The organism is Nitratireductor sp. OM-1 (genome assembly GCF_003296175.1).
Classification (GTDB): Bacteria; Pseudomonadota; Alphaproteobacteria; order Rhizobiales; family Rhizobiaceae; genus Nitratireductor; species Nitratireductor aquimarinus.
On the sequence record NZ_CP029209.1, the window covers coordinates 684545 to 740278 of the forward strand.

Genomic DNA, 55734 nt, shown 5'->3' on the forward strand with positions numbered 1-55734 from the left:
ATCGGCGATCGCCCTGCCGTTCGGCGAGCTTTACACCGCCCTTCAGACCGGTGTTGTCGATGGCGAGGAGAACCCGCTCGACACCATCCAGCGCATGAAGTTCTACGAAGTGCAGAAGCACCTCGTTCTGTCCGACCATGGCGCGATGGAAGACGTGATCCTGTTCAACCCGGCCTGGTGGGCAAGCCTGCCGGCGGAGCATCAGCAGACCATTGTCGACACGTTCAACGAAGTCATCCCGGAGCTGATCGCTCACAAGGCTGCGGCCGTTGCCACCGCACTTGAAGAGATCAAGGCATCGGGCATCGACATCCGCGAGATGAGCGCCGACGAGAAGACCGCGTTCCGCGACAAGATGTATCCGGCCGGTCGCGCAGCCTATGTGGAGCGCGCCGGTGAAGAGGGCGAGAACCTGATCGCCGTCTATGAGAAGGAATATGAGGCCGCCACGGCGCAGTAAGCACGGATACGCCCCGCGCCCATTCGGGCGCGACTGGCGATCCACCTTGTTGCGGGGCATCGGGCCGAGCGAAAACGGTTTTCGCCTGACGGTCCAATGCCCCGGCCTTTCACCGAACCAAAGCATTGACTTTCATATGTCGGGCTCCCCGTGAGCCCGGCAGCGGTTCCCTTTTTCCAAGGAATGAGACCTTGAAAGCACTTGCCATCATCAGAACAGCCGAGCGCATAGCAGCGGTCTCCATCTTCCTTGTCATGGTCGCGCTCTACTTCATGAATGTGCTGGCGCGCCAGGTTGGCGGCACTTTCGCCTCCGAGTTCGCCTGGGTTGAAGAAGCCGTGCGGCTGATGAGCCTTTTCCTCGTCTTTCTCACGGTCGGCCTTGCCCTTGAGAAAGGGCGTCACGCCGGTGTTCACACCTGGCGCGACCGGATCGCACGGGCCACTGGCCTGCCGATCAGAAAGATCATTGACGCGGTCGGCTTCGTGTTCTGCATCTATCTTGTCTGGCTCGGCTACCAGATGACCGCCTTCGTTTACGGCATGGGCCAAAAGAGCCCGACACTGAACATACCGGTCTTCTGGATTTATCTCGCGCCCACAATCGGTTTTGCGCTCATGGCGCTGCGCTTTGCGCTCAGCTTCTTCGGCCGCATCGATCGTTTCGCCGGACAGGCGTCGGAGGAATAATGATCCTTTTCGCACTCGTCATCATCGTCGCGGTCATGCTGCTGGTTCTCGGTTTCGAGATGTTTCTCGTGCTGGGCGTGCCGGCGCTCATGATCAAGGAATTCTTCTACGGCAACCTCCCTGACCCGGTGGTTATTCAGAAGATCCTGGGCGGCATCAATCACACGACGCTTCTGGCCATTCCCTTCTTCATTCTGGCTGCAGAGCTGATGGGCGAGGGGCAGATCGCCCGCCGCCTGACAGGTCTCGTCAAGGTGCTGGTCGGTCATCTGCGCGGCGGCATGGGTTACACCACGATTGGCGGCTCCATGGCGTTCGGCTCGGTCTCCGGTTCCGCACCGGCCACGGTCGCGGCCATGGCGCGCATGGTCTACCCGGAAATGCGCAAGGCCGGCTTCAGCGACAAATTCTCGCTCGGCCTGATCGTTTCCAGTGCCGAGACGGCGCTGCTCATTCCGCCGTCCATCACCTTCATCATCTATGGCTGGATGACGGGCACCTCCGTTGCCAAGCTGTTTGTCGGCGGTCTCGCCGTGGGTCTGGTGCTAGGTCTGGCTTTCGCCATCATGGCGGCGCTCGAAGCGCGACGCTCCGGCGTTGAGCGCGGTCCGCGCACAAGCTGGAAAGAACGCGTCATTGCGATCCGGGACGCAGGCTGGGCGCTCGGCATGCCGATCATCATTCTGGGCGGCATTTACAGCGGCTATTTCACGCCCACAGAAGCGGCGGCCGTCAGCGTCGTTTACGCCATTTTCGTTGAAGGCGTGATCTTCCGTGAGCTCACCTGGCGCAAACTGGTTGCAATCACCGAACGCGCCGCGATCTCCACCGCGATCATCTTCATCCTGCTGGCGATGGGCGGCCTCCTGTCCTACTTCATCACGCTGGCGCAGGTGCCGGCGGCCATCACGGGCTTTCTGGAAGCGATCCAGGCCGGGCCGATCGTGTTCCTGCTGATCGTCAATATCAGCTTCCTGATCGCGGGCATGTTCATCGACCCGAACTCGGCGCTTCTGATTCTGGTCCCGCCGCTCTATCCGGTGGCCATGGCGCTCGGCATCGATCCTGTCCATTTCGGCATGATCGTCACGCTGAACATTTCCATTGGCATGATCACGCCGCCCTTCGGGCTCGATATTTTCGTGGCGTCTTCGACCCTGTCGAAACCGGTGCTCACGATCATCTCCGGCCTCTGGCCCTTCATCATCGCGAACCTCATCGTGCTCGCGATCATCACATACGTGCCGGATATCTCCACCTTCCTGCCGAACCTGGTGTTCGGATGACGGGGATTCCAGAAAGGATTGAGCCGATGGACGCAGTCCCGTCGATCAAGGCATTCGAGTTGCCGCTTTCCGTGAAGAGCAACGACCCGGTCAATGGCGAGTATCGCCGTCTGGTGCTCGCCGCTCCGCAGGATCTTCTTGCGCGCTGCCGTGCCGGCCAGTTCTTTCACCTCCTGTGCCCGCAGGCGGGCGGCGAGACGCCTTATCTGCGCCGCCCGATGAGCATTTACGGCTTCTATCCCGATCAGGGAGAGCTGCATTTCCTCTACAAGGTCACAGGCGCCGGCACCCGCGCGCTGGCCACGCTGGCGCTCGGCGACAGGCTCAATGTCCTCGGGCCGCTTGGCGAACCCTTCACCATTGCCGACGACTGGCAGAACCTGGTTCTGGTGGCGCGCGGTGTGGGGCTTGCAACGCTTGCTCCGCTTGCGCTGGAGGCCAATCGGCTTGGCCGGAAGCTCACCGCGATTTGTAGTGCGCGCCATCCCGACTATCTGATGTCGACGGACTATTTCGCGTCACTGGGCGCAGACGTCATCACCCTGACCGACGCGGAAGGCACGTCGGATCTGGGCAATCTGGAACAGGTTATCGAGGGGCTGGTCGCGGCAGGCCGCGCCGACGCGTTCTACACCTGTGGCTCAAACCGCATGCTCCGCCTTTTGCAGACCATCGGCGAACGTCATGGCATTCCCGGGCAGATCGCGCTTGAGCAGCAAATGGCCTGCGGCATCGGCATGTGCCATTGCTGCGTGCGTCCGTTCAATCGCGGCGACCGGCAGGTGCATCTCAGAGTGTGCCGCGAAGGCCCTGTCTTCGACATGATGGAGGCGATCGCATGGTAGATCTTTCGGTCGATATCGGCGGGCTCAAGCTCAAGAACCCGATCATGCCGGCATCCGGCACCTTCTCCGAAGATCTCGCGGAGGTGTTCGATCTGGACCGGCTTGGCGCGCATGTGACCAAGACGATCACCCGTGGCTGGCGCGACGGCAATCCGACGCCGCGCGTCTGCGAAGTGAACGGGTCGATGCTCAATTCCATCGGCATTCCGAGCAAGGGTGTTGGCGCGTTTCTTGAAAAGGTCGTGCCGTTTTACGCCCATTACGAGACGCCGCTGGTCGTCTCGATTTCCGGCAACACGGCCGATGAATTCGCCACCCTGTGTTCCGAGGTCAGCGTTCCCGGCGTCGCGGCCATCGAGGTCAACATCTCGTGCCCGAACATCGAGGAAGACGGCAAGGCGTTTGCCATTCGTCCGTCCTCCACGCATGACGTGATGCGCAAGCTGCGCGCGGCGACGGACCTGCCGCTCTGGGCCAAGCTCACGCCCAACACGGGCGAAACGTCTGAAGTGGCGCGCGCTGCGGAAGAGGGCGGCGCCGATGCGCTGGTGGTGGCCAACACCATCCTGTCCATGGCCATCGACATCAACACGCGGCGGCCCAAGCTCGGCAATCTCATGGGCGGTCTGTCCGGCCCGAGCCTGAAACCCATTGCGCTTCGCATGGCCTATCAGTGCGCCCGCGCGACCAATATCCCGGTCATCGGCTGTGGCGGTATCTCCACCATTGAAGACGTGATCGAATACCTGATCGCCGGCGCATCCGCCGTGCAGGTCGGCACCGCAACCTTCATTCATCCCACGGCCATGATCTCGCTGATCGACGGGCTGGAAGACTGGCTCGCAGGGCAGGGACTTTCCTCCGTGCGCGAACTGGTCGGGTCCGTGATCGACGGCGAACAGGACGAGGCCGTTGTCTTCATGGAAGCAGCGCCATGAACGCCCAGCCCGCCTCTTTCGCCGCCGGCCATGCAATCGCCCATGCGACCGACCGTGCGCTTGCAGAGCGTCTGTTCGGCGACATCGCGCACATGTCGCCCGATGTCGAAGGTGTCAGCCGTCCGGCCTTCTCCGAGATCGAGACCAGGACACTCGAATATCTTGAGAATGTGGCGCGTGCCGAGGGGCTTGAGGTCTGGTACGACGCAGGCTGCAATGCCCGGTTCTCGCTGCCCGAAGACCGCGACGCGGAGCGTTTCATCGTTGTCGGCTCGCATGTGGACAGCGTCCCCTTCGGCGGCAATTTCGACGGGCTGGCCGGCGTCGTCGCGGGTCTCGTCTGCCTGATCCGCGCCCGGCGCGAAGGCCGCCGCTTTGCAAAGCCAGTGCATGTGCTTGCCATGCGCGGCGAGGAAAGCGCCTGGTTTGGTCCGTGCTATATCGGCTCCAAGGCGCTGACCGGCACACTCGCAACGCCTGAAATCGAAGCCCGGCACAAGGGCGACGGCCGTACGCTGGAAGCGCATATGGCCGATATCGGCCTGCCGGTCGAAGACATTCGCGCGGGCAAGCCGCTGATGGATGTCAGCCGCATCGAGGCCTATCTCGAACTCCACATCGAGCAGGGGCCGCTGCTGATTGGCAAGAACATCCCCGCAGCCGCCGTTTCCGGCATTCGCGGCAATATCCGCTACCGCTCCATCACCTGCTACGGTGAGGCCGGTCATTCCGGCGCAGTGCCCAAGGCCTATCGGCGCGATCCCGTTCTCGCCATGGCGGATCTTCTGGTGCGGCTCGACGAGAGCTGGACGACGATCCTCAACAAGGGCGACGATCTTGTGCTGACGAGCGGCATCGTGGCGACCGATCCCGAAAAACACGCCATGTCGCGCATTCCCGACAGCGTGTCCTTCAGCCTCGACATGCGCAGCCAGAAGCCCGAAACGCTGGATGAGATGCGCAAGCTTCTGGCGAGCGAAATGCGCGAGATCGAGCGCGACCGGCGGGTCCGCTTCGAGCTGGGCGAAGAGCTTCGTGTCGAACCGGCGCTGTGCGACAAGGGGCTCGTCGCAGGCCTTGAAGAGGCCATGCGCCAGGTCGGACAGGAGCCTTTCGTCATGCCGAGCGGCGGCGGGCACGACGCTGCCGTGTTCGCCGCCGCCGGCGTTCCTTCCGCCATGGTGTTCGTGCGCAACCGCAATGGTTCCCACAATCCCCAGGAAGCGATGGAGATCGAGGATTTCCTTGCCGGCGTGGATATTCTCTTTGCTTTCCTTGCGGGGGCGGAGTGACTGTGTGGTTTCTTATGGAAACGAATCCCTGCATTGCCGGGCTGGCTCAGGCAGGAGATAGCTGTTAGCGAAAAGGCCCGATCAACGAACAGGACCACGACATGTTCTCCAACACCTTCCCGGACCAGTCCGCCATTTCGCAGATGGTCGCCCGCATGCTTCTGGAGATCGAGGCGGTGCATTTTCGCGCCGAACAGCCGTTCACGTTCACGTCTGGTCTTGCAAGTCCGGTCTATATCGACTGCCGCAAGCTGATTTCCTATCCGCGCGTTCGCGCCGCAATCATGGATTTCGCGGCCTCGATCATCTTCCGCAATGTCGGCTTCGAGCAGTTCGACGCAATTGCGGGCGGCGAGACGGCTGGCATTCCCTTTGCCGCATGGCTCTCCGAGCGGATGGGCCTTCCCATGCAGTATGTGCGCAAGAAGCCAAAAGGCTTTGGCCGCGATGCGCAGATCGAGGGCGCATTGAGCGAAGGCGCGCGTGTTCTTCTGGTCGAGGATCTGACCACCGACGGCGGCAGCAAGATCAAGTTTGCCGAAGCGGTCGCGCGCACCGGCGCACGGGTCACCGACACATTCGCCGTTTTCTACTACGACATCTTCCCAGACACGCCGAAGCGGCTTGAAGCCGCCGGCATGCGGTTGCATCATCTCGCCACGTGGTGGGATGTGCTCGCCGTCTGCAAGGAAGAAAACCGTTTTTCGCCGGAAACGATCGCTGAGGTCGAGAGCTTCCTGAATGCGCCGACCGTATGGTCGGCGAACCACGGCGGCATTTCAGAACTGCCGCAGTAAATGCCAAAGGACTTGGATCATGTTTGATACGTTTTTGAAGGATCTGAACGAGCAGGGCGGAAGCGTTCGTGCCTATGAAGGCTGCGCGGTCAAGGCTCATCAGCGGATCACCAGCGAGCCGGAAAATGCGGCCGCCCTCCTGCTGATCGCCTATGCCGCCCAGCGCTTCGTCGAGGCCTATGACGACCAGCCGCTCACCATGACGGCTGCCGACGAGGAGCTTGAGCTGTTCTCCGAAATCGTGAACACGCTCGATGCAGCCTATAAGGACGGCTCTGACGATGAAAAGTTCGCAGCGCTGAACAAGGCCTCCGCGCGGCTTGCCGCGACGATCAAGAGCTAAGCGCACAGTCGTTCAAGTCCATGAATGCGATCCGCTCGCCGGTCCTCTCCGGCGAGTGTTTTCGTTGTGGGCGCCTATAAAAGGCCCGAAAGCCTTCTCGCTTCTGGTGCGCGCTCGCATGCGGCCTCGCCGATCCCCTGTGATCGCGTACCCAACCATGGGCGAATAGACATTTCCTTTCCATGGCGCATGCGCTAGCTTCGCGCCGGAATTCGGATGGGAGCCGGTTTTGCATTTGTATTTAAGGTTCTGCGCCGGGCTGGACCGGCTGGCGACGGCTTTTTGCGTGCTTGCCTGCCTGGCCCTGACGGCAAGCGTGCTTGCCATCGTCGTGATGCGCTATGGTTTTGGCATTGGTTTCATCGAACTGCAGGACTTCGCTTCCTACGCCTTCGCCGTGCTTCTGATCTTCTCCGTGCCGGTTTGCCTGCGCCGGGGCGGCCATGTGCGCGTCGAGGTGCTTTCCGAGAACCTTTCACCCGCCTATGCGCGCATTGCAGATGCAGTGGCGGTGTTTCTGTTTCTCGTTCCGGTGTTCGGCCTCATCATCTGGGCCGACTGGGCGGATCTCGCCTATTCCTGGTCAATCCGCGAGGCGTCCGTGGAAACCGGCGGTCTGCCCGGCCTCTTCATCGTGAAGACGGCGCTGCCCCTGGGCGCTGCCATGATGATTCTGCAGGGCATCGCCATGGTGCTTGAGCCGCGCGCCGACCACACTGCCGACGGCGAGCCAAGCCTATGACCCTTTCGGAACTGTTTCTGTGCCTGATGCTGGTCGGGCTCTTCGCCGGTATTCTGAGCGGCATTCCCGCCATGCTGGCCATTGCCGGCGTGCCCTTCGTCGTGGCGGTCATCGCCAGCTTCTTTGGCGCGTTCGACCTGTCCTTCCTGGATTTCTTCCCCAGCCGTGTCTGGGGTGTGATGAGCAACACGCTTCTGATGGCCGTGCCGCTTTTCATTCTGATGGGCGTGGTGCTGGAGCGTTCGCAGCTCGCCGAACGCATGCTCGAGGTCCTGCGCGACATGCTCGGCGCATCGCCGCGCGGGCTTGCCCTTTCCGTTCTGCTTTTCAGCGCGCTGATCGCAGCCTCCACGGGCATTGTCGGCGCAACCGTGGTCATGCTCGGGCTTGTCAGCCTTCCCGCCATGCTTCAGGCCGGCGTTTCGCCACGCGTGTCGAGCGGCATCATCTGTGCCAGCGGCACGCTCGGCCAGATCATCCCGCCCTCGATCCTGCTGGTTCTGCTCGGCGACCAGATCGGCAACACCTATCTGGAAGCGCAGCAGAAGGCGGGCAATTTCGCGCCTGACGCCGTGTCCGTCGGTGATCTCTTCGCCGGTGCGCTTGTGCCGGGCCTGCTGCTCGTCGGGCTTTACGGGCTCTACATTCTCTTCACGCTGCGCGGCGCGCAGAAAGCCGTTGCAAAGGATGAGCGCAAGCCGGTTCCGCTGAACCGCATTCTCGGCACCTTCCTGCCGCCGCTGCTTCTGATCGTTGCCGTTCTGGGCTCCATTCTCGGCGGTGTCGCCACCACCACGGAGGCAGCCGGGCTGGGGGCGATTGGCACGATCCTTCTTGCCGCCTTCACGCGCGGTGAAATCGGGCCGGCGGGGCGTCTGCTCATCATTGCCGCGGTTATCGCCGGCGGCGTTCTCGTCGTGTTGCGCGCGACCGGTCTTCTACCACCAGCGACCCTTGGCGCGCCGGCCGGCCTGCTCGGCCTTCTGGCCAGCGCGTTGATCGGCTTTGGCGTTCTCTTTGCCGGCTGGCGGCTTTTCAGAACCGATGTTCTCGTGCCCGCCGTCATTGATACGCTGCGCATCTCCGGCATGGTGTTCGGCATCGTCATCGCCGCTTCCATGCTGTCGCTGGTGTTTCGCGGTTTCGGTGGCGACGAGCTGGTGGCGGGCTTTCTGGAGCAGGTTCCGGGCGGCAAATGGGGCGCACTCGCCCTCGTCATGGTGGTCGTGTTCTTCCTTGGCTTCATTCTCGAAGCCGTGGAGATCATCTACATTGTCGTGCCGCTTTTGGGAGCGCCCATTCTGGCCACGGATTTCTCTCCGGTCTGGTTTGCGGTCCTGCTTGCAATGAACCTGCAGACCTCGTTCCTGACGCCGCCCTTTGGCTTCGCGCTCTTTTATTATCGTTCCGTTGCGCCGCGCAGCATCACGACCATGGAGATCTACCGCTCGGTAATCCCGTTCGTGGCCATTCAGTTGATCGCTCTGGCGCTTCTCATCACGTTCCCGGCTGTGGTTACATGGCTGCCGGACATGCTCTTCAGATAGTCGTTGTTCAGGAGGAAACCCCGACATGAAACGCAGAACATTTCTCACAGCAGGCGCGGGCGCGACAGCCGCAGCACTCGCCACGCCAGCCATTGCGCAGGGCAAGATCGAGTGGAACCTGCCCACCAGCTTCCCCAAGAACGCGCCGGGCGTTGGCACCAATGTCACCAACTTCGCCGAGAAGGTCGCCGCCATGTCCGATGGCCGGCTGAGCTTCAAGGTTTTCGGCGGCGGCGAGCTCGTTCCGCCCTTCGGCGTCGAGGATGCCGTACAGCAGGGCAAGGCACCCGTCGGCCATAACCCGCCCTACTATGCAGCCGGCAAAAACCCGGCCCTGCACTGGTTCACCGCCGTGCCGTTCGGCATGACGGCTGCCGAGCATTACGCATGGCTGCGCTATGGCGGCGGTCAGGAGATCTGGGACGACATCTACGCCCAGCGCAATCTGAAGCCGCTCTATTCCGGCAATTCCAACACGCAGAGCGCCGGCTGGTTCAAGTCCGAGATCAATTCGCTGGACGACCTCAAGGGCCTCAACATGCGCATTGCCGGCCTCGGCGGCGAGATGTATCGCAAGCTCGGCGTCAACGCGGTTCTGATGCCCCCGCCGGAAATCTTCCAGGCGCTTCAGTCCGGTGCGCTCGATGCGGCCGAGTGGGTCGGTCCGTTCCTCGATCAGGCTTTCGGCCTGCAGAAGATCACCAAGAACTGCTACCTGCCGGCTTACAACGAGCCGAGTGCAGCGCTTGCCATCGTCTTCAACAAGGATGCCTGGGCCGAGCTTTCACCCGATCTGCAGGCAATCTGCGAGGCTGCGGCCCTTGCCGCCAGCCAGGAGGCGCTTGCCCAGTTCGATTATCACAATGCGCGCGCCATGGCGTCGCTGGAGGCCGATGGCGTCATCTTCCGCGATGTGCCGGACGATGTGGCCGAAGGCCTCAAGGGCGCATGGGAAGAAGTGCGCGAAGAGCTGACGGCGCAGAGCGAAGACGTTGCCCGCGTGCGCGAGAGCTATGACGGCTTCCTGGCCGAGAGCGTGAAATACGCCAACGCCATGAACATGCCGCTTCTCCAGCGTCGCTGATAATCCGGGCACGTTAAAAGACGCGCCGCGCTTCCCCGGGAACCATCCCATGGGAGGCGCGGCGTTTTTCGTTCAGACCAGGAGGGGCGTGACGGTCTCTATCGCGTTCTGCCGCAATGTCTGCGAAGGCAGTTCGCCGAAGAGGGCGGCATAATCACGCGCAAAGCGCCCGCCATCATAGAAGCCGAGTTCGTGCGAAATCCGCGTCACGTTGTTTGTGAAGGCATCAGCGAAGAGCAGCATGCGGCGCGCCTCGTGCAGCCGGCGGCGGCGGAGCAGGGCTTGGACGGTGCAGTCGAATTTCGCCCGTACCGCGCGCTCCAGCGTGCGTTCGTGAATGCCGGCCATCCTGCAAAGTCCGGCAACCGTCAGGCGCGGTTCGTCTGAGGCTTCAAGAAAATCATACATGCGGGCAATGGCCGAATTTCCGCGCCGGTCCGGCCGGGCCTGTTCCTGCCGGCAGGCGTCGAGAACGAGCGGCTTGATCGCACCGACCAAATCGGCACGCAGCATGTCGCCGAACGCTCTGTCTGGTTCTCCTTCGCCCGTGTGCAGCGCATCAAGACAGACCCGCCGCAGGGCGCCGGCCTGCCGGTTCGTCAGGTGAATGGGGCGACCGTTCTTGCAGGCGTCGAAATGATCCCAGAGATCGGCGAATTCCGGCGCATAGCGTTCATCCGTACCGATCAGGATGACGATCTGGTCGTGGCCGGCAGCCGTGGTGCTGTCCAGCTCGCGATAGAAGCTGTGGTGGAGGTTGTGTTTGCACAGCGTTCGCCCCCAGAAGGCCGACTTGTCGCACAGACCCGCAAGCGGCAGGGCGAGAGCGAGAGCGTCGGGCGGTGTCGTGCCGCGCAGCCGCATGTCCGTATGGTACTGATCCCGGTAGATGGCGATGCCGTCGAGCTTCAGAAACGCGATGTCGCAGCCGAACGGGCCGGCCTCCAGCGGCTCGACGGTCAGGTTCCACGGGCGGATTGCCGCCTCGTAGAGGCTGGGTTCCTCCGTGGAGAAAAAGCCGGTTCCTGCGCGCTCGCTCACAAAGTTTTCCTCCCCGAAAACTTGTCGGAAATTACGTAGCAGGCTGGCTAAGTTTCGAAATACTCAAACGCCATGGCTGAACGGTTTCCGCGCCCCGTGCCCGTGAGTGGTTTTGCACAAGACCTCTCATGGTAGCGCCGAGCGCGGTCTTCGTACAGGCATTTGGACTGCGGCAACCGCCAGCGGTTCCTGTTTGGGGAGAAGAAGCATGCAAAAGACATCCGCAAAGCCGGTCGTGCGCCGGCTTGAAACGACACATCTCAAACCACATCGAAACAAGACATTGTCCCTGCTTGCCGGCGCTGCCTGTGCGCTCTTTCTGGCGCAGGCGGGCGATGTTCGACTGGTATCCGATGCGATGGCGGACGAGGCCGAAGTCGAGCGCCTGATGGCGGGCTATGAGGCTTTCAAGCCCAATCTCGCGCCCATTGTGCTCGATCGCGGCGACAATCTCGCCTTCACGGAAGCCTCAGACACGATCCATCCCGAACAGACCGCGTTTGCCCGGCAGATGCAGCGCGGCATCTATATGCCGGTGGAAGACAAGGTCTATGTGGCCGTTGGCTACGGCATCACCAGCACCACGATGGTGGTTGGCGATGACGGCGTCATCATCATCGATCCGGGCGAGAATGACGATTTCGGCGCGCTGGTCATGGAGGAGTTCCGCAGCTTAACCGACAAACCCATCAAGGCCATCGTCTACACGCACCGTCATCCCGATCACCCGTTCGGCTCCAAGGGGCTCGGCGTGACCGAAGAGGACGTGAAGTCTGGCAAGGTGAAGATCTACGCCCATGACAGCTTCATGGAATATCTGGTCAATGACGCAAGCGTGGTCGGTCCGATCCTGTCGATCCGCACCGCGCTCGCCAGCACGCTGCTCGATGTCGGCCCGGAAGGCCGTGTGCATCAGGCGCTTGGGCCCACATTCGATTCCGGCCCGGTGTCGCTTTTACAGCCGACGGACACATTTGACGAAATGCTGGACGTGACAATCGCCGGTGTGCGGATGGTCATGTTCCACGCCTATGGCGATGCCGAGGATGAAATCGGCGTCTGGTTCCCGGAGATGAAGCACCTGCACGGATCGGAAACGATCCAGGGCGAGTCCTTCCCCAATATCTACACGCTGCGCGGCACCAAGTTCCGCGATCCCGTGGAGTGGTATACGGGCGTCGACCGGCTGCTCGAGTATGCGCGTGAGGCAGACAGCTATTCCGGCTCCCACATGCGTCCGTGGGTCGGTAACGAGTTCATTGTCGAGCGCATCACCAATTATCGCGACGCGATCCAGTATGTGCACGACCAGACCGTGCGGCTCATGAACATGGGCTACACGCGGGAGGAACTGGCAGACACGATCCGCCTGCCGGAGCATCTGGCCAATGATCCGTGGCTTGGAGAGTATTACGGCACTGTCGCGCACAGCACGCGCAACATCTATGGCGGCTATCTCGGCTGGTATCAGGCAGATCCGACCGAACTCGCCACGCCGGGCTTCGAAAAGAAGGCCGCGCTTTATGTCGAGGCACTCGGCGGCCGTGACGCGATCATGGAGAAGGCCCGCAAGGCGCTCGATGAAGGCGAATATGGCTGGTCGATGGAGCTTCTCACCCACGCCGTCCGCGTTGATGGTGAGGACATGGAAGCCCGTGCAATGAAAGCCGAGGCGATGCGTGAATGGGCCTATCAGCAGCCCAACATCTACTGGCGCGGCCTTGCGCTTGGCGGTGCTCTGGAACTGGAGGACAAGCTCGACTATTCGCGCATCTGGAACTTCGCCGCTCCCGACATCATCAAGGCGCTTTCGCCCGACGCCATCATCGAGTCCGTTCGGGTGCGGCTCGATCCCGAAAAGGCGGCGGACGCGCACATGACCATCGGGTTCCGGTTCACGGATATCCAGGACGACAGCGCGCTTGAAATCCGCAGGGGCGTGGCGGTCTTCCATCCCAAAAGCCCGGAGAAAACCGACGCCACCATCGTCGCGACCAAGGCGCTTCTGGATGACATTCTTCTGGAGCAGACCACGCTTGCCGATGCACTGGCCGAAGGCTCGCTGACCATTGAGGGCGACGAGAAGGCCATCGAGCGCTTCTTCGGCTATCTCGATCCGCCGAGCGCCGATCCGATCAAGCTCGTCGTACGCTGATTCAGACTGATCGACGCCATGCAGCCGCAGACCGCTAATCCGGTCTGCGGCTGTTTTCGTTTGGGCGTGCTGTTTGTCGCCTGAACCTTATCCACGGTCAAAACACGCAAAAGCCGATGCTTTCCAGTCACTTGCCGGCCCTCTTCTTTGCCGGCTTGACGCCGCCGCCAATAGCCTCTACCAAATAACTGTTCTAAATAAAGAACTAGTTCAGCATACTGAACTAGCGGAGGCCGAGGAGGAGGCAGCCAGGTGAGTGGTCGCGGCGCTGAGCGCATCTTGCTTTTGTTGGAATGGATGGCCCGTCAGGAAGGCGCGGTCTCGTTCTCCGACGCCGTCGCTGCACTGGAGCTTCCCAAGAGCAGCGCGCTCGGCCTTTTGCGCATGCTGGTCGATCTTGGCTATGCCGCCCGCGAGGATGACGGCCGCTATCGTCTTTGCCGTCTTCCCGGCGAGCCGGATGACGCGCATCAGGCATGGGGCACACTTGCGCGCCTCACCGATGCGGTTCTGCACACGGCAGTGCGCGAGGCGGGCGAATCCGGCTTTCTCGCCGTGCTCGATGAAGACGACCGCGTTCGTTACATCTCCAAGCTCATGCCCGAGCGCGAGATCAGATATGACCGCGACATCACCGTGTCGCGCAGGGCGCATCAGGTCACGAGCGGCATCGTGCTTCTGGCCGGCCTTTCCGCCGACCGGCTTGCCGCGTATGCGACGCGTGCGGCTGAAGAAGCCGGCAATCCGGATCTACGCGAAGCCATTCTCTCAAAGGTGGAGGACGCGCGCGCGGCCGGCCATGCCGTCAATCTGCGTGGCGTGGTCGAGGGTGCTGCGGGCGTTGCGGCTCCCGTTCTTGATGCAGACGGATGTGTGCGCGCCGCACTCAACATTGCCGGCCCCGCCGACCGCATGGCCGCAAACATCGATCAGGTCATTGCCGTGACCTGCGAAAGCGCAGCGCAGGCCACCGCCGCGCTCACCGCCTTTCGCCACAGGCTGCCGGCCAGGTAGCCACCCGATCCGCACGCAATGCGGTTCCAACATCACTCAACCAGACGATCATCAGGAGGAAACGACGTGAAACATATGCTTAAATCCATGGGTATGGCTGCCGCCGTGCTCGCTTCAGCACAGGCCGCTCCGGCCAGCGCGCAGGAATTCCCCGAGCGCGGAATCGAGTTCGTCGCCGGTTATGGTCCGGGCGGCGGTCACGACACCATGCTGCGCTCCATGGCCAAGATCATGCAGGAAGAGGGCATCATCGAGACGCCGATCAACGTGATCAACAAGCCGGGCGGCAGCTCCGCCGTGGCCATGGGCTACCTGAACTCGCGCGCCGGTGACGGTCACTACCTCATGTCGGTGACCTCCTCGCACATCACCACGCCGCTCACCTCCAACATCGGCCTCGACTTTTCCGATTTCACGCCGATTGCGCGTCTGGGCATCGACCCCGAGCTGCTCGTCGTCAACGCGGCTGGCCCCTACAAGTCGATCGACGACCTGCTCAAGGCCGACAAGGTTCTGAACGTTGGCGGCACCGCCACGGGCAGCATCGAGCACATCGTCGCCATCCAGTTCCAGAAGCAGACCGGCAAGAAGGTCAACTTCGTGCCGTTCCAGGGCGATGGCGATGTGGTTGCAGCACTTCTGAGCAACCAGCTCGACTTCATCGTCACCAATCCGGGTACGGCCCGCGACTTCATCGAGGCAGGCAAGTTCAACGCGCTGGCCATCAGCACGGAAGAGCGCATCGACGCGCTTCCCGATGTTCCGACCTTCAAGGACCAGGACATCGACATCACGCTCAGCCTCTATCGCGGCGTCACCGCTCCGGCTGACATCAGCGATGAAGCAAAGGCCTATCTCATCGAGAAGATGACCGAGCTGAACGAGAGCGCTGCCTGGAAGTCCGGCTATCTCGACCCGAACTCCGTGGTTGAGGGTTTCATCACCGGTGATGAATTCGAGGCCTATCTCGAAGAGACCCAGGGCGTCTATCGCGAGACGCTCACCGAGCTCGGCATCATTAAATAAGTGACTGGAGAGGGCTCATGAAACTGTCGGAAATCGTCCTGCTTGCGGGTCTCGCCGTCTTTTCGGGAGTCCTCCTCATAAGCAGTCTGGATATGCCTTACGGCTCGGAGCAGAGCTTCGGGCCGGGGTATATCCCGCTCAACATCGCACTTGTCGTTCTGGGTCTGATTGGCATCCTCGCCGTCAAGGCTTTCATGGCCGGGCGCAAGCCCGGCGCGGACGGCAGCGCCGTCATCGAGGATATGTCTTCGGCGCTCCCGGTGGCCGCCGTTATCGTTCTTCTGGCGGGCGCGATCTACGCCATGAGCTGGGGCAGCATTCTTGCGCCGCTTGGCGTGCTGATGATCATCCTGTCGTGGCGCTTCAACGGGCATGGCTTCGTAAAGTCCTGCCTGGTCAGCGCCGCCATTCTGGCCGTCATCTACACGATCTTCAGCCTCTGGCTGAAAATCCCGCTTCAATAGTCTTCCTGAAAGTCGCTCTCCAATGGACGCACTCACTCAACTCGCGGGCGGTTTTTCGGAAGTCCTGACCGTCTACAACATCCTGCTGATTTTCCTTGCCGGCATGATCGGCACGGTGGTCGGCGCGCTGCCGGGGCTTGGGCCGTCGGCAGGCATCGCGCTCATGCTGCCGCTGACGTTCGGCATGCCGCACGCTTCGGGCCTGTGCCTGCTCACCGGCGTCTACATGGGCACCATGTATGGCGGCCGCATCACGTCGATCCTCATCAACACGCCGGGCGACGCCCCCGCCATCATCACCGCCATGGAAGGCTATCCGATGATGCTGCGCGGGCAGGGCGGTCTGGCCCTCGGCCTGTCGGCGTTCTCGTCCTTCATCGGCGGTTTCTTCGGCCTGGCCGTTCTGATTTTCTTCGCACCGGTTGTCTCTTCCTACGCGATCTATCTCGGCGCACCGGAATATTTCCTGCTCATGCTGCTGGGGCTCAGTACGATCATTCTGCTGGCCGGCGACAACATGGTGAAAGCCCTGCTGATGGCCTGTGTCGGCGTTCTGGTCTCCACCTTCGGCAGTGACTACATTTCCGGCCATATCCGCTTCGCCTTCACGCCGGAGCTGATCGAGGGCATCGACTTTGTCGCCATCATCATCGGCCTCTACGGTCTTGGCGAAGTCTTCTACAATCTCGAAAAGCGCGTGCGCATCGATCTCGGCAAGCCGAGCTTCAACATCCGCGAGTACATCCCGCCGGCATCCGCCATCAAGGAAAGCGGCGGCGCAACCGTGCGCGGCTCGATCCTCGGCACCGTCATCGGCATTCTGCCGGGCGCCGGCGCAACTGTCGCGACCTTCCTCGAATATGCCCTGGAGCGGCGCATTTCGCGCAAGCCGGAAGAGTTCGGCAAGGGCGCAATTGCAGGTCTCGCCGGACCGGAAGCCTCCAACAACGCTTCGGTTCCGGGTTCGCTGATCCCGCTCATCACGCTCGGCATTCCCGGCTCCGGCGGCACGGCCATCATGCTTGGCGCGCTTATCATGTTCGGCATGCAGCCCGGCCCGCTTCTCATGATCAAGTCGGGAGACGTGGTCTGGGCGATGATTGCAGGCCTTGTGCTGGCGAACATCTTCCTGCTCTTCTCGAACGTGCTGTTGATTCCCGTCTTCGTGAATCTTCTGCGTTCCGTGCAGGGTCATCTGGCGAGCGTCGTCATCGCCCTTTGTGTGGTGGGTGCGTTCTCGCTTGCCTACAGCACGTTCAACATATGGGTCGCGCTGGTGTTCGGCGTGCTCGGATATCTGATGAAAAAAGCGGATTATCCCACCGGCCCGTTCATTCTGGCGGTTGTCCTTGCCCCGCTCGCGGAAAACTATTTCCGCCAGTCGATCATGCTGGGTCAAGGTGACTGGGCGATCTTCATCGACCGCCCCATCTCGCTCGGAATCATCATTGCCATGGTCGTCCTTGGCGGACTGGGCATGGCGACGAAACGCTTCATGAAGCGCCGCGAACCTGCGGCGCGCGCCTGAGACTACAAGAAGGAAGACTATGGCCGACCGTGCCTGGAAACCCGTCGATTTCACGCCCGATGCAAAAGGTCCGCTGAGCGGGATCGTTGTGCTTGACCTGTCGCGTCTCGTGGCGGGCAACATGACCTCGCTTCAGATGGCCGATTTCGGGGCCGAGGTCATCAAGGTGGAACCGCTTCCCGCAGGCGATCCCCTGCGGGCGTGGAAGCAGGGCGGCCATGCCACTTTCTGGAAGGTCTATGGCCGCAACAAGAAGAGCATCGCGCTTGATTTTCGCAAGGAAGGCGCGCTGGATCTTCTGCGCCGGCTCATCGCCCGCGCCGACGTGATGATCGAGAGCTTCCGGCCGGGCACGCTGGAAAAGATGGGGCTCGGGCCGGATGTGCTCAAGCGCGAGTTCCCGGGACTGGTTCTGCTCAGGGTTTCCGGTTTTGGCCAAAGCGGCCCCTACAGCCCGCGCCCCGGTTTCGGAACGCTGGTCGAGGGCATGTCCGGCTTTGCACATCGCAATGGCGAGGAAGGGGGCGATCCGCTGCTGCCGCCGCTGGCGCTCGCAGACATGATTTCCGGCCTCTACGGGGCCAATGCCGTGATGATGGCGCTGCGCGCGCGTGACCGCGACGGGCATGGCCAGGTGATCGACCTTTCCCTGCTTGATGCGATGGTTTCCGTGCTTGGGCCGGAGCCGCTCGACTACCAGATCACCGGCAGGCCCAAACAACGTGTCGGCAATGGGTCCAATACGTCGAGCCCGCGCAATGTCTACAAGACGAGCGACGGGCACTTCATCGCCATTTCCGCATCCATTCAAAAAACCGCCGAGCGCCTGTTCCGCAGCATCGGGCGCGAAGACATGATCACCGACCCGCGCTACGCCACCAACGAGCAGCGCGTTTCCCGCCGGCATGAGGTCGACGCCATTGTCGGCGGGTGGATCGGGGCGCGCAGCCGCGCCGAGGTTCTGGAGATTTTCGAGAAGGACGGCATCACCGCCGCGCCGCTCTACGACGTGGCGGACATAAGCGCCGACCGTCATTTCATCGAGCGCGGCATCTATGTCGCTGCACCCGATGAAGAGCACGGAAGCGTGCCCATGCATGCGCCCACGCCGCGCCTTTCCGAAACGCCGGGCACCCTGCGCGGTCCGGCCCCAGCGCTGGGCGCACATTCGCGCGAAATCCTGCGGGCGGCCGCGTTCTCCGATGCTGAAGTCGATGGCTTTGTCGCCGCCGGCGTCATCAACGACGGAGCAGATGCATGAGGCAGACAGCAAACCAGCCGCGATGGCGCTCGCTTCTCTATGTGCCGGGCAACAATGAGCGTTTCATCGGCAAGGCCCAGACCCGTGGGGCCGATGCGGTTGTACTCGACCTGGAAGACAGCGTCCCCGATCACGAAAAGGCCGCCGCCCGCGCGATGACAGCGGCGGCGCTGCCGCCCCTCGCCGAGGGGTCATCGGATCTGCTGGTGCGCATCAATGGCGGCATGCGGCTTGCCGTGCCGGATCTTGAAGCTGTGGTTCAGCCCGGTCTGCGCGGCATCTTCGTGCCCAAATGCGAAGCTGCGGAAAAACTGCGACTCCTCTCCGAAATGCTGTTCGATCTTGAGGCCGAACGTGGCCTGCCGATTGGGGAAATCGCTCTGGTGGCGATGATCGAGACCCCGCGCGGCCTCGAAAACGTGCATGACATTGCGCGGGCCGATCCGCGCCTTTGCGGCATGATCCTCGGCAGTGAAGATTTCGCCACGGCCACCGGCATGCAGCCGACGCCAGAGGCGCTGCTCGCACCGCGCCAGCAGATCGTCTTTGCCGCGCATGCCGCCGGCATCGCGCCTCTGGGACTTCTGGACAGTGTCGCCAATTATGGTGATGCGGAGCATCTTTCCGCAGTGGCCCGCCGGGCGCGGGCCTTCGGCTTTCGCGGCGCGACCTGCGTGCATCCGGCAGCCGTCGCGCCTCTCAACGCGGCATTCCTGCCGTCGGATGAAGAAACTGATTGGGCAAAGCGCGTCGTCGCGGCGATGGAAGAGGCCCACGCACAGGGCAGGGGAGCCGCCACGCTTGACGGGCGCATGATCGACAAGCCGTTGCTGGATCGCGCACGCGACATTCTCGCGTCTCAGCCCGGGCATTGAGCCAGTTGCGGCATCCTGCATGGCCGCCGCATTCGCCGCAGTGACACGGCGGCAGAAATGTGTCACGACGCTTCCATGAAGTTCATGCGCGACATGTTGAAGGATCGTCTCGCGGCGGGTCTCATGGCCGGCCTCCTGGCCTATTTCCTTCTCATGCAGGGCTTTGCAGCGGCCTTTGCGCAGGGCAACATGGCGGGTGCCGCCGGCATTCCCGGCTTCGTCATCTGTAATCCGAGCGGCATCGGGCCGGAATCGGGCAATGGCCCTGCACCCGCCCGAAACCCGCACGATTGCTGCACAACCCTCTGCCAGGCCGGCTGTGCGGTTTCACCGGCATTGCCCGGTGACCATGCCGGGCTCGACTGCGCCTTACGCGCGCCGCTTGCAGCGGCAACATTGCCCGAACCGCCGATCTTCCACCCCGTCACGCTCGGTTTTCTGGCCGACGCGCGCGGCCCTCCATCCCACTCCATCTGACGCAACAAACCCTTTTCACGGCTGCGCATTCATGCGCCCGTATCTGCGCTTATGGAGACAAGACATGCGCTTTTTCACCCGCACTTTCACCGCAGCAATGCTGTTCATCGCCGCTCCCGCATTCGCCGGCGACTACACGCTTGGCAATCTAGACATCGACCAGCCATGGACCCGCGCCACGCCGCCCGGCGCAAAGGCTGCCGGCGGTTTTGTCACCATCGCCAATGGCGGTGAGGAAGACGACCGGCTGGTCAGCGCCGAGGCCGCCTTTGCAGGCCGCGTGGAGCTGCACACGATGGACATGACCGACGGCGTCATGAAGATGCGCCATCTGCCCGAAGGCATTCCGGTTCCGGCCGGCGAGACGGTCAATCTCGCGCCCGGCGGGCTGCATGTCATGTTCATGGAACTCAAGGAGCCCATCGCGGAAGGCGCCCCCGTTCCGGTTACGCTGACCTTCGAGAAGGCAGGCAGGATCGAAGTGGAAATGTCGGTCGCAAAGCCCGGCGCACCGGCTCCAAACATGCACAACAACATGCACGGCAACGGCAAGAGCTGATGTCCCGTCGCTCGTTATCGATCCTGGCCGGCGCGGTTTTCGCGCTGGTCCTTGCCATCGTCGCAATGGTGACGATGAACCTCTCTCCCACCGGCCGGTCCGGTGGGGGGATGGGCACCGCCGATATCGGCGGCCCCTTCACGCTGACCGCAGAGGATGGAACCACCGTCACCGAAGCCGATTTTCTCGGCAAACCGACGGCAATCTTCTTCGGTTTCACCTTCTGCCCGGATGTCTGTCCGACCACGCTCTATGAATTATCGGGCCTCATCGATGATCTCGGTGCGGATGCGGACAGGCTCAACTTCGCCTTCGTATCCGTTGACTGGGAGCGCGACGGGCCGGAGCAGTTGGCGCTCTACACATCCAGTTTCGATGATCGCATTCAGGGACTGGCAGGCACCGAAGAGCAGATCGAAGCCATCACAAAAGCCTATCGCGTCTATTACCGCAAAGTGCCCACGGATGATGGCGACTACACCATCGATCACACGGCTTCGGTCTATCTGATGAACGGGGAGGGTGGTTTCGTCGGCACGCTGTCTTACGGCGAGGCGCACGACTCCATGCTGGAGAAGCTCAGGCAGCTGGCCGCCAAGGGCTGACGGGAGGAAATCATGACACATATTGATACGCCGGCGCTTAAGGAAGCCCCGGCGCGTACTGTCGTGGACAGAACGCTTTCACGCAAATTCTACATGGCAGCGTGGCGCTGGCACTTTTATGCCGGCCTCTATGTCGCGCCGTTTCTGGCGATGCTCGCGGTGACCGGCCTGGTCATGCTCTGGGTCAGCGCACTGGACGGCCGCGACGGGGAAAAGATCACGGTCACGCCGCAGGGCGAAGAGACGTCAATTCTTGCGCAGGCTTCGGCGGCGCAGACGGCGCTGCATGAGGGGCATGTGGTCGAGTATATCGCTCCGACCGCGCCAGATCGTGCTGCCGTGTTCCGCGTGGACAGCGGTGGCGAGGCAAAGCTGGTCGCCGTCGACCCTTACACCGCAGAGGTGCTGGACATCTGGAGCCGCCAGGCCGGCTGGTATGACTTCGCCTCGGACATTCACGGCACGCTGCTGATCGGCGATCTGGGCGACCGGTTGATCGAGATCGCGGCCGGTTTCGGCATCGTGCTCATCATCACCGGCGCGTATCTGTGGTGGCCGCGTGACGGGCAGGGCGCAGGACGCGCCTTCCGGCCCGACCTCAATGCGCGCGGTCGCTCTTTCTGGAAAAGCCTGCACAAGACCACCGGGCTTTATGCTGCGGCGCTTCTCGTCATCTTCCTCCTGAGCGGCCTTTCGTGGGCCGGCATCTGGGGCGAGAAGTTCGTGCAGGCCTGGAGCACGTTTCCGGCGGAGAAGTGGGACAATGTGCCCCTGTCTGAGCAGACGCATGCATCCCTGAACCACGGCGCGACCAAGGATGTGCCCTGGGCGCTGGAGCAGACGCCGCTCCCAGCCTCTGGTTCCGATGCAGGTGTGGCCGGCGTACCGGGTGCGTCTCCCTACAATCTGGATCAGATCGTCGCCTTCGGGCGGAGCCTTGGCTATGAGGGCCGGTTCCGCGTCGCCACGCCGCGCGGAGAAACCGGCGTGTGGACGCTTGCTCAGGATTCCATGAGCAATGATTCCACCGATCCGACCTCCGACCGGACGGTGCATGTCGACCAGTATACGGGCAATGTTCTGGCCGATGTTCGTTTTGCCGACTATTCACCCGGCGGCAAGGCGATGGCGGTTGGCATCGCCTTTCACGAAGGCGACATGGGCATCTGGAATCTGGCCCTGAACACGCTGTTCTGTCTGGCGGTTCTGTTCCTGTCGGCCAGCGGCATTGTCATGTGGTGGATGCGCCGTCCACCGCGCGCGCTGCGTCTGGCCGCACCGCCCATGCCGGCAGACATGCCGCTGTGGAAGGGCTCGGTGGCGCTGATGCTTCTGGTGGCGCTTCTCTTCCCATTGGTGGGCATCACCCTGCTGGTCCTGCTCGCTCTGGACGTGCTTGTGATCCAGCGCATTAAGCCGCTTGCACGCCTTCTTGGCTAAAGGCCTGCTTGAAAGTGGTATCGCCGGGCGGCGCTTTCCGATTGAGCGTCGCCCGCTCTCGTCCTATGATCGCCGCGAATGGAGAGTGCGATGCATAGCGAAAAGCCCCCGAGAGTTTCGTCTCTGATCAACAAGGTTCTGGCCAACGCGCCACAGCCGAACGATATCCGCCTTCTGGCGCAGCGTCTGCATGACCACGCGCTTGAGCCGCGTTCGACGCCGGAGGAGACCCAGGCGCTCGTGACGGATCTGGGTTACAAGAACATCGCGGCCTTTTGCGAGGCTGCCGGCCTTCCGAGCCATCTCGCAGACCGTTGGGAGCGCTTTGGCATTTCCGGCGAAATGCGGCAGGTGCTTCTGCTTCTCGCGGCCCAGCGCCGAGCCATGCTCGAGGCCGTGCGCGAGTTCGAGACCATCACGCATGTGGGTCTCGATGACTTCATGCGCGAGCGCGGTCTGATCTGACGCGGTCTGATCTAACTGGGTGAGGGGCCGCTCAGAGCCCCTCTTCGTCTGCTTTTTCCAGCAACATCCGCGCTGTAGCGGCATCCGTAACGAGTGCCGCTGCGGACACTGTGCGCAGCGCCGCCAGAATGGCCGTGACCTTCTGCTCGCCACCGGCTGCCAGAATCACGTGCGGAATGCGCGCCACCACGTCGAGATCGATGGCCATGATGCGCTGGTTCACCTCATGGTCGACCAGCTGGCCTGCCGCATCCACGAAATAGCAGAGAATGTTGGCCACCGCGCCCTTGTCGCGCAGTGGATCGATCAGCTTCTTCGGAACGATGCCATGGCGGAAGATCGTCGCGTCGGGTGAAACCGCGCCAACCGTCAAGAGCGCGATGTCCGCCTTGGCGGCGCGCTCGCGCACATCGCGCAGTGAGGGCTGTTCCCAAAGGCGCTCGCGCAGTTCGGGGTCGTCCACCACCACGGGCGCGCTGATCTGATAGCTGTCCACCTTCAGCCGTTCCGCCACCTTGGTGGCGACGATGGACGGATTGATCCATTGCGAATGCGGAAGGCTGCCCACGAGCCCGATCACGGTCGAGCCGGAAAGATCGCGCTGCGCCATGAAACTCAGGCTGGAATGCAGTGTCGCGCCGCCGCCGATCGCCAGTGTCATGCCGGGTTGCATCTGCTCTTCGAGGTAGCGCGCCACCGCATGTCCGATCGAGCGTTCCAGATTGTCCGCTTCCTGCGGCGCGGGCACGACGATTGCGCTTTTCAGGCCCCAGCGCTTTTCCAGCTGCCGCTCCAGTGCCACCTGTTCGGCCGTGTCGGCATTGATGGTGGTCACCACCATGTGATTCTCGGCGCTGGCGGCCAGCGCGCGCATCACCTTCATGCGGCTGACATTCAGCAAGCTGGCTATCTTCTCCTGCGTCAGGCCCTCCACATGGTAGAGCCAGGCCATTTTCACATTGATGTCTGCGGAAGACAGCGTCGGCTCATCAGCCGGCTTCTTTTTCCTTTTGCGCGCCACGGCGGTGATTCCCTCTCTCATCGCGTCAAGGTTTTAGCACAATGTTCGGCACGTCGCGGCGGCGTTGCCGGGCGAAAGGTACGAAATTTTATTGCGTTCTTTTGTTATTGACGACAAACATATGTTCATATTCAATGATGAGGCGCTTTTGTTACAAGCCTGTCATATTGCGCATGCAGGGGAGGAGCTCCGGCGTTAAATGTCCGGAGAAGCAAACAGAGGAGTAACCCCATGGTACGCCAGTCCACCATTCGCTCGGTTGCGTTTGCAGCCGCATTGCTCACATCCACCGCGGCTTTTGCCGAGAACCTGGTGCTCTACACGTCGCAGCCCGACGCTGACGCCGCCGAGACCGTTGACGCCTTCAAGGCGGCTAACCCGGGCATCGAGGTAGAGATCTTCCGTTCCGGCACCAGCGACCTGATGACCAAGCTCGCAGCCGAATTCGCTGCCGGTAGCCCGCAGCCCGACGTGCTCCTCATCGCTGACGCTGTCAGCATGGAAATCCTCAAGAAGGACGGCCACCTGATGGCTTATCCCGAAGCCAATGTGGAAGGCTTCGAGGAAGCGGCCTATGACGCCGACAAGACCTATTTCGGCTCCAAGCTCATCACCACCGGCATCGCCTACAACACGGCCGCTGCCGAAAAGCCGGAGCATTGGTCCGACCTGACGGGCGAGGCCTACAAGGACCTCACCATCATGCCAAGCCCGCTTTATTCGGGTGCAGCAGCCTATCTTCTGTCCGCTTTCGCAAACCGTGACGACCTCGGCTGGGACTATTTCGAGAAGCTGAAGGAAAACGGTCACGTTGCCGTGCGCGGCAATGGCGCTGTTCTGAAGTCCGTCGCAAGCGGTGAGAAGGCCTATGGCATGCTCGTCGACTTCATGGCCATGAACGCCAAGAAAGACGGCTCGCCCATCGAGTTCGTGTTCCCCGAGGAAGGCGTCACCGCCGTCACCGAGCCGGTCGCCATCATGTCGACCGCGAAGAACACTGACGCAGCCAAGAAGTTCGTCGACTTCATTCTCTCCGACGACGGCCAGAAGCTGGCTCTTACGCAGGGCTACCTGCCGGCCAAGCCTTCGGTCGGTTCCCCGGACTGGCTGCCGGAAGGCACCGAAATCAGCATCATGAAAGTTGATGTAAAGAAGGTTGTCGACGAGATCGCCGGCAACAAGGAAAAATTCTCCTCCATGTTCGGCGGCTAAGGACACATCTGAATGACCGCTATTCGCAAGGAACGTCAGGGCCAGGAGATGGCCCTGACAGCGGGGATCGTCGCGCTTATCGTCATCTTTTCGCTGCTGCCAATGGCGCGGCTTTTGCAGGAAGTCATCCTGCCTGGCGGTCAGTTCTCGCTTGATATCATTCGCAACGGCCTGATTGATGAAACGACCTGGCGCGCTACCTGGAACACGCTGGTGGTGGGCCTTGGCGGAACGCTGTTCGCGCTGGTTCTGGGCGTGGCCGTTGCCATTCTCGTTTCACTGTCGGATGTGCGTCAGCGTCAGGCTTTCGTCCTGTGCTTTGTCACGCCGCTCATGATTGCGCCGCAGGTGACCGCGCTCGCCTGGCTTCAGCTTTTCGGCCCCTCCAGCCCGCTTCTGAACATGTTGGGCATGGCTCCGCCGCTTGGCACGCGCAATCCGCTTTATTCGCCCGAAGGCATCGTTTTCCTGCTTGGCATCCAGTATGCGCCGCTCGTCTTCCTGATCGTGCGCGCCGGCATGCGCAAGCTGCCGCGTGAGCTGGTCGAGGCCGCGCAGTCCAGCGGCGCCGGCTGGGTTCGGGTGCTCGGCACCATCATTCTGCCGCTCATGACACCTTCCATCGTGGGTGCAGCAGCGCTCACCTTCGTTTCCTGTGTCGGCAATTTCGGCATTCCCGCCTTCCTGGGCATTCCGGCAAACTATCTTGTGCTGCCGACGCTCATCTATCAGCGCCTGGCCGGTGGTGGACCGGATGTCCTCTCCGATGTCGCGTTCTTGTCGGTGCTCATCGGTATCATCGCCATGGTCGGCATCGTCATGCAGGACCGCATTGCGAGCCGGCGCGATTTCCGCATCACGTCCACCTCGCTGCCCGCAGCGCCCTACCAGCTGGGCGCATGGCGTCTGCCGGTGGAGCTTGGCATGTGGGTGCTGATCGCGTTCATCCTCGTTCTGCCGCTGGTGGGACTCATTCTCACCTCGCTGGTGCGGGGCTATGGCGTGACGCTTTCGGCTGAGACGGCAACGCTGGAGAACTATTACTTCGTCATCTTCCAGCACGCCGCGGCAAGCCGCGCCTTCCTGAACAGCCTGTATCTCTCGGCTGGGGCGTCCATCTTCGCCGTCTTCGTTGCGATCCCGCTCGGCTATGTCATCGCCTGGGGCAACAAGCGCTGGATCAAGGCGCTCAACCTCGCCATCGAGCTGCCCTATGCGCTGCCGGGCGTGGTGCTGGCGATTGCCTCGCTGCTCCTGTTCCTCAAGCCCATGCCGATCACCGGCATCCAGATCTACAACACGGTCTGGATCATCCTCTACGCCTATCTCGCACGCTTCCTGATCCTGGCAGTGCGGCCGACGATCACGGGCTATTTCCAGCTCGACCGGGCGCTTGAGGAGGCCGCGCAGGTCGCCGGCGCAGGATTGTTCACGCGTCTGCGCACCATCATCTTCCCGCTCATCGCTCCGGCGGCCATTGCCGGCGGCCTGCTGATCTTCATGACGGCGCTGTGCGAGCTGACGGTTTCAGCGCTCCTGTGGTCCTCCGGTTCGGAAACCATCGGCGTTGTCATCTTCTCCTTCGAACAGGGCGGAGATTCAAAATATGCGGCGGCGGTTTCCGCCATCATGGTCGCAACCACCTTCCTTCTGATGCTGCTCGCCAGCCTCTTTGCAAACAAACTACCGGACGGAGTTCTTCCATGGCGGGACTGAGCATTAACAACGTCACCAAGGCCTTCGGCGACACCAAGGCGCTGGACAATGTGTCCATCGATGTCGCGGATGGCGAGTTCCTCGCCGTGCTTGGCCCTTCGGGCTGCGGCAAGACCACGCTTCTGCGCATGATCGCCGGTTTCGAGACCGTCACCGGCGGCAACATCCGCATCGGCGACCGCGAGGTCTCCACTGCCGAGGCCAACACGCCGCCGGAAAAGCGCCGCGTGGGCATAGTCTTCCAGAACTACGCGCTCTGGCCGCATATGAGCGTGTCCGAGAACATCGGTTACGCGCTCAAAGTGGCGCGCGTGCCCAAAGCGGAGCGTGAGGAGCGCGTGAAGAACGCGCTGGCGCTCGTCAATATGGAGCAGTATGGCGACCGCCGTCCGGCCAATCTGTCCGGCGGTCAGCGGCAGCGCGTGGCGCTGGCGCGCTGTCTCGTCGCCGAGCCGCGGCTGGTGCTGTTCGACGAGCCGCTGGCCAATCTCGATGTGCATCTGCGCGCCTCGATGGAAGACGAGTTCGCCGACTTCCACAAGCGCACCGGCACGACCATTCTCTACATCACCCACGATCAGGCCGAGGCCATGGCGCTGGCAGACCGTATTGCGGTCATGGATCACGGTCGCCTGATGCAGCTTGCCACGCCGCGCGAGCTCTATCATGAGCCGGCCAACGAGATGGTCGCTTCCTTCATCTCGCAGGGCATGGTTCTGCCTGCCGATGTCGAGACCGAAGAGGCGGACGGCCAGTGCCGCGTGCGCGTGCTTGGCCAGGAACTGGTCGTGCGCTGTCGCAAGGGCGAGAAGCCGCGCAAGGACGCGCGCATCTGCTGCCGCGCATCGCAGATCACATCCGTAGGGGCGAGCCAGCCGGGCTTCGAGGGCACGATCACACGCGCCGTCTATCGCGGCGGGTCTGCACGCATCGAGTTCGAGCCTGCTTCCGCGCCACAGCTCGGCCTGCATTTCGACCAGCCCGATCCGGTGTCCTTCGAGGCCGGTCAGCGGGCAAGGCTTGCCATTACATCGGGCTGGCTCATCCCGGCTGATGGTGCAGCCTGATGTTAACGGTCGATCTTCAGGGCGGGTTCGGCGAAAAGGGACGAACCAGTGTTGCGGTCAGCGATGGCGACACAAGGATCATGCTCGATGCCGGCATCAAGGTGGGTGCGACAGGGGATGAATATTACCCCGTGCTCGCCCGCCCGGTCGGTGACATCGACGCCCTGTTCATCTCGCATGCCCATGAGGATCATATCGGCGCGCTGTGCCGCCTGATCCGCGAGGGCTATATCGGCCCGATCTACATGACCGCAGAGACCCGCACCGAGATGCCGGCAACGCTTGCCCAGTATGCGGACGCGGCAGAGCTGTGGGAGTTCATGCCGAAGGACGCGCAGATCCGGCTTTTCGAGCCGGGCGAGCGGCTTTCTGCCGGCGCGCTCGCGATTGAAACCGGCGCATCCGGCCATGTGGTCGGCGGGGTCTGGTTCTCGGTCGAAGGGCAGGGGCGGCGCGTGGTCTACTCAGCCGACATCGTGCCCGAAAGCGCTGTTTTCCCGATGCAGCCGCTTCCCTCCTGCGACCTTCTCATCCTCGACGCCTCCTATGGCGCAGATCCCATTCCCGGCACGGAACGCGCCCAGCGCATTGCCAAGTGGGTTGCGGACTATGCCGATGGCTGCCTTCTGCCGACACCGCTCTCCGGTCGTTCGCTGGAGCTGATCGCGGCCATCGACGTGCCGTTCGCCATCGAGGCCGGCATGCGCGAGGCGTTGTCTGCGCAGATCCATGCGCCCGGCGCCGTGCATGAAGACCGTGTCGACGTTCTTGCCGGACGGCTTGCCGCCGCGCGCGACTGGAATGTGGGAGAGGCGCTGCCTGCATGCCCTCTGCTGGTCCATGACGGCATGGGTGTCGCCGGGCCTTCCCGTCCGGCGCTCGCCGCAGCAGAGCTTGCCGGCTATCCGATCCTGTTGAGCGGGCACCTGCCGAAAGGCTCGCCCGGCGCACGGCTCGTAGACCAGGGCGCGGCGGCCTGGATCCGCATGCCGACGCATCCCACGCTGCCCGAGAATGTTGCGTTATGGGAAGCCGCCGGACGTCCGGCGCTGATCGGCCATTCCTGCGATGCGGCCGCGCTCGACGCGCTTCATCAGCACATTCCCGCCCTTCTGACCGGCGCTCGCACCGGTGACACCTACCAGATCGACAAAGAGACGATACATGCGCATTCTGATTTCCAATGACGACGGCATCGAAGCTCCCGGCATTGCGCTGGCGGCCAAAGCGGCATCCCTCCTGACGGACGATGTCTGGGTGGTCGCGCCGGACGGCAAGCGCACGGCCGCCGGCCCGTCGCTCACGGTCGCGCGCCCGATCACCATGCGCCGTCTCGGCGAGCGCCGTTTCTCCTGCTCGGGCACGCCGGCAGACTGTATCGTGACGTCCATGGGCTGGCTCTTCAACGATGGCAAGAAGCCCGATCTCGTTGTTGGCGGCGTCAATGACGGGCGCAATGTCGGCGAGGATCTTGCCTATTCCGGTACGCTCGGCATCGCCCGCGAGGCAACATTCTGGGGCATTCCCGCCATCGGTTTCTCCCGCGTGAAGGAGGCCAATGTGCGCGAAGGGGACGCCGCATGGCTGGCCCGCTTCATCGAACGTCTGTGGCAGACGCGCAGCGAGTGGGCCATGGAAGGCCATTGGCTCAGCGTCAATCTTCCGGCCAATCTGCCAGCCGCCATCGCCCAGCCGACCATCGGTCGCGACAAGATTGCGCGCAAGACCGAGATCGTTCGGGAAAATGGCGACGAGATCGAGCTGATCGTGCCACGCGGCCGCGCGCATTCAAGCCGCAAGGGCGATGAGAACAGCCTCATCGCCGAAGGCTTCGCCACCATGAACCGGCTGAACTGGTTCGGCGAAACCCAGCTTGGCGGCGCGTTCATGGAAGGCCTGCGGGCCGCTACGAAGTAGAGCCCGTCGCGACGGGTGCGGTCTCTCTCTCACCAGGTTCCGGCAGCGCATCGACCCATTCGCGGATGCGCTGCCAGTTTTGCCGTGACGGACTGACGGAGTCGATTTGCTCGTCAGGCTGTTCAATGGTTTCGAGACCATACTGGACGCCCAGTGGCTGTGCTGGCTGCGGCCCGTCATGGAGCCTGAGGCGGCCTTTCGAATATTCGTAGTACACATGCAGCGGCACGCCGTAGCTTGTGTTCACGCTCCGAGAGGCCACGATGTCTGCAATCTTCTGCCGCACATTCTGATCGGTCGAGTCGAGAAGATACACATCCTTCGCCAACGGAGGACGAAAATGCACCTCGTCGAAGTGTTCCGGGTCTTCGCCGCCGCCGTCCAGATTGGCCGCGACGCGCTCGTCCTCAGTGACAATTGCATATTGATAAAGGGTGTTGCGGGACCACTTGTCCCTGCGCCAGGCTGCAAGAACATTGTCGCTGCCTATCAGGGAACCGCTACCGATCGTCGCCGGCTCGTTCAGCATGTTGGAAAATGCATTGAACTCGTATGAGGGGCGAAACACCCCGGCGTTGAATAACTGCTCCGGGCGAAAATCATCCACGCGATAGACGAGATGGTGGTTTCCAAAGCGCCCCGTTTCGTCCGGCTCTCGCCCAAGGTCCTCGAACTTGTGGCGCAGGGCGTCGACACGCTCCTTCATTCTTTCAATGGCGTCATTCGTTGCATCAAAGGCGATGTCTGTCGGGTGATCGGATATAATGTAGCCCATGTTGTTCATGGTCATCTGCGCTCTGCGACTAAGCACTCCCTGATAGGGAGGGCGGTCGACAACAGGGAGTTCAGCGTCCATTGCTCTGGTTGACACCCCCGCAGTGGGAGGCAGGTTCCCTGTTCGGTCAGCGATCATCCGGGCGCCGGTGCTCAGGGCGCTACCGATCAGAATGCCGCTACCGGTGAGAATTGCGGCCCGGCTTGCGGCGCTTCGTTCGTCATAGGTGTCACCTGTCACCGCGCGGTTGGTTTCCAGCGCAAGCTCGCTACCGAGGTTGCCAGCCAGAAACAGGGCCTCCACTCCCGGCACAAGCATCGTGACCGGCCAGAACACGTGGTTGAATGTCTGTATCTGCTCCAGCCACCGGTCCCGCGACACTTCGCTGTCCGATTTGATCAGCGTATCTGCGTCGCTTTCGCTGCGCGCGCGCATGCTGGTTGCAAGAGCAAGAAAGACGTCACCGGATATCCTGTCTTTCCGCGTGTTGATGCCTGTCTTCCACTCTCCTGTGCCGAGCTTCTTCAGGCTGTTTTTGACCCCCGTGTACCAGACCCCGTCCTGACGGACATAGAGCGAGAAATGCCGCTCCAGCATGTTTCTGCCTTTCCTCAAGGAGGCCTGCCGTCTGATCCACTTTTTCAGCTCTTCCTCGTTGTGAAATTCATGCAAAGCCTGCTTTTCGCCGGGGAGATAAAGGATGGTGCGCCCATTCTTGTCGCTGAGAAGCAGAATGTCGCTGGAGGCATAGCCGTTTATGTCAAGCCGGCGGACGGTGATGTCTTCGACGGGGGCATTGCTTTTCCCGAGGTCGGCGAGAGTGATTCCATTTTGCGGGACAGAGGCAGCGGTCGAAACGCTGCGCGCAAGAGCATGACCTTCGGGCGAGAGACTATCCGCGTCCTTCGCCATTTCAACTTCAGCCAAAAACTGTGTTTCAGCCAATATACGAACATCGTGGAAATGGTCCTTCCAGAAGTCCCGGAGATGAACCTGCACCCTGGTCTGGAAATCCTCGGCCCAGATTGCGTCCCGAAGCGCGGCTACCGAGAGTGGGAACTCATTTGTCGCCCCATAGAACGCCGCGCCTTTGCCCTCCCGGTAAATCCCTGCATTGAGCTGAAGGTCGGCTGGCAGCATTTCCTGCGTGCCCGCTCCAAAATTTTTCAGAAGAAGCTGGGTAAGCGTTGTAGACGTGTCCGGGGCGTTCGCATGCTCCCAGCCGGTGAAGCTTGTCCGCGAGGATTGTGCTTTCGTGAACGTGTTGAGATAGAGCTGGTCCGGGTCGACAGTCTTGCCTGTAAGGCGCTTTATGATGGCTCGCATCGTCTCGCGCGCCATGACCTCGATATCGGGCCTATCCTTCCGGGTGTGCTCGGCGATCCTGTCGATCGCCCTGTAAGTCTCGCCCGTGACCAGCCTTGCCAATGATGTTGACAGGGTTATTCCCCGCACCAACGGCACGACCTGCGTTTCAACACGCCTATTTTGGTGAGAGCGGGGTATCCGCGCCGGAGGGGCTGCCTTCTTGGCGGACATGTCGACGCGGATATCAGGAGCGCGCGCTCCGGAAACGCGGTAAGTTGTCATGTTCACTCTTGTCTAGATGGGACCTCAGTCAAGACAAGGCGATCACTAAATAATCTTACAATATACCTTGTCGATTTTGCCTCGATAAAAATGTTATATATAAAAGTATTTTCTGACCACTTTGAATTTTCGAGACTCTATACTTCGAGATATCCGAACAATCAAGCGAACCTATTCGACCCGATACTTGGGCTGGATCAATATCCATAGAGGCGAGTTGTGGATGGCGCGGAGCTCAGTCCGGTTTGAGCCGCGAGCCACTCAGAAGCCCTCGCTCTTCGAGCACCGGATAGGCGAACGTCGCCAGAAGCGAATTGATCTGCTTGAGATCGCGGATCGTGTCGAGGTGGATCGAACTGGTCTCCACACTCTGCTCCGTTCCCTGGCGCAGACGCTCGAAATGGCGGTGGCTTGTTTCCTTTTCCACGTCGCGAAGCCGGTCCTTCTCCATGACCAGTTCGCGCGCGGTCTCGGTGTCCTGCGTCACGAGCAGATTGAACGCAAGCCGCGCATTGGCCAGAACCGAAGCATGGAAACTGGCAAGCTCGCGCCAGCCTTCCTCGGTGAATTCAACACCACGCTCCATCTTCTTCTCGACATGCGCAAGCATGTTGCGAACGATGATGTCGCCGACCTGTTCCAGCTTCACGCAGACACCGAGCAGTTCCTGACAACGGCGGGAATCCTCCTCCGTCATGTCCTGTCGCGTGATGCGCGCCAGATACAGTTTGATGGCGGCATGACGCCGGTCAACCGTGTCGTCAACGGCGGCAAGCGCATCGATGGATTTGCGATCTGCCTTTTCGTAAAGCTCCAGAATGCGGCACAGCATGAACTCGACGGTCTCGCACATGCGCACCGTTTCGCGTGTCACATTGGCAAGCGCCTGATGCGGGTTGTCGAGCGCGGAGGCGTCCAGCGCGCTGGCTTCCGCCAGAAGAGGTTCCTCTTCCTTGTCCTTCTCCGGTGGAGACTGCAGCGCGACGATCGCCTCGGTCGCCTTCAGGATCAGCCGCGAGAGCGGAATGCCGGCAATCAGGATCAGAACGTTGAAGGCGATATGGGCGTGGATGATGCGATCTGCGGGATCGCTCCCCAGCTGCTCCAGCGTGGGCGCGAAAACGATGAAGGCGACAAGCAGCACCACCGAGCCCAACCCGCGCATCAGAAGGTTGCCAAGAGGCACCACGCGATAGGCCGGCGGCGAACTGCGGGTGAGCATTGGAGCAATGAATGAGCTGCCCAGATTGACGCCCAGAACCATCACGATGCCCAGCTCCGGTGAGACGATGCCACGCGCCGCAAATGTCGTCAGCAGCAGAACAGCCGCGATGCTCGAATGGAAAAGATAGGTCACCACTGCTGCAAGCAGGAAGGCCGTGATCGGATCGCTGGAAAGGTAGCCGACAATGATCGGCACGATGGTGCTCTGCCGCAGGGGTTCGGATGCCTCGCCCATCATTTCAAGCGAAAGAATGAGCAGTCCGACACCAACCAGTATGCGCCCAAACTGCCGCCACTGCCGGCGCTCTGTCGCGAGAAAAATGCTTGTGCCGAACAGAAGGCACAGCGGCACGAGCAGCGTCAGGTCGAAGCTCAGGATCTTGACGACAAGTGCAGACCCCACTTCCGCACCGCGCACGGCAAGAATGCCGGAAAGGCCGGTAACAATGCCGAGCCCGGCAAAGGAGCCGACCAGCAGGGTTACGGCGGTCGAGCTCTGCAGGGCGATGGAAAGCAGAAGGCCGGTCAGCGCCGCCAGAACCGGGTTTCCCAGCGTCTGCCGCAGGCGCTGGCGCAACACATTGCCATAGGCGCGCTCGACGCCCGTGCGCACCATGCGTGTTGCCCACAGGAGCAGGGCCACTGCGCCGGCCATGTGCAGAAAGAAGACGGAACCGCTCATATCACCTCAATTAAGCCCTGCAGAAAGCGGACCTGATCACATTTAAAGCCTGTCTTTGATGCCATCGATGAGGCCATTCCGAGGCGCGTGTTCGATGGATGCGGAGCAGCTTTGACACCCATATGTTACATTTGATCTTTTTAAATAGCAATTGTTCAAAACAACATCAAAACCCCAGGGGCAGGTTTGGATTTTTGAAGTCGCCCAAAAATTCTGGTTGACGACATGCCCATTTAAAAGAAAATAAAAATGCAGATTAAATTTTCTCTCTGCTTTATTGTAAATATTTTTTAAATAAAAGGTTCCGTTATGAATTCCCATAATTTATTATCTACACCGTTACACTCGCCTTTAAGCTTTGGCGGCGGCGGAACGCCGGCACGTGACGTCGCCACGAGCGCCATTACGGCCGGCGGCTTTGGCCTGGCCATTGGAAGCCCCATCGGGGCTGCAGTCGGCACGGCTGGCGGCGCTCTCATCGGCGCTGCGGCAGGCGGCGCCATCGGTTCCATTTTCCCCGTTGTGGGCACCTTCACCGGCGCCATCGCCGGCGGCGGCCTGGGAGCCACGGTTGGCGCTGCGATCGGCACAGCCGCTGGCGCTGCCCTTGGGGCCGCTGCCGGCGGCGCAACTGGAGCCATTATAGCTCAGGTGTAAGCCGACAACATTGTCGCATTGTTGCCGGGTGCCGGCCGTTGGGCCGGCATCTCCCCGTCTACATGATCCGCTTGCGCAGCCAGGCTGAAACAACCTCACCCAGAACCACCAGCGCCAGAATGGCGAGGAGAACGGTGGCCGCTTCCTGCCAGTTGAACGTGTCAATGGCGCTTTGCAGGATGAGACCGATACCGCCCGCGCCAACAAGGCCGAGCACCGTCGATTCCCGCAGATTGATATCCCAGCGCAGGATCGCCACAGCCCAGAAGGTCGGCATGACCTGCGGCACGATTGCGTAGAGAATGACCTTGAGGCGCGATGCGCCGGTCGCTTCCAGCGCTTCCACCGGCCGCCGGTCGATCTCTTCGATGGCTTCGCCAAGAAGCTTGCCGATGAAGCCGATGGAGCGGAACATGATGGCGATGATGCCCGCCACGATGCCGGGACCGAAAATCGCCACGAACAGCAGCGCCCAGATGATCGTATTCACCGAACGACTGGAGACCAGAATGAGACGGCCAAGCCAGAGCGTCGCCGCATTGGGCGTCGTGTTCTGCGCCGAGATGTAGGCGACGGGCAGGGAGACGAACACGGCGATTGCCGTGGCGATGGTGGCGATGTTCACCGTCTCCAGCAGCACCCACAATATGTTCGGCAGGTTCGTCACATCCGGCGGCACCATGCGGCTGAACAGATCGCCCATCTGCTGCGGCGCGTCGAACACCCAGGGCCAGATCACGTCGATGCTGGTCAGGGCCCAGACAATGGTGATCACGGCAAGAAGGAAGATTGCATAGCGCTGCAACCGCTCACGCGGGGTATAGCGCGCCCACTCTTCCGGGGTCGTGTCCATGCTCACCATATCCGTTTCCTGATCTGGCCGCTGATCGCCTCGCTCACCAGAATAACGGCGACGATGACAATGGTGATGGCCAATGCGAAGTCATAATCATAGCGCCCGAAGGCGTTTGCGAGCGTCGAGCCGATGCCACCGGCGCCCACAATGCCAACCACTGCCGAAGCGCGCAGATTGCTGTCGAGCTGATAGATGCTGAGGCCGATCTGACGCGGCATGATCTGCGGAAAAACCGCGTAGATCAGTGTCGGAAAATAGCCCGCACCCACGGCGCGCATGGCTTCCACCTGGCCCCAGTCGATCTCCTCGATGCGCTCGGCCAGCATCTTGGCGACAAAGCCAATGGAATAGACGATCAGCGTCAAGACGCCCGCGAACGGACCAAAGCCGACTGCCTTCACGAAGATGATTGCCACGATGACCGGATGGAAGCTGCGCGCCACGATGATGAGGCCGCGTCCAAGAAGAAAGACCGGGCGCGGCGCGAGGTTCTTGGCGGCCATGAAGGCGATGGGGATGGAGAGCAGAACACCGCCCACCGTCGCCAGAATGGCAATCTTCAGGCTTTCAAGAAAACCGTCGATGAGAAGCCCGCTGCGCTCGAAGCTCGGCGGAAACGCGCCATTGAAGATGCGCGCGGCGCGCGTCATGCCCTGTGCTACGCGGTTCCAGTCTATCGGCAGCATGAACACTGCCCAGCCGATATAGAGCGCCACCGCGATGAGCAGCCCGTAGCGCAGCACGGGATTGGCGATCATCGGCGGTTTGCGCCAGGTGTCCGGCACGGAAGAGGTTGTGGTGCTCATGCCTTCTGAGCCCTCAGCGGCGTGACATTGTCCATCTCGCCGCGCTCTTCAGCCGGCACACCGGCATAAATTTCGTCCATGGCCGCCTTGTCGAGCGCGTCGGGCTCGGCATCGAAAATGATGCGGCCATAACGCATGCCGACGATGCGGTCGGTGTATTGCTTGGCTTCCGCCACATTGTGAATGTTGATCAGAACCGGCAGCGAGAACTCGCGCGAGAGCGCCCGCAGCAATTCCATGATCTGCTCGGACGTTTTGGGGTCGAGCGATGCCGTCGGCTCGTCGGCGAGCAGGATTTCCGGTTCCTGCATCAGCGCCCGCACAACGCCGACGCGCTGGCGTTCACCGCCGGAGAGTTCGTCCGCCCGCTTGTTGGCGTAATGGGCGATGCCCACGCGCTCCATCAGTTCGTAGGCGCGGCGGATATCTTCTTTTGGATACCGCCGGAAGGCTGCACGCCACAGCGGCAGATAGCCGAGCCGGCCCGACTGCACATTCTCCATCACGGTCAGCCGGTCCACCAGATTGAAGCCCTGGAAGATCATGCCGATGCGCCGGCGTGCCGCGCGCAGCTTCGCGCCCTTGAGGTCGGTCAGCATCAGGCCGTTGAGCTCGATCGTGCCCGAGCTCGGTTCCACAAGCCGGTTGATGCAGCGCAGCAGCGTGCTCTTGCCCGCGCCTGAAGCGCCGATGATGGAGACGACGCTTTCGCCCGGCACCTCCAGGTCCAGCCCTTTGAGAACCGGCGCGCCATTGCCATAGCGCTTCACCAGCTGCGAAATTTTCAGCATGCATCAACTCCGAAAACAGATGAGTGAAAAAAGCGGGCGGAGACCAAGCCCCGGTGTCTCACGCCCGCAGTAACGTCACTCTTTTGCGAGGCCCTGCGGCGTATATTCCACGCCATTCGCCTTCTGGATCTCGCGGATCACGGCCCAGTCCTTCTGATAGGTCACGGGCACGAACTTGCTCACGCCCGAGAACTCCTCGCCAAGCGCGGTGCCTGCGAAATCAAAGGAGAAGAAGGCCTCCTTGATCTTTTCCACCAGCGCCGGATCGAGGTCGTGCGCATAGGTGTAGGAAGTGGTCGGGAACGGATCGGACTCCCAGACAATCTTCACCTCTTCCGGATCGTAGAGATCGCGCTCGGCCATGCGGTCCACGACTTCAGAAGCCACCGGTGCGGCGTCATAGTCGCCAGCCACCACGCCCAGCATGGACTGGTCGTGCGAGCCGGAATAGACGACCTCGTAATCCTGCTCCGGCACAACGCCGAGCCCGGGGAACAGCGCGCGCGGTGCGAGATTGCCCGAGTTGGAAGTGGGCGAGGTGTGGGCAATGCGCTTGCCCTTCAGGTCGCCCATCTCGTTGATGCCGGAATCCTTGCGGGTGTAGACCTGCAGCTTGTAGCCGAAGCGGCCATCTTCCGATCCCATGATGGCGAATGGCACAGCGCCGGCGAGATTGACGGCAAACGGCGTCGGACCGGTCGAGAAGCCGGCAATATGCAGGCGGCCGCTGCGCATCGCTTCCACCTCGGCAGAGTTCGACTGCACGGCGAAGAACTGCACGTCCTTGCCGGTCACGTCCTCCAGATGCGCGATGAAGGGCTCCCAAATGTCCTCATAGATCGCGGGGTCTTCCACCGGCGTGTAGGCGAAAACCAGCGTGTCAGGGTTGGAAAGCTTTGATGGGTCGCTCGGCGTGTCCGCCACCAGATCTTCATTGGCGTCGCAATACATCGCGTCCAGCTGGCCGCGATTGGCGCAATCCTGCGCCTGCGCGGCGGTGCCGGCCAGCAGTGCGGACAGGCCAAACAGCGCCGCTGCGGCGCCCCCGGCAAAACGGGTGTCGGTCGTCATGGGCATGTTCGTTTCTCCTCCAATGTGGGCTTTTCGGCCCACCTCTCCCTTTCAGACGCGATGGAATGCATCCGATTGCAAAAATCGTATCGAATTTTTGTGGTAGTTTGCAACATTCAAATATTCAGAATTTGGAAAACCCTCGAAAACGCAGAAAAATCCAGTTACAAGCTTGGCAAAACGCTCAGTTTTGGAGAAGCACGCGGTGGCGGCAGTGACGGCGGAAAACGTGATGACCGGGGTTCCGGCTCCGAAACCCTTTGGTGAAATGTCCGCCAAGCGACTGGCCGGCATTGAATTCGTTCTCACCGATATCGACGATACGCTGACCACCGAAGGCCGTCTTCCGGCCCAAGCCTATCACGCGCTGGAACAGCTCCATGAGGCGGGCATCACGGTTGTGCCGGTCACCGGTCGCCCGGCCGGCTGGTGTGATCTCATTGCCCGGCTCTGGCCTGTCGATGCGGTTGTCGGCGAGAACGGCGCGTTCTATTTTGCCTGCTCGCCACAGGGCGGGATGACCCGCGAATTCGCACAGTCTGCCGAGGAGCGGAGCGAGGGCCGTCGCCGGCTGAATGCGCTCGCCGATGTCATCTTCAGGGCGGTTCCGCGCGCGCGTCTTTCTGCGGACCAGACATTCCGCGAGGCGGATCTCGCCATCGATTTTGCCGAAGACGGCCCGCGCCTCGACGACGCCGAGATTGCCCAGATCGTGACCTCTTTCGAAGAGGCCGGCGCTGTTGCGAAAGTGTCATCCATTCATGTCAATGGATGGTTTGGCCAGTACGACAAACTGGCGATGACCCGTAGCCTGTTTACCCAGCGTTATGGCCTCGATGTCGAAAAGGCGGGTGACAAAGTGATTTTCGTAGGCGATTCCCCGAACGACGCACCGATGTTCGACTTCTTCGAAAACAGCATTGGCGTGGCCAATTTTGCCGACTTTCAGGACGGCACGGTCCCGCCGCCCAAATGGATCACGCAGAATGCCGGCGGCGCAGGGTTTGCCGAAGTGGCCGACGCGATCCTTCAAGCCAGGGAGAGCTGATGGCGCGTCTCAGGAAAACCGCCCGCCGCGAACAGATCCTTCTGGAGTTGCAGCACCATCCACATGTGCGCACTTCAGAGCTTGCCACGCGGTTTGGCGTGTCGACCGAAACAGTACGCCGCGATGTCGAGGCGCTCAGCCAGGAAGGGCTGATCCGCCGGGCCTATGGCGGCGCTTCCATCGCGCCGATGGGCGCACAGCCGCCATTTGGAGAGCGCGACCGGGCGCGTATCGAGGAGCGGGCCATGATCGCGGCCCGCGCCGCCGAACTGGTTCGCCCCGGCGAAGTGCTGATGATCGACGCCGGCTCCACCACGCATCAGTTTGCGCTCAGTCTTGCCTCGGTCGCACGCGACCTAACGGTTCTCACCAACAGCGTCGCCGTCGCTTCCGCCCTGGCGCAGAACGAAACCATTCAGGTGGTCATCTGTCCGGGCGATTTCATGGCCCGCGAGGTGGGCATCTACGGCGCTGAAACCATCGATTTCATCGCCCGCTACAATGCCAACCGCGCCTTCATCGGCGCGAGCGGGCTGACAGCCGGGGGCATCACCGAGGTCAACCGGCTTGCCGTTGGCGTCAAGCGCGCCATGCTGCGCCAGGCGCTGGAGAGCTATCTTCTCGTCGATCACTCCAAGTTCGACGTCAATCTGCTCGCCACGGTCGAGCCGCTTTCGGCGCTCACCGGCCTTGTCACCAACGAGCAGCCAACCGGGCCCCTGGCGAAGGCGCTTTCCGATGCCCGCGTCGAGGTGCATGTCGCCGGTTGATGCACAACACTTTCCACACTGGCGCGGATGCATCGAAACATCGTCTGGTGCATAGTGCCGCCGCAAGGTCAGAATCCACTTCTGACGAACCGGAGAATTGAAGAATGTCGAAAGCGGATATCGGCCTGATCGGCCTCGGAGTCATGGGTGCGAACCTCGCCCTCAACATCGCCGAGAAGGGGCACACGATCGCCGTCAACAACCGCTCCACACCCAAGATCGACGCCTTTGTCGAGCAGGCCCGCACCGAAGGCCTGGCCGAGCGCGTCCTGCCAGAGGCAGACCTCGCTGCCTTCGTGCAGTCGGTAAAGAGACCGCGTTCCATCATCATCATGGTCAAGGCCGGCAAACCGGTCGACGACATGATCGAACAGCTTCTGCCATTGCTTGATGAGGGCGACGCCATTCTGGAATGCGGCAACTCGCTCTTCAGCGACACGCAGCGCCGTTTCGACTATCTGAAGCCCAAAGGCATCGGATATCTCGGCGTCGGCGTTTCCGGTGGCGCCGAAGGCGCGCGCCATGGCCCCTCCATCATGGTCGGCGGTTCCAAGGCGCAATGGCATGACGCGGAAGCCGTGCTCACCTCCATTGCCGCAAAATTCAAGGGCGAGCCCTGCGTTGCCTGGCTTGGAGAGGGCGGGGCCGGCCATTTCGTCAAGACGATCCACAACGGTATCGAATATGGCGACATGCAGATGATCGCCGAGGTCTATGGTGTGATGCGCGACGGGCTCGGCATGGACGCTGCAGCCTGCGCAGAAGTTTTCAAGCGCTGGAATGAAGGCCCGCTCAATTCCTATCTCATCGAGATCACGGGGCATGTGCTCGAAGCCATTGATGGCGAGAGCGACAGGCCGCTCGTGGACGTCATTCTCGACAGGGCAGGGCAGAAGGGCACCGGCGTCTGGTCGGCAATCGCCGCGCAGGAACTTGGCGTGCCGGCAACGGCCATCGAGGGTGCAGTCGCAGCCCGCTCCATCTCGTCGCGCAAGCAGGAGCGCATCGCGGCGGAAGCGCTTTACGGCAAGCGCGAAGGCAAGGTCGACATCTCCATCGACGATCTGGAAAAGGCGCTGCTTGCCGGCAAGATCGTTTCTTACACGCAGGGCTTCTCCGTAATCGCCCGCGCTTCCGAAGAACAGAGCTGGGGGCTCGAACTCGCCACCATCGCCAGGATCTGGCGCGCCGGCTGCATCATCCGCTCCCGCTTCCTCGACCAGATGGCGAGCGCCTTTGCCGACGATGCGGCCACCAATCTCCTGATGGTCCCGGATTTCGCGGAACTGATGAAAGAAGCAAGCCCCGCGCTTCGCCGCGTGGTCGCCACCGGCGCGCTGGGCGAGCTGCCGCTGATCTGCCTTTCTTCGGCGCTTTCCTATTTCGACAGCTACCGGCAGGCGCGCGGCACGGCCAATCTCATTCAGGGCCAGCGCGACTTCTTCGGCTCCCACGGCTTCGAGATCGAAGGGCGCGGAGCGGATCTGCACGGCGACTGGCCGTCTCTGGTCGAATAGGCCGCCATAAAGAAAAAGGCCCGGATGGCGATGCCATCCGGGCCTTTCAATTCGATGCTTCAAAAAGCTTAGGCAGCCTGCGCTTCGCCGGCCTTCAGAGCTTCCAGAACGGTCTGCGGCGAGGAAACGCCATACGGATCGCTCTCGCAGTTGTCGGAGAAGCCTTCTTCCTCGAACCACTTCTCGATCACGCCGTTGTTGACCACGGCGGCGTAACGCCAGGAGCGCATGCCAAAGCCGAGATTGTCCTTGGCAACGAGCATGCCCATCTTGCGGGTGAACTCACCCGAGCCATCCGGAATGAGCTTGACGTTGTTGAGGCCCTGAGCCTTGCCCCAGGCGTTCATCACGAAAGCGTCGTTGACGGAGATGCAGTAGATCTCGTCGATGCCTTCGGCCTGGAATTCCGGGTAGAGCTTCTCGAAATCGGGAAGCTGGTAGGTCGAGCAGGTGGGGGTGAAGGCGCCCGGCAGGGAGAACAGGACAACGCGCTTGCCGCCAAAGAAGTCGGCAGTCGTCTTGTCTTCCCAGCGGAACGGGTTCGGGCCTTCGATCGACTCGTCGCGAACGCGCGTGCGGAACGTGACGTCGGGAACTTTTCTCACGGTCATTGCTAATCCTCTGGCACAAACAAGGCTCATCCCGACCGGAGCCGGGCAGCCTGGATATGGAAATCTTGAACTCCGGCTGCCGGGAGGGTGCGCCGGATGAGACGGCCGGAATAGAGCATTTTGTCGCGGCGAAGTGAAGGCCCGACACTGCGGCAATCCGCAGCATTTTTCCCTTGATTCCGTGCTAATTCCGCGAAACTGCCATGGTTCCGCCAGAAACGATCAGAACCGCCCCCACCAACCGGTTCAGATGGACGAAAACGCGCTCGGATTTCAGCAGTTTGCCAAGCACGACGCCGCTGACCACGTAAAGCGCGACAGCAACCACTTCGAGCGCGAGGAACACCCCGCCCATGGCGGCAAGCTGGCTCCAGGCCGGCTGCGACGCGTCGATGAACTGCGGGAAGAAAGCGGTGAAGACGGCAATCGCCTTCGGGTTGCTGATAGCAATCACGAAATCACGGCGCATCAGTTTGCCGATGGCTGAATCCAGCGAAGTAGCGCTCGCCAGCGCGCGCGCCTTGCGCCAGAACTGGATGCCCACATAAATGAGATAGGCCGCACCCACCAGTTTGATGATGGTGAAGGCCGTGGCAGACGCCGCCAGCACCGCGCCGAGCCCGACAATGGTGACCGCGATCAGGAAAACGAAGGCCGGCATGCGGCCAAGTCCACCCAGAAGCGCCGGCACAAAGCCAAGCCGCGCCGCGTTGGAAAAGGTCAGCATGTTGTTCGGGCCGGGGGCGCAGTTCAACGCAAAACAGGCCGGAATGAAGATCGACCAGGCAATCATCTGGGGTATCCTTGGCGAGAAAGCTGCGGCGATCCTTAAACAGATCGCCGGATTGGGCCAAGAATTCAGATCGGGAAAAGCGTTACGCCATCTGCTTTGAGCGCACGCCGTCCGCAAGCCCTTTGACGAGGGTCGCAACGGCCTCGGCGGGGTCTTCGATCCTGTTGCCATCGGCGTCGTAACACTGTGCGATGGTCGCCACGATGGCGCTGCCGACGACAACACCGTCCGCAGCCTCGCCAATCGCCCGCGCCTGGCGCGCCGTCTTCACCCCGAACCCGACGCAGATCGGCAGGTCCGTGTGTTCCTTGATGCGCGAAACCGCAGCCGAAACATTGTTCGTGTCCGGCAGGGCCGAACCCGTCACACCCGTCATCGACACGTAATAGACGAAGCCCGACGTGTTCTCCAGCACCTTCGGCAGGCGCGCTTCGTCGGTCGTCGGCGTGGCAAGACGAATGAAGTTCAGCCCCGCTTTGATGGCCGGAACGCAAAGCTCCTGATCCATCTCCGGCGGCAGGTCGACGATGATCAGACCGTCAATGCCCGCTTCCTTCGCATCGGAGAGGAAGCGGTCCACACCATAGATGTAGATCGGGTTGTAATAGCCCATCATCACGATGGGCGTGTCGTCGTCGTCTTCCCGGAAATCCCGCGCCATCTGGAGCGTCTTGGAAAGCGTCTGCCCGCCTTTGAGCGCGCGCAGGCCGGCGGCCTGAATGGCCGGGCCATCGGCCATGGGATCAGAGAAGGGCATGCCCAGCTCGATCACGTCGCTGCCCGCCGCAGGCAGCGCCTTCATGATCGACAGCGCGGTCTCATAGTCCGGGTCGCCGCCCATGAAATAGGTCACGAGCGCGGGACGGTTCTCTTCCTTCAGCCGCGCAAAGCGGCGGTCAATGCGGGTGGTCATGGGAGGATGCTTTCTCTTCGGACAGATTGTGGGTTCGGATCCTGCGGCTCAGATCTCCATGCCGAGCATCTTTCCAACGGTATGCACGTCCTTGTCTCCGCGACCGGAGAAATTGACGATCATGATCTGGTCCTTGCCCATGGTCGGCGCAAGCTTGATCGCATGGGCAATCGCATGGGCCGATTCCAGCGCCGGGATGATGCCCTCAAGACGCGTCGTCATCTGGAACGCCTCGATCGCCTCATCGTCCAGAATGGGCGAATAGATCACACGACCGGAATCCTTCAGCCAGCTGTGCTCCGGCCCGACGCCGGGATAGTCCAGCCCCGCAGACACCGAATGCCCGTCGAGGATCTGCCCGTCATCGTTCTGCAACAGATAGGTGCGGTTGCCATGCAGCACGCCCGGACGGCCAGCCGTCATGGAAGCGCAGTGCTCGTCACCCTCCAGCCCGTGTCCGCCGGCCTCGACGCCGTGGATCTCCACCTGGCGGTCATCAAGGAAGGGGTGGAACAGGCCGATGGCGTTCGAGCCGCCGCCCACCGCCGCCACGATGGCGTCGGGCAGCCGGCCCTCCAGCTCCTGGATCTGCTCGCGCGCTTCCGTGCCGATCACCGACTGAAGATCGCGCACCAGCTCGGGATAGGGATGCGGGCCTGCCGCCGTGCCGATCAGGTAATAGGTGTCCTCGACATTGGTCACCCAGTCGCGCAGCGCCTCGTTCATGGCGTCTTTCAGCGTGCCATGCCCTGAAGAGACCGGCTTCACCTCGGCGCCCAGAAGATGCATGCGGAAGACATTCGGCTTCTGCCGCTCCACATCGGTCGCCCCCATATAGACCACGCAGGGCAGGCCGAAGCGGGCCGACACGGTGGCCGAGGCCACGCCATGCTGGCCAGCGCCGGTCTCGGCGATGATGCGGGTCTTGCCCATGCGCTTTGCGAGCAGGATCTGGCCGAGGCAATTGTTGATCTTGTGCGAGCCGGTGTGGTTCAGGTCTTCGCGCTTGAAGTAGATCTTCGCGCCGCCCAGATGCTCGGTCAGGCGTTCTGCGAAATAGAGCGGCGAGGGGCGACCCGTATAGTGACGGCCGAGATATTCGAGCTCGGCCCGAAACGCCGGATCGTCCTTGGCCTCGTTCCAGTGTTTTTCCAGATCGAGGATCAGCGGCATCAGCGTTTCGGCAACGAACCGGCCGCCGAAGATGCCGAACATGCCGTCATCATCCGGGCCAATCCGGAAGGAATTGGGTTCAATGGGTGCAGTCATGCGTGCGCGTCCCCTTGTTGCTTTTCGCCCATTCACACATGGCGGACAGGGACAAGTCAAACACATGTCTCACCGCAAGACTTTCAGCAATTTATTGAAATATCTACCGAAATCACCGTCCGCCGATGTTCGGTTACCCGCGACTTGTCCCTTTCGCGGCTCAGCTTCCAGTGGACAGGATGATCCCGCCTGATATCTTCACGCCCCATGGTGGTGACTGATCTCATCGACGCGTCGCAAAGGCTTGGCCGGGTTCCCGGCCTGCATTCGCTTGACGTTGCGGAGGCCGAGGCCGCTATCGGCGCGCGCTACAGGCCGCATCGCCTTCTGATGCCGTCCGGCGAAGCATCGCTCGACTTCCGGCACCATGCCGTCGCGGGCGAGGGGGCTTCTCTCAATCTCCTGCGCTATGGCCCCGACATCGAGGTGGAAGCCGGCATTTTCGACACGTTCTACATGCTGGAGTTCCCGCTTTCCGGCGGGGTGGACATTCTCTATGGGCGCGACCGTGTCGCGTCGCGTCCGGGTCATGGCCTCATCCTGTCTCCCGGGCCGTTCGTGCGCTCCAACTGGCGTCCGGGCACCACGCAGGTGATGTTGCGGCTGGAGCGCGATTTCGTCGAGCGTTCCTGGCAGCGTTACACGGGCGATCCGGTGCGCCGCACGCCGTTCTTCAAGCCGGAGATCGACCTCGACACGCCGGTCGGGCGGCGGCTGGCGCGTCTCTTCGGGCTCATGGTCGCGGAAGAAATCGAGGCCGCCGACAGCACGGCTCTTTCGCCCATGCCTCTCGTCAATGCGGTTCTGGAAACGCTCTTTGCCCATGTGCCCTGCCGCGAGGCAGAGCCTTCGGCGCTCGCCGCCGCCGGTCCGCTGCCGCACTATGTGCTGAGCTTCAAGGCGCTGCTCGACGATCCGTCAGCGCTTCCGCTCACCGTATCGACGCTGTGCGAGCGACTTGAGGTGTCCCAACGCACGCTGACCACAGGCATGCGACGGTTCACCGGGCTCTCCCCGCATGATTATCTCACCATGCGCCGCATGGAGCATGCCCGGCTTCTGCTCGAGCATGGCGATCTGCCGGTCGCCACAATCGCCGCCCGCGTCGGATACGCCCATGCGGGACGGTTCGCCGCCGCCTTTCGGCGTTACTGCGGGCACAGCCCCGCACGCTCCAGAACCCTTTCCTGACGCATTTTCGGAAGCATCTGTCCCATTCGGGAAGCGAAATGCAGCTGTGCGCCGCCCCGGCGTTGACACGGGACGCGTCCAGACCTGCACTCACGGATCACCGCGCAAGAAAAAACGGGAACTGACCTTGCAAAAAGGCGCGTGCGCGGCGACACGGTGGGCAACATTGTTTTGTCCACTCCGTGAGAGGGAGGGTGGTTTTGAGCCGGGCTGTTCTGGCAATCGATATCGGGTCTTCGGCCCTGAAAGCCGTTCTGTTTTCGCAGGACGGCGCAATGCTTGCCACGCGCTCGGCGGCGATCTCCACCGTCTCCGGTGCAGACCGTTCGCAGACCCAGAACCCGGCAGACTGGTGGGCCGCGCTGGTCAGCGCGCTTGCCGATATGCCATACAGGCCGGATGTCGCGGCGCTGGTTTTCACCGGCTCCATGCAGAACCTGATTGTTCTCTCGCCCGAAGGCGAAGCACTCGCGCCCGCCGCGCTCTATTCCGACCGCCGCCTCGATGAAGACGAGATTGCCGCGCTCGAAGCCCGCCTGCCGGGCGATTATGCAAAGCGCGTCGGCAACCGTCCGGACCCTGCGCACACGATCTTCAAGCTCATGCGGCTTGACCGTTTCGCACCGGATCTTCCGGGCGAACACCGCTTCTTCTTCGGCGCGAAGGATGCCGTCACATTCAGGCTCACGGGCCGCGCCGCAATCGATCCAACCGTTGCCTCCACCACAGGACTGATGAACATCGCAGAGCGGTGCTGGGATGCCGGACTGCTCGCCACTGCCGGTGTCGAGGCGTCGCGCCTGCCCGAAATTCTCCCGGCCGATGCGATCGTCGGTCCACTGCGCGCGGAAGCTGCCGCAGCGCTCGGCCTTGTCGCGGGCATCCCGGTGTTCAATGGCGCGGGCGATGCCGCAGCCGCCACCTGGGGCGCCGCCGCTGACGAGCCGGGCAGGGCCTACGCCTATCTCGGGACCACCGGCTGGGTCGCAGCCACGCTCACCATGCAGGATGCCGCGCCCCCGCGTGACATCTACACGCTTGCCGATCCGGTCCATCCCGACCGCGCAATCATCATTTCGCCATTTCTGACGGCGGGCGCGGCCATGGACTGGCTCGCCGAAATCACGGGCGAGAGTGTCGAAGCCCTGCTGGAAGCGGCTGCGACGGCGGACGATGCGCGCGCCGCGCCGCTCTTCCTGCCCTATCTCTCGGGCGAGCGCGCTCCATTCGAGGATCAGCGCGTGCGCGGCGCATTCCTTGGCCTCGACCGCACCCATGGCAAGGGCGCAATGGCGCGCGCCGTGCTCGAAGGCGTGGCCTTCGCCATCCGCCACAATCTGGAAACCGCCGGCCTGCCGCCGTCGCCGCTCACCGTCATTGGCGGTGCGGCGCGCGATGCGCTCCAACGGCGCACGCTCGCCAATGTTCTGAAGCGCGAGATCGCCTTTCCCGATGCAAGTCAGGAGATGACGGCGCTGGGCGCGCTGCGCATGATCGCCGCAAAGGCCGGTCTCTCGCTTGCCGCCATGGATGCGCCGCCCGTTCTCGCGCCTGATACAACCAATACCGAACGCTGCGACAGCCGCTATGAGGCCTATCTCGCAGCATCCCGTTTCGCGCGGGAACAGGCCCGCCTGCTGACGTAAACGAAAGAAACGAAAACCGTTCAACGGATCGGAGGAAATGATGAAACGCCTGCTTCTCACCACAGCCGCACTGGCCGGTCTCGCTCACGCAACTACGGCCAATGCCGAGGACATCGCGGTGCTGACGCCCTATTTGAGCTCCGTTGCCACCAATGAAATGGTCGAGACCTTCACGAAGGAATCGCAGGCGAAGGGCTGGACGGTCAATGTGGTCGACACGCGCGGCGACTTTCAGCAGCTCGCAAGCCGTGTGGAAGACGTCACCAATGCAGGCGCGGACGCCATCGTGCTGGTCAGCGTCGATCCCAACCAGATCGGCGATCAGGTTGCAGCCGCAGCCGGCAAGAACATTCCCGTTTTCGTGCTGGACGGCGCGCTTGCCGATGGTGTGACCGCCAACATCACGACCGACAATTTCGCGCTTGGCACCATCCTCTCGGACTATCTGTTCGAGGCGCTGGGCGGCGAAGGCAAGATCGTCAAGTTCTTCCACTCGGCGCATCCGGGCGTTCGCCAGCGTGAGCTGGCGCTGGATGAAGCGCTGAAGAAGGATCCGGATTTCGAGGTCATTGCCGAGCATTACGTGCAGGTGCCGGGCCCCATCGACAATGCGCGCCAAGCCATGGAAACCTTCATTCGCCAGTATGGCGAGGAGATCGACGGCGTTTGGGCCGCCTGGGATGAGCCTGCCGTTGGCGCGCTGCTCGCCATCCAGAGCGACATGCCCGATGCGGACATCGTCATCGCCGGCATTGACGGCAACCCGCAGGCGATTGACCTGATCGAACAGTGCACCAATCTCGCTGCCACGGTGCGGCAGGATTTTCCGGGCATTGCGAGCGCCGCAGTCGGTGAGATCGAAACCGTTCTGGGCGGCGGCGAACCTTCCTCCCGCGAGATTTTCGTGGAGGCCAAGGTAATCGACCGCGAAACGCTCGGCTCAAACTGCGAGTAAAACCCGCAAAAATGCTGGAGATCGCAGGGCTCACGAAACGGTTTGGCGGCGTCACGGCGCTCGATGGCGTGCGCCTCGACATCGCCGCCGGCCGTGTGCATGCCCTTCTGGGGGAGAACGGGGCCGGCAAGTCCACCCTGCTCAAATGCCTCTCCGGTGTGCACCGGGCGGATGCCGGCGCAATGCGCCTTTCCGGCAGGGATTTTGAGCCTGCCAGTCCCCGCGCGGCGGAAGCCGCCGGTCTGCGCTCCGTGCATCAGGAACTCAATCTCGTTCCCGGCTTCACGGCCTATGAAAACGCCTATGTGGGCCGGGCCTATCCCCGCCGTTTTGGCCGCGTCGACTGGAAGGCGATGCGCACGCGCTTCGCCGCCCTGCGGGACCGTTACAGTCTCGATCTGGATATCGACGCGCCGGTTGGTCGCCTCTCGGTTGCCAAATGCCAGATCGTCGAGATCCTGCGCGCGCTGACGGACGATGCGCAGGTGCTGATTCTGGACGAACCGACCGCCTCGCTGAGCGAGGATGAGGCGACCGTCCTGCGCCGCATCGTGCGCGATCTGGCCGATCAGGGCTGCGCCATCATCTTCGTGTCGCACCGGCTCGACGAGGTGTTCGCGCTGGCCGATGACTACACGGTGCTGCGCAATGGCCGGTCTGTCGGCAGCGGGCGGATCGCCGACACCTCGCGTGACGGGATCGTCGCGCTCATGGCGGGCGAAGCGTTTCGGCATGAACGCCATGGCGATGCGCGCGCGCCGGGCGAACCCGTTCTGGAGCTCTCGAATTTTCGCGCGGGCTCCGGGCGGTCGCCCATCGATCTGACCGTGCGCGCCGGCGAGATCGTCGGGCTCTACGGCGTGGTCGGCAGCGGGCGCTCAAGCCTGTTGCAGGCGATCTGGGGGGCGACCGGACAGGCGCAGGGCCATATCGCTCTCGAAGGAGCATTGCTCCCACCCTCCGGCATTGAAAGCCGCAAACGCGCCGGCGTCGCCTATGTCTGCGAAGACAGGCGCAACACCGGTCTCGTCATGCACCATTCCATTCTCGACAATGCCGTCCTGCCGCATCTGGAGCAGCATCGCGCGATGGAAGCCCTGCCGGTTGTTTCCTGGCGGCGGGCGCGGGCCGGCGTTCGCTCCGCGCTTGAAGGGCTCAGCGTCAAATATGGCGGCCTCGGCGACCGCATCTCGACCCTGTCGGGCGGCAATCAGCAGAAGATCATGATCGGCCGCTGGTTCGATCCATCGCTGAAACTGTTCCTGCTCGATGAGCCGACGCGCGGCGTGGATGTGCGCTCCAAGGCGGAGATCCATGCACTGTGCAATCGCCTTGCGGGCGAGGGCGCGGCCGTTCTCTTCGCCACCAGCGATCTTGAAGAACTCCTGATGCTCGCAAGCCGCGTCGTGGTCATGGCGCAGGGGGCCGTCACGCTTGATGCGCCCAACAGCGCCGTCACGCGCCAGTCCGTCATCGACGCCACCTTCCATGCCCCGCCGCCTCAGCCTTCCCAGCCGGAGACACGAGTTTGAGCTTTTCCGCCCGCTACGGAACCCTGATCGGCCTTCTGGCCATCGTCGCCCTGTTTGCGGCGCTGTCGCCGGAGGCATTCGCCAAGGGCTCGAACCTCATCAACATCACCCAGCAGATGTCCCTTCTGGCCATCGTTGCGCTGGGGGCCACCTTCGTCATGTCGCTGTCGGAGTTCGATCTTTCGGTCGGCGCGGTGGTTTCCATGGCGGGCATTGTTTCCGTCACGCTGTTCGGGGCGGGGTGGGGCATCGTGCCGGTCATGCTGGTCACGCTCATTGCGGGTTTCGCCGTCGGCGCGGTCAGCGGGCTCGCCATCGCCACCTATCGCATGCCCAGCTTCATCGTCACGCTTGCCATGGGCACCATTGTCGGCGGCATCACCTACTGGATCAGCGATGGCGCAACGCTCTTCGGAAACATTCCGGTGGGCTTCCGCGATCTGGGCCGCGGCTATCTCGCCGGCATTCCCGTTCTGACCCTCTGGGCGCTCGCGGCAACACTGTTTGCGGCCTTCATCCTCGACCACACGGAGCTTGGCCGCCGCATCCTCGCCATTGGCGGCAACCGCGAGGCCGCGAGGCTCACCGGCGTGCGCATCGTGCCCAACAGTGTGTGGGCCTTCGGCCTGTGCACGCTTTTTGCCGCCCTTGCGGGCCTGCTTCTCACCGCGCGCCTTGGCAGCGCCCATCCGACCGGCGGCAACGGTTTCCTGCTTCAGGCCTATGCGGCTGTGTTCCTCGGCATGACCGCCTTCCGCGACGGGCAGGCGAATGCGCTCGGCACGCTTCTGGGCGCGGCGATCATCGCCGTGGTCGCCAATGGCCTCACCATTCTCGGTGTGCCGAACTACCTGCAGGACATCTTCACCGGCTTGATCATCATCGGCGCTGTGCTGGTGCGCAACATCGGCGGCCGGACGGCCTGAGCGCATGGGTGCGGACCACGCCTATCAGCGTCTCGCCAACCGGCTCATCAGCGAGCTGACGGGTGGTCTGTGGCGCAATGGCGATCCGCTGCCATCGGAAAACGCGCTGGCCACGGCCTATGCCGTCTCACGGCGCACCGTGCGTCAGGCGCTGGAGCTTCTCCAGCGCGAGGGCTTCGTTTCCAAAGGGCAGGGGCGCAGCACGGTCTACCGTGAACGCGCCATCGGGCGCAGCAGCGAAAAGCTGGTGGATTTCCCCACCGCTGCGCGCGAAGCGGGCTTTCGCCCCTCCACACGGCTTCTCTCCACCGCGCGCCGTCAGGCATGCCTGTCAGCCGCCCACGCGCTGAACCTTCCGCTTGGAAGCGAGGTGTTCGAAATCCGCCGGGTGCGCCTACTGGAAGGTCGTCCGGTGGTTCACCAGACCTCGCTTCTGCCCTCGGCTCTGGCCCGGCGGCTGGACGTTGCCAAACTCGCGGACACGTCGCTCTACACCATGCTTCGCACGGCGCTCGCAGGCGAGATATTCCTCGCCCGCGAACATGTTTCGCTGCTCACGGCCTCGGCGGAAGAGGCCGAAGCGCTATTGATCCCACAGGCCTCGCCGCTGCTTCGGGTACAGCGCGTCGTGGTCGACAAAGATGGAACGCCGGTCGAATATTCCAACTCGGCGCTGCAGGATTCCTTTTTCCGCTTCTAGAGCATTTCCGCTTTTTTCTGGAATTGCTCCAGGCACTCACGCGCGGAGCACTGCTATTGCGCATGGAGCGCCGTGTCGAACGTGCCCGACACCTTCACGCATTTGCTCGTATCCGCTTCGGAAAACGGCCCGTCCTTGCGGCAGATTGTTGTGTCAAAACTCCCTGTCACACGCGCTTCGCCGTCAAGGCTGAGGCTGTCTAGCGTGATGCCGGCATGCCCCGCATTTTCGTCACTGATATAGAAGGGGCTGTCCATCCCTTCCGGCCACCAGCTGATGCTGCCGGTGATCATCTGCGCCGTGGCGTCCGTTCCCAGCGCCGTAAAGTCGATCACCAGCATGTTGTTGAGGCGCGACTCTGCTTGCGGGTCCATTGCCTGAACCGAGACAGTCACGGAGGGGCCAACAGGCACGAAGGTCGCCATGGCCGAGCCTTCGGAGGGGAACGCCAGTGTCTCGCCCGTATATCCGGTTCCATCGATCGTTGCCGTCACGCTGCCGATCGTTTCGCCTTCCAGCGCCATGGCGGGGAATGTAACGAGCGAACCTGCCAGCAAGAGAAGGCGCAGAGTGGGCTTCATGTAAGTGCTCCTGGGTTGTTCAGGGAAAGGTGAGGGGACCGGAATCACGGGAAATCCCAGTCCTTGTGGCTGATGCGGAAAATGCGCGGTGTACCGTCCGGCTGATCGGGATCAATACGCAGGGCGTATTCGGTGCGCTGCGCCCGCCCGAAATTCACACAGTCCACAATGACGGTGATCATGCCGCGATACATGGGCTGCGTGGGATGGCGACGCGGCTCTTCGCATGCGCCGTCGAAATCCTGAGCGCCATAAATGGGGTCGGCCCCCGCAGCTCCGGATATGAAGCGCTGCACAATGGCTTTCTGGAAGAACCGCCCGGCCCCCGTGCGCGTGTAAAGCTCGGTTCGAATCCCCTGATCCTCAAGCGAACGCAGTTCGTAGAGCGCGCGCACCAGCCCTTCCGATCTGGCGATCAGATCGCCGCCGGGCTCCACGGAAACGCGTTTGGCCGGCTTTTGTGGTTTTGCTGGCTGTCCAAAATCAGGCCGCAGATAGTTCGCATTGACCCAGCCCGCCCGGATCAAAGCGCGATCCTGCATCAGGCACCAGCGCGGCGGCAGCGCCCGGCGCTGCGCTTCGCTCATGCGCTGAAAATGTGCCGGCGGGATGTATGGAACGCATGTGACCTGTTTCAGCCCGCCTTCATTGCTGCGGAAACGCTCAATCACCGGATAGCGCGTGCCCGGGCCCATACGCGCGTTGAGCGCGTCGTTTCTGGAGACGCCAACCACCCGCCAGCTATCGGGCCCATGCCCGTCGATTTCAGCCGAAGCCGGGGCCGACATCGCTGTCAGCGCAAACAGAAACCCCGCGATCAGTTTTCTCATTCCATCGTGCCTTTGCTTCGTTTCCGCCCGCCGGCGCGCTTCGGCCGGGCAGGGCGAAAGAAGCGGCGATAAAGACAAAAGGAAATAGTGCAGATGCACTACGGGCTTGCGCCCGGGGCTCTCGGTGCGCCCGGAGCGGTGAACTGGCCAAAGGTCGTCAGATGCAGTTGCACCAGCTCTGTCCGGCTGGCGACGTGCAGTTTTCCAAAAATGTTGGCGATGTGGTTGCGCACCGTGGAAGGGGCGATGGCCAGCTCTGTCGCGATTTCCCGAAAAGTCAGCCCGGTCACGTAGGAACGCACGATCTCCATTTCGCGAGGGGGCAGGCGCGCAAATGCGCCAAGTGGTGTGAGCCGCACGAGATAATGCGCACCCCAGCGCTCGGCGCTGGCAAGAAGCGCCGTGCCCTGCCAGGCGCCGGTCTGCACAAGCCCCTCCCACATCCCATGCGGCAAGCGATTGGAAAGCGCACCTTCCTCGCGCGCCAGCTCCGAAAACCTGTCGAGACCGACCAGAATCCAGCCGCCCCGATCCACAAGGCCGATGGCTTCGCTTTCGCGGCCGTGACGCATGAGCGAGGATTGCCGGTTGATGCGAAGCGCTGCCGAGAGATGCGGCAAGATCACGTTCTTCATCATCCGGGAGGCGTCGCAGAAGACGTTTGTTCTGGCTTCGGAACAGAGGCCCACGAAGCTGACATAGCCATCCAGAGGCTCGGCCGAGATCGTCGCCATCATCTGCCGCGCTCCAAAGCGCCGCCAGTGATCATTATAGGCGATGCTGTCCCGATAATTCTGGATATCGTCGAAACGGGCGGCTTTTCCCAATTGCTCCAGCGTGATGTCGCAGAAGGCATCCTGATCGGCCACCTGAGACCAATCATTGAGTATCTCGGGCGACTGCTCATAGGTAACCAGATCCGTCACGTCGCGGCTTTCAGCCGCTCCGCCGCCCCAGACCGCGAAATCGAAATCGATCAGCTTTGTGAGCCGCTCCAGCGTGCGAAGCCGAAAGGCCTCGGGATGGCAGTCGGCCGCGTCCGAATAGAGTTCAAGCAGGAAATCGGAAGTGGAGGCAAGCCGGTCGTTCATGCCAGTGAAGCGTGGTTTTCAACGAGTGAAATGAATGAAGTGAAGCTGCATTTTTCCTTACGTAAGGGCAATAGAAAATTACAGATTCAAGCAATTTTTCAATCAAGCACAATTTATGGAAATCAATCAGACGGGAAATGCCAATAAAAAACCAAACAAATGGCTCCATTCATAAGCGAATGTCTCATTTGAGCGATGGTTTCTGATTATTATTGGATTCTGAGCTTGAAAAACAAATTTTTATAATTAAATCAAAAACATGCTTATGAATCTGAAAAACGCGACGATCAGGTGCGCCCGGGAAACTCATGTTTCTCCCGGGGCGGTGTGTCGTTGAGATAAGCATAAGTTCTCTTCCGTCCCGGGTGCCAGCCAGAGCATCGATCCAAAAAGTGGAAGCCGGTTTTCGGTTTCCTCCGATGCTCCATCGAAACTCTGGACCGTCTTTGGTGCGTCCGAATGGATGCACGGCGATCCAAGTGCCTGGAAGAGATCACAAATGTCGAGAAAAATTCAGCCTCTGGTTTGCGCGCATTGCGGAAGCCTGTCTCCGCGCGCCGCTTCGCGCTGCCTTCATTGCCTGAGCCCCATTCGCCAGGACGATCAGCCGGTCAAGCTGCCCGCACGCCCGCGCGAGCGCCCCGGTCGCGGCTTCCGCCGTGTCGACCTGGAGGTGAGCCTGATATGAGTGCGATCCGCAAAACCTTCCTGCGCATACTCTGGCCGCTGCTTTGCACCGGGCTCGCCATTGCCGCCTATATGCTGCACCAGCCGGTCATGGAGTGGCTGGAACTGGGCATCCCGCCCAAACCCATTCGCGTGCTGACAGGCGCTGTCGCCTATTTTTCGGCGGCGTGGCTGGGCGGGCGTCTTGTCGCCATGGCGCTGGAGCGGGCCGGGCGAAAGCGCCGTCAGGTGCCGAAGCTTCTGCCGGAGCTGATCTCGGCTGCCCTGTTCCTGGCCGCGACGCTGGCGACGGTGATGCTGGTGATCGGACAGAGCTGGAGCGGCGCGCTGGCCGGTTCCGGGCTTATCATCGCAAT

The 55734-nt window shown here is 62.1% G+C and carries 55 protein-coding genes (2 of these 55 only partly in view); 40 read left to right on the forward strand and 15 right to left on the reverse strand.

What is annotated here, in order from left to right; all coding sequences use genetic code 11:
- The 11 genes from DEJ54_RS22270 to DEJ54_RS22320 form a co-directional block, all read left to right on the forward strand.
- Positions 1–460: the final stretch of a TRAP transporter substrate-binding protein gene (locus DEJ54_RS22270; RefSeq protein WP_113156937.1), read on the forward strand. The gene continues 566 nt to the left of window position 1, outside the view; 460 of the gene's 1026 nt are visible here — the last part of the coding sequence; its start codon lies beyond the left edge, outside the window; it ends in the stop codon at positions 458–460.
- 191 nt (positions 461–651) lie between these two features.
- Positions 652–1149: a TRAP transporter small permease gene (locus DEJ54_RS22275; protein WP_113156938.1), complete on the forward strand. Its 498-nt coding sequence runs from the start codon at positions 652–654 to the stop codon at positions 1147–1149.
- Positions 1149–2435 carry a TRAP transporter large permease gene (locus DEJ54_RS22280; protein ID WP_113156939.1) on the forward strand — a complete coding sequence of 429 codons (1287 nt, stop codon included), beginning with the start codon at positions 1149–1151 and terminating at the stop codon, positions 2433–2435. Before DEJ54_RS22275 ends, DEJ54_RS22280 begins: the two co-directional genes overlap by 1 nt.
- Positions 2436–2461: 26 nt before the next feature.
- Positions 2462–3280, forward strand: coding sequence for a dihydroorotate dehydrogenase electron transfer subunit (locus tag DEJ54_RS22285; RefSeq protein ID WP_113156940.1), 819 nt, complete (start codon positions 2462–2464; stop codon positions 3278–3280).
- On the forward strand, positions 3274–4218 hold the full coding sequence (locus DEJ54_RS22290) for a dihydroorotate dehydrogenase (RefSeq protein WP_113156941.1): 945 nt from the start codon (positions 3274–3276) through the stop codon (positions 4216–4218). Before DEJ54_RS22285 ends, DEJ54_RS22290 begins: the two co-directional genes overlap by 7 nt.
- Entirely contained in the window at positions 4215–5510 is a 1296-nt protein-coding gene (locus DEJ54_RS22295; RefSeq protein ID WP_113156942.1) for a Zn-dependent hydrolase, read from the forward strand. The genes DEJ54_RS22290 and DEJ54_RS22295 overlap by 4 nt, the downstream gene beginning before the upstream one ends.
- A 101-nt stretch (positions 5511–5611) precedes the next feature.
- The gene (locus tag DEJ54_RS22300; RefSeq protein ID WP_113156943.1) at positions 5612–6307 is read left to right on the forward strand and encodes an orotate phosphoribosyltransferase; all 696 of its coding nucleotides are present in this window, start codon (positions 5612–5614) and stop codon (positions 6305–6307) included.
- A 19-nt stretch (positions 6308–6326) separates the two neighbouring features.
- A complete protein-coding gene (locus DEJ54_RS22305; protein WP_113156944.1) occupies positions 6327–6650 on the forward strand; it encodes a hypothetical protein in 324 nt (107 codons plus the stop codon).
- A 229-nt stretch (positions 6651–6879) separates the two neighbouring features.
- Positions 6880–7392, forward strand: coding sequence for a TRAP transporter small permease subunit (locus tag DEJ54_RS22310; RefSeq protein ID WP_224873329.1), 513 nt, complete (start codon positions 6880–6882; stop codon positions 7390–7392).
- The gene (locus DEJ54_RS22315; RefSeq protein ID WP_113156945.1) at positions 7389–8939 is read left to right on the forward strand and encodes a TRAP transporter large permease subunit; all 1551 of its coding nucleotides are present in this window, start codon (positions 7389–7391) and stop codon (positions 8937–8939) included. The genes DEJ54_RS22310 and DEJ54_RS22315 overlap by 4 nt, the downstream gene beginning before the upstream one ends.
- A 25-nt stretch (positions 8940–8964) precedes the next feature.
- Positions 8965–10023 (forward strand): TRAP transporter substrate-binding protein, encoded by a 1059-nt coding sequence (locus tag DEJ54_RS22320; RefSeq protein WP_113156946.1) that lies wholly within the window; start codon positions 8965–8967, stop codon positions 10021–10023.
- Positions 10024–10095: 72 nt separating this feature from the next.
- On the opposite strand, the gene DEJ54_RS22325 is transcribed toward DEJ54_RS22320, so the two are convergent.
- Positions 10096–11064 (reverse strand): helix-turn-helix domain-containing protein, encoded by a 969-nt coding sequence (locus DEJ54_RS22325; RefSeq protein ID WP_113156947.1) that lies wholly within the window; start codon positions 11062–11064, stop codon positions 10096–10098.
- A gap of 208 nt (positions 11065–11272) precedes the next feature.
- On the opposite strand from DEJ54_RS22325, the gene DEJ54_RS22330 reads away from it, so the two are divergent.
- From DEJ54_RS22330 to DEJ54_RS22385, 12 genes are all read left to right on the forward strand, one after another.
- Positions 11273–13219 (forward strand): alkyl/aryl-sulfatase, encoded by a 1947-nt coding sequence (locus tag DEJ54_RS22330; RefSeq protein ID WP_113156948.1) that lies wholly within the window; start codon positions 11273–11275, stop codon positions 13217–13219.
- Positions 13220–13471: 252 nt separating this feature from the next.
- Complete coding sequence (locus DEJ54_RS22335) at positions 13472–14233, forward strand: IclR family transcriptional regulator (protein WP_162742442.1); 762 nt, start codon at positions 13472–13474, stop codon at positions 14231–14233.
- A gap of 75 nt (positions 14234–14308) precedes the next feature.
- Positions 14309–15259 carry a tripartite tricarboxylate transporter substrate binding protein gene (locus DEJ54_RS22340; protein ID WP_113156950.1) on the forward strand — a complete coding sequence of 317 codons (951 nt, stop codon included), beginning with the start codon at positions 14309–14311 and terminating at the stop codon, positions 15257–15259.
- Between the two features lie 17 nt (positions 15260–15276).
- Positions 15277–15723 (forward strand): tripartite tricarboxylate transporter TctB family protein, encoded by a 447-nt coding sequence (locus DEJ54_RS22345; RefSeq protein ID WP_113156951.1) that lies wholly within the window; start codon positions 15277–15279, stop codon positions 15721–15723.
- A gap of 22 nt (positions 15724–15745) precedes the next feature.
- The gene (locus DEJ54_RS22350; protein WP_113156952.1) at positions 15746–17251 is read left to right on the forward strand and encodes a tripartite tricarboxylate transporter permease; all 1506 of its coding nucleotides are present in this window, start codon (positions 15746–15748) and stop codon (positions 17249–17251) included.
- A gap of 19 nt (positions 17252–17270) precedes the next feature.
- Complete coding sequence (locus DEJ54_RS22355; protein WP_113156953.1) at positions 17271–18512, forward strand: CaiB/BaiF CoA-transferase family protein; 1242 nt, start codon at positions 17271–17273, stop codon at positions 18510–18512.
- Entirely contained in the window at positions 18509–19387 is an 879-nt protein-coding gene (locus DEJ54_RS22360) for a CoA ester lyase (protein WP_113156954.1), read from the forward strand. Before DEJ54_RS22355 ends, DEJ54_RS22360 begins: the two co-directional genes overlap by 4 nt.
- A 75-nt stretch (positions 19388–19462) precedes the next feature.
- Positions 19463–19864 carry a hypothetical protein gene (locus DEJ54_RS22365; protein WP_113156955.1) on the forward strand — a complete coding sequence of 134 codons (402 nt, stop codon included), beginning with the start codon at positions 19463–19465 and terminating at the stop codon, positions 19862–19864.
- Positions 19865–19928: 64 nt separating this feature from the next.
- Positions 19929–20423 carry a copper chaperone PCu(A)C gene (locus DEJ54_RS22370; RefSeq protein ID WP_113156956.1) on the forward strand — a complete coding sequence of 165 codons (495 nt, stop codon included), beginning with the start codon at positions 19929–19931 and terminating at the stop codon, positions 20421–20423.
- Positions 20423–21028, forward strand: coding sequence for an SCO family protein (locus DEJ54_RS22375; RefSeq protein WP_113156957.1), 606 nt, complete (start codon positions 20423–20425; stop codon positions 21026–21028). The genes DEJ54_RS22370 and DEJ54_RS22375 overlap by 1 nt, the downstream gene beginning before the upstream one ends.
- A gap of 12 nt (positions 21029–21040) precedes the next feature.
- The gene (locus DEJ54_RS22380; protein WP_113156958.1) at positions 21041–22468 is read left to right on the forward strand and encodes a PepSY domain-containing protein; all 1428 of its coding nucleotides are present in this window, start codon (positions 21041–21043) and stop codon (positions 22466–22468) included.
- Between the two features lie 90 nt (positions 22469–22558).
- Complete coding sequence (locus DEJ54_RS22385; RefSeq protein ID WP_113156959.1) at positions 22559–22933, forward strand: hypothetical protein; 375 nt, start codon at positions 22559–22561, stop codon at positions 22931–22933.
- A gap of 31 nt (positions 22934–22964) precedes the next feature.
- Here the strand turns inward: DEJ54_RS22385 and DEJ54_RS22390 are convergent, their stop codons facing one another.
- Positions 22965–23975 (reverse strand): sugar-binding transcriptional regulator, encoded by a 1011-nt coding sequence (locus tag DEJ54_RS22390; protein WP_113156960.1) that lies wholly within the window; start codon positions 23973–23975, stop codon positions 22965–22967.
- Positions 23976–24185: 210 nt separating this feature from the next.
- On the opposite strand from DEJ54_RS22390, the gene DEJ54_RS22395 reads away from it, so the two are divergent.
- Genes DEJ54_RS22395 through DEJ54_RS22415 form a run of 5 tightly spaced genes read left to right on the forward strand, consistent with a single transcriptional unit; the run spans position 24186 to position 29866 of the window.
- Positions 24186–25166, forward strand: a complete 981-nt coding sequence (locus tag DEJ54_RS22395) for an ABC transporter substrate-binding protein (RefSeq protein ID WP_113156961.1) — start codon at positions 24186–24188, stop codon at positions 25164–25166.
- 12 nt (positions 25167–25178) lie between these two features.
- Positions 25179–26882, forward strand: a complete 1704-nt coding sequence (locus DEJ54_RS22400) for an iron ABC transporter permease (protein WP_113156962.1) — start codon at positions 25179–25181, stop codon at positions 26880–26882.
- Entirely contained in the window at positions 26870–27949 is a 1080-nt protein-coding gene (locus tag DEJ54_RS22405; RefSeq protein ID WP_113156963.1) for an ABC transporter ATP-binding protein, read from the forward strand. Before DEJ54_RS22400 ends, DEJ54_RS22405 begins: the two co-directional genes overlap by 13 nt.
- A complete protein-coding gene (locus DEJ54_RS22410; RefSeq protein ID WP_113156964.1) occupies positions 27949–29136 on the forward strand; it encodes an MBL fold metallo-hydrolase in 1188 nt (395 codons plus the stop codon). The genes DEJ54_RS22405 and DEJ54_RS22410 overlap by 1 nt, the downstream gene beginning before the upstream one ends.
- Positions 29114–29866, forward strand: coding sequence for a 5'/3'-nucleotidase SurE (locus tag DEJ54_RS22415; RefSeq protein ID WP_113156965.1), 753 nt, complete (start codon positions 29114–29116; stop codon positions 29864–29866). The genes DEJ54_RS22410 and DEJ54_RS22415 overlap by 23 nt, the downstream gene beginning before the upstream one ends.
- On the opposite strand, the gene DEJ54_RS22420 is transcribed toward DEJ54_RS22415, so the two are convergent.
- Both DEJ54_RS22420 and DEJ54_RS22425 read right to left on the reverse strand, forming a co-directional pair.
- Positions 29856–32231, reverse strand: a complete 2376-nt coding sequence (locus tag DEJ54_RS22420; protein WP_162742444.1) for a dermonecrotic toxin domain-containing protein — start codon at positions 32229–32231, stop codon at positions 29856–29858. The genes DEJ54_RS22415 and DEJ54_RS22420 overlap by 11 nt on opposite strands.
- A gap of 235 nt (positions 32232–32466) precedes the next feature.
- Positions 32467–34137 (reverse strand): Na/Pi cotransporter family protein, encoded by a 1671-nt coding sequence (locus tag DEJ54_RS22425; RefSeq protein ID WP_113156967.1) that lies wholly within the window; start codon positions 34135–34137, stop codon positions 32467–32469.
- A 309-nt stretch (positions 34138–34446) separates the two neighbouring features.
- On the opposite strand from DEJ54_RS22425, the gene DEJ54_RS22430 reads away from it, so the two are divergent.
- Positions 34447–34794, forward strand: coding sequence for a hypothetical protein (locus DEJ54_RS22430; RefSeq protein WP_245447828.1), 348 nt, complete (start codon positions 34447–34449; stop codon positions 34792–34794).
- Between the two features lie 58 nt (positions 34795–34852).
- Here the strand turns inward: DEJ54_RS22430 and phnE (DEJ54_RS22435) are convergent, their stop codons facing one another.
- The 4 genes from phnE (DEJ54_RS22435) to phnD all read right to left on the reverse strand — a co-directional run bounded on the left by phnE (DEJ54_RS22435) (position 34853) and on the right by phnD (position 38324).
- Positions 34853–35656: a phosphonate ABC transporter, permease protein PhnE gene (gene phnE, locus DEJ54_RS22435; RefSeq protein ID WP_113156968.1), complete on the reverse strand. Its 804-nt coding sequence runs from the start codon at positions 35654–35656 to the stop codon at positions 34853–34855.
- Positions 35650–36456, reverse strand: coding sequence for a phosphonate ABC transporter, permease protein PhnE (gene phnE, locus DEJ54_RS22440; protein WP_113156969.1), 807 nt, complete (start codon positions 36454–36456; stop codon positions 35650–35652). The genes phnE (DEJ54_RS22435) and phnE (DEJ54_RS22440) overlap by 7 nt, the downstream gene beginning before the upstream one ends.
- Positions 36453–37247 (reverse strand): phosphonate ABC transporter ATP-binding protein, encoded by a 795-nt coding sequence (phnC, locus tag DEJ54_RS22445; RefSeq protein ID WP_113156970.1) that lies wholly within the window; start codon positions 37245–37247, stop codon positions 36453–36455. Before phnC ends, phnE (DEJ54_RS22440) begins: the two co-directional genes overlap by 4 nt.
- A gap of 75 nt (positions 37248–37322) precedes the next feature.
- On the reverse strand, positions 37323–38324 hold the full coding sequence (phnD, locus tag DEJ54_RS22450; protein ID WP_206544814.1) for a phosphate/phosphite/phosphonate ABC transporter substrate-binding protein: 1002 nt from the start codon (positions 38322–38324) through the stop codon (positions 37323–37325).
- 226 nt (positions 38325–38550) lie between these two features.
- Between phnD and DEJ54_RS22455 the strand changes: the two genes are divergently transcribed.
- From DEJ54_RS22455 to gndA, 3 genes are all read left to right on the forward strand, one after another.
- A complete protein-coding gene (locus tag DEJ54_RS22455; protein WP_371685997.1) occupies positions 38551–39366 on the forward strand; it encodes an HAD-IIB family hydrolase in 816 nt (271 codons plus the stop codon).
- The gene (locus DEJ54_RS22460; protein ID WP_113156971.1) at positions 39366–40136 is read left to right on the forward strand and encodes a DeoR/GlpR family DNA-binding transcription regulator; all 771 of its coding nucleotides are present in this window, start codon (positions 39366–39368) and stop codon (positions 40134–40136) included. Before DEJ54_RS22455 ends, DEJ54_RS22460 begins: the two co-directional genes overlap by 1 nt.
- A gap of 104 nt (positions 40137–40240) precedes the next feature.
- The gene (gndA, locus tag DEJ54_RS22465) at positions 40241–41653 is read left to right on the forward strand and encodes an NADP-dependent phosphogluconate dehydrogenase (RefSeq protein WP_113156972.1); all 1413 of its coding nucleotides are present in this window, start codon (positions 40241–40243) and stop codon (positions 41651–41653) included.
- 68 nt (positions 41654–41721) lie between these two features.
- On the opposite strand, the gene DEJ54_RS22470 is transcribed toward gndA, so the two are convergent.
- The 4 genes from DEJ54_RS22470 to trpB all read right to left on the reverse strand — a co-directional run bounded on the left by DEJ54_RS22470 (position 41722) and on the right by trpB (position 45239).
- The gene (locus DEJ54_RS22470) at positions 41722–42264 is read right to left on the reverse strand and encodes a peroxiredoxin (protein ID WP_113156973.1); all 543 of its coding nucleotides are present in this window, start codon (positions 42262–42264) and stop codon (positions 41722–41724) included.
- Between the two features lie 184 nt (positions 42265–42448).
- Positions 42449–43057 (reverse strand): LysE family translocator, encoded by a 609-nt coding sequence (locus DEJ54_RS22475; protein ID WP_113156974.1) that lies wholly within the window; start codon positions 43055–43057, stop codon positions 42449–42451.
- 82 nt (positions 43058–43139) lie between these two features.
- Positions 43140–43970 carry a tryptophan synthase subunit alpha gene (trpA, locus tag DEJ54_RS22480; protein WP_113156975.1) on the reverse strand — a complete coding sequence of 277 codons (831 nt, stop codon included), beginning with the start codon at positions 43968–43970 and terminating at the stop codon, positions 43140–43142.
- 48 nt (positions 43971–44018) lie between these two features.
- Positions 44019–45239, reverse strand: coding sequence for a tryptophan synthase subunit beta (gene trpB / locus DEJ54_RS22485; protein WP_113156976.1), 1221 nt, complete (start codon positions 45237–45239; stop codon positions 44019–44021).
- 207 nt (positions 45240–45446) lie between these two features.
- On the opposite strand from trpB, the gene DEJ54_RS22490 reads away from it, so the two are divergent.
- The 6 genes from DEJ54_RS22490 (at position 45447) to DEJ54_RS22515 (ending at position 52189) form a co-directional block, all read left to right on the forward strand.
- Positions 45447–46430, forward strand: a complete 984-nt coding sequence (locus DEJ54_RS22490) for an AraC family transcriptional regulator (RefSeq protein WP_210346640.1) — start codon at positions 45447–45449, stop codon at positions 46428–46430.
- Positions 46431–46624: 194 nt separating this feature from the next.
- Complete coding sequence (locus tag DEJ54_RS22495) at positions 46625–48076, forward strand: FGGY family carbohydrate kinase (protein ID WP_245447829.1); 1452 nt, start codon at positions 46625–46627, stop codon at positions 48074–48076.
- Between the two features lie 40 nt (positions 48077–48116).
- A complete protein-coding gene (locus DEJ54_RS22500) occupies positions 48117–49031 on the forward strand; it encodes a sugar ABC transporter substrate-binding protein (protein ID WP_224873706.1) in 915 nt (304 codons plus the stop codon).
- 11 nt (positions 49032–49042) lie between these two features.
- On the forward strand, positions 49043–50563 hold the full coding sequence (locus tag DEJ54_RS22505) for a sugar ABC transporter ATP-binding protein (protein WP_113156979.1): 1521 nt from the start codon (positions 49043–49045) through the stop codon (positions 50561–50563).
- On the forward strand, positions 50560–51489 hold the full coding sequence (locus DEJ54_RS22510) for an ABC transporter permease (protein WP_113156980.1): 930 nt from the start codon (positions 50560–50562) through the stop codon (positions 51487–51489). Before DEJ54_RS22505 ends, DEJ54_RS22510 begins: the two co-directional genes overlap by 4 nt.
- 4 nt (positions 51490–51493) lie before the next feature.
- Positions 51494–52189: a GntR family transcriptional regulator gene (locus DEJ54_RS22515; protein ID WP_113156981.1), complete on the forward strand. Its 696-nt coding sequence runs from the start codon at positions 51494–51496 to the stop codon at positions 52187–52189.
- Positions 52190–52242: 53 nt separating this feature from the next.
- Here the strand turns inward: DEJ54_RS22515 and DEJ54_RS22520 are convergent, their stop codons facing one another.
- The 3 genes from DEJ54_RS22520 to DEJ54_RS22530 all read right to left on the reverse strand — a co-directional run bounded on the left by DEJ54_RS22520 (position 52243) and on the right by DEJ54_RS22530 (position 54691).
- Entirely contained in the window at positions 52243–52770 is a 528-nt protein-coding gene (locus DEJ54_RS22520) for a hypothetical protein (protein WP_113156982.1), read from the reverse strand.
- 44 nt (positions 52771–52814) lie between these two features.
- Positions 52815–53600, reverse strand: coding sequence for a hypothetical protein (locus tag DEJ54_RS22525; RefSeq protein ID WP_162742445.1), 786 nt, complete (start codon positions 53598–53600; stop codon positions 52815–52817).
- Positions 53601–53698: 98 nt separating this feature from the next.
- The gene (locus tag DEJ54_RS22530; protein WP_113156984.1) at positions 53699–54691 is read right to left on the reverse strand and encodes a LuxR C-terminal-related transcriptional regulator; all 993 of its coding nucleotides are present in this window, start codon (positions 54689–54691) and stop codon (positions 53699–53701) included.
- Between the two features lie 499 nt (positions 54692–55190).
- Here DEJ54_RS22530 and DEJ54_RS23320 point away from each other — a divergent pair, with 499 nt between their 5' ends.
- Together DEJ54_RS23320 and DEJ54_RS22535 are read left to right on the forward strand one after the other, a co-directional pair.
- Positions 55191–55379 carry a hypothetical protein gene (locus DEJ54_RS23320; protein WP_162742447.1) on the forward strand — a complete coding sequence of 63 codons (189 nt, stop codon included), beginning with the start codon at positions 55191–55193 and terminating at the stop codon, positions 55377–55379.
- Positions 55376–55734, forward strand: the 5' portion of a protein-coding gene (locus DEJ54_RS22535) for a mechanosensitive ion channel family protein (protein ID WP_113156985.1). The gene runs 571 nt beyond the window's last position; the window shows 359 of its 930 coding nt (coding positions 1–359); its start codon is at positions 55376–55378; its stop codon lies beyond the right edge, outside the window. Before DEJ54_RS23320 ends, DEJ54_RS22535 begins: the two co-directional genes overlap by 4 nt.

Excerpts from the sequence above, each read along its gene's own strand:
- DEJ54_RS22280 (WP_113156939.1), top strand. The coding sequence starts at position 1,149 with ATGATCCTTTTCGCACTCGTCATCATCGTCGCGGTCATGCTGCTGGTT.
- DEJ54_RS22285 (WP_113156940.1), top strand. The coding sequence starts at position 2,462 with ATGGACGCAGTCCCGTCGATCAAGGCATTCGAGTTGCCGCTTTCCGTG.
- DEJ54_RS22290 (WP_113156941.1), top strand. The coding sequence starts at position 3,274 with ATGGTAGATCTTTCGGTCGATATCGGCGGGCTCAAGCTCAAGAACCCG.
- DEJ54_RS22295 (WP_113156942.1), top strand. The coding sequence starts at position 4,215 with ATGAACGCCCAGCCCGCCTCTTTCGCCGCCGGCCATGCAATCGCCCAT.
- DEJ54_RS22300 (WP_113156943.1), top strand. The coding sequence starts at position 5,612 with ATGTTCTCCAACACCTTCCCGGACCAGTCCGCCATTTCGCAGATGGTC.
- DEJ54_RS22305 (WP_113156944.1), top strand. The coding sequence starts at position 6,327 with ATGTTTGATACGTTTTTGAAGGATCTGAACGAGCAGGGCGGAAGCGTT.
- DEJ54_RS22315 (WP_113156945.1), top strand. The coding sequence starts at position 7,389 with ATGACCCTTTCGGAACTGTTTCTGTGCCTGATGCTGGTCGGGCTCTTC.
- DEJ54_RS22320 (WP_113156946.1), top strand. The coding sequence starts at position 8,965 with ATGAAACGCAGAACATTTCTCACAGCAGGCGCGGGCGCGACAGCCGCA.
- DEJ54_RS22330 (WP_113156948.1), top strand. The coding sequence starts at position 11,273 with ATGCAAAAGACATCCGCAAAGCCGGTCGTGCGCCGGCTTGAAACGACA.
- DEJ54_RS22340 (WP_113156950.1), top strand. The coding sequence starts at position 14,309 with ATGCTTAAATCCATGGGTATGGCTGCCGCCGTGCTCGCTTCAGCACAG.
- DEJ54_RS22345 (WP_113156951.1), top strand. The coding sequence starts at position 15,277 with ATGAAACTGTCGGAAATCGTCCTGCTTGCGGGTCTCGCCGTCTTTTCG.
- DEJ54_RS22350 (WP_113156952.1), top strand. The coding sequence starts at position 15,746 with ATGGACGCACTCACTCAACTCGCGGGCGGTTTTTCGGAAGTCCTGACC.
- DEJ54_RS22355 (WP_113156953.1), top strand. The coding sequence starts at position 17,271 with ATGGCCGACCGTGCCTGGAAACCCGTCGATTTCACGCCCGATGCAAAA.
- DEJ54_RS22360 (WP_113156954.1), top strand. The coding sequence starts at position 18,509 with ATGAGGCAGACAGCAAACCAGCCGCGATGGCGCTCGCTTCTCTATGTG.
- DEJ54_RS22365 (WP_113156955.1), top strand. The coding sequence starts at position 19,463 with ATGAAGTTCATGCGCGACATGTTGAAGGATCGTCTCGCGGCGGGTCTC.
- DEJ54_RS22370 (WP_113156956.1), top strand. The coding sequence starts at position 19,929 with ATGCGCTTTTTCACCCGCACTTTCACCGCAGCAATGCTGTTCATCGCC.
- DEJ54_RS22375 (WP_113156957.1), top strand. The coding sequence starts at position 20,423 with ATGTCCCGTCGCTCGTTATCGATCCTGGCCGGCGCGGTTTTCGCGCTG.
- DEJ54_RS22380 (WP_113156958.1), top strand. The coding sequence starts at position 21,041 with ATGACACATATTGATACGCCGGCGCTTAAGGAAGCCCCGGCGCGTACT.
- DEJ54_RS22385 (WP_113156959.1), top strand. The coding sequence starts at position 22,559 with ATGCATAGCGAAAAGCCCCCGAGAGTTTCGTCTCTGATCAACAAGGTT.
- DEJ54_RS22390 (WP_113156960.1), bottom strand. The coding sequence starts at position 23,975 with ATGAGAGAGGGAATCACCGCCGTGGCGCGCAAAAGGAAAAAGAAGCCG.
- DEJ54_RS22395 (WP_113156961.1), top strand. The coding sequence starts at position 24,186 with ATGGTACGCCAGTCCACCATTCGCTCGGTTGCGTTTGCAGCCGCATTG.
- DEJ54_RS22400 (WP_113156962.1), top strand. The coding sequence starts at position 25,179 with ATGACCGCTATTCGCAAGGAACGTCAGGGCCAGGAGATGGCCCTGACA.
- DEJ54_RS22405 (WP_113156963.1), top strand. The coding sequence starts at position 26,870 with ATGGCGGGACTGAGCATTAACAACGTCACCAAGGCCTTCGGCGACACC.
- DEJ54_RS22410 (WP_113156964.1), top strand. The coding sequence starts at position 27,949 with ATGTTAACGGTCGATCTTCAGGGCGGGTTCGGCGAAAAGGGACGAACC.
- DEJ54_RS22415 (WP_113156965.1), top strand. The coding sequence starts at position 29,114 with ATGCGCATTCTGATTTCCAATGACGACGGCATCGAAGCTCCCGGCATT.
- DEJ54_RS22420 (WP_162742444.1), bottom strand. The coding sequence starts at position 32,231 with ATGACAACTTACCGCGTTTCCGGAGCGCGCGCTCCTGATATCCGCGTC.
- DEJ54_RS22425 (WP_113156967.1), bottom strand. The coding sequence starts at position 34,137 with ATGAGCGGTTCCGTCTTCTTTCTGCACATGGCCGGCGCAGTGGCCCTG.
- DEJ54_RS22430 (WP_245447828.1), top strand. The coding sequence starts at position 34,447 with ATGAATTCCCATAATTTATTATCTACACCGTTACACTCGCCTTTAAGC.
- phnE (WP_113156968.1), bottom strand. The coding sequence starts at position 35,656 with ATGGTGAGCATGGACACGACCCCGGAAGAGTGGGCGCGCTATACCCCG.
- phnE (WP_113156969.1), bottom strand. The coding sequence starts at position 36,456 with ATGAGCACCACAACCTCTTCCGTGCCGGACACCTGGCGCAAACCGCCG.
- phnC (WP_113156970.1), bottom strand. The coding sequence starts at position 37,247 with ATGCTGAAAATTTCGCAGCTGGTGAAGCGCTATGGCAATGGCGCGCCG.
- phnD (WP_206544814.1), bottom strand. The coding sequence starts at position 38,324 with ATGCCCATGACGACCGACACCCGTTTTGCCGGGGGCGCCGCAGCGGCG.
- DEJ54_RS22455 (WP_371685997.1), top strand. The coding sequence starts at position 38,551 with ATGACCGGGGTTCCGGCTCCGAAACCCTTTGGTGAAATGTCCGCCAAG.
- DEJ54_RS22460 (WP_113156971.1), top strand. The coding sequence starts at position 39,366 with ATGGCGCGTCTCAGGAAAACCGCCCGCCGCGAACAGATCCTTCTGGAG.
- gndA (WP_113156972.1), top strand. The coding sequence starts at position 40,241 with ATGTCGAAAGCGGATATCGGCCTGATCGGCCTCGGAGTCATGGGTGCG.
- DEJ54_RS22470 (WP_113156973.1), bottom strand. The coding sequence starts at position 42,264 with ATGACCGTGAGAAAAGTTCCCGACGTCACGTTCCGCACGCGCGTTCGC.
- DEJ54_RS22475 (WP_113156974.1), bottom strand. The coding sequence starts at position 43,057 with ATGATTGCCTGGTCGATCTTCATTCCGGCCTGTTTTGCGTTGAACTGC.
- trpA (WP_113156975.1), bottom strand. The coding sequence starts at position 43,970 with ATGACCACCCGCATTGACCGCCGCTTTGCGCGGCTGAAGGAAGAGAAC.
- trpB (WP_113156976.1), bottom strand. The coding sequence starts at position 45,239 with ATGACTGCACCCATTGAACCCAATTCCTTCCGGATTGGCCCGGATGAT.
- DEJ54_RS22490 (WP_210346640.1), top strand. The coding sequence starts at position 45,447 with ATGGTGGTGACTGATCTCATCGACGCGTCGCAAAGGCTTGGCCGGGTT.
- DEJ54_RS22500 (WP_224873706.1), top strand. The coding sequence starts at position 48,117 with ATGAAACGCCTGCTTCTCACCACAGCCGCACTGGCCGGTCTCGCTCAC.
- DEJ54_RS22505 (WP_113156979.1), top strand. The coding sequence starts at position 49,043 with ATGCTGGAGATCGCAGGGCTCACGAAACGGTTTGGCGGCGTCACGGCG.
- DEJ54_RS22515 (WP_113156981.1), top strand. The coding sequence starts at position 51,494 with ATGGGTGCGGACCACGCCTATCAGCGTCTCGCCAACCGGCTCATCAGC.
- DEJ54_RS22520 (WP_113156982.1), bottom strand. The coding sequence starts at position 52,770 with ATGAAGCCCACTCTGCGCCTTCTCTTGCTGGCAGGTTCGCTCGTTACA.
- DEJ54_RS22525 (WP_162742445.1), bottom strand. The coding sequence starts at position 53,600 with ATGAGAAAACTGATCGCGGGGTTTCTGTTTGCGCTGACAGCGATGTCG.
- DEJ54_RS22530 (WP_113156984.1), bottom strand. The coding sequence starts at position 54,691 with ATGAACGACCGGCTTGCCTCCACTTCCGATTTCCTGCTTGAACTCTAT.
- DEJ54_RS23320 (WP_162742447.1), top strand. The coding sequence starts at position 55,191 with ATGTCGAGAAAAATTCAGCCTCTGGTTTGCGCGCATTGCGGAAGCCTG.